The sequence below is a fragment of the Catenuloplanes indicus genome (assembly GCF_030813715.1).
Classification (GTDB): domain Bacteria; phylum Actinomycetota; class Actinomycetes; order Mycobacteriales; family Micromonosporaceae; genus Catenuloplanes; species Catenuloplanes indicus.
On the sequence record NZ_JAUSUZ010000001.1, the window covers coordinates 3,196,156 to 3,252,902 of the forward strand.

At 72.3% G+C, this 56,747-nt stretch carries 53 protein-coding genes, 2 pseudogenes and 1 riboswitch (2 of these 56 only partly in view); of the genes and pseudogenes, 23 read left to right on the forward strand and 32 right to left on the reverse strand.

Going from position 1 to position 56,747, the window contains the following annotated elements:
* Positions 1–103, forward strand: partial view of a hypothetical protein gene (locus J2S42_RS14295; protein WP_307239385.1) — the end only. 446 nt of this gene lie to the left of the window's left edge; only the last 103 of its 549 coding nucleotides appear in the window; the start codon falls outside the window, past its left edge; it ends in the stop codon at positions 101–103.
* A gap of 11 nt (positions 104–114) precedes the next feature.
* Here J2S42_RS14295 and dusB read toward each other — a convergent pair whose 3' ends face one another.
* On the reverse strand, positions 115–1,236 hold the full coding sequence (gene dusB / locus J2S42_RS14300) for a tRNA dihydrouridine synthase DusB (protein WP_307239387.1): 1,122 nt from the start codon (positions 1,234–1,236) through the stop codon (positions 115–117).
* Positions 1,237–1,342: 106 nt separating this feature from the next.
* Here dusB and J2S42_RS14305 point away from each other — a divergent pair, with 106 nt between their 5' ends.
* Positions 1,343–2,926 carry a peptide-N4-asparagine amidase gene (locus J2S42_RS14305; protein WP_307239389.1) on the forward strand — a complete coding sequence of 528 codons (1,584 nt, stop codon included), beginning with the start codon at positions 1,343–1,345 and terminating at the stop codon, positions 2,924–2,926.
* Positions 2,927–3,123: 197 nt separating this feature from the next.
* Here the strand turns inward: J2S42_RS14305 and J2S42_RS14310 are convergent, their stop codons facing one another.
* Complete coding sequence (locus J2S42_RS14310) at positions 3,124–4,344, reverse strand: MFS transporter (protein WP_307239391.1); 1,221 nt, start codon at positions 4,342–4,344, stop codon at positions 3,124–3,126.
* 53 nt (positions 4,345–4,397) lie between these two features.
* On the opposite strand from J2S42_RS14310, the gene J2S42_RS14315 reads away from it, so the two are divergent.
* From J2S42_RS14315 to J2S42_RS14325, 3 genes are read left to right on the forward strand one after another with little or no spacing between them, the layout of a single operon-like run.
* A complete protein-coding gene (locus J2S42_RS14315) occupies positions 4,398–5,270 on the forward strand; it encodes a winged helix-turn-helix transcriptional regulator (protein ID WP_307239393.1) in 873 nt (290 codons plus the stop codon).
* Positions 5,270–6,115 carry an SAM-dependent methyltransferase gene (locus J2S42_RS14320; RefSeq protein ID WP_370879181.1) on the forward strand — a complete coding sequence of 282 codons (846 nt, stop codon included), beginning with the start codon at positions 5,270–5,272 and terminating at the stop codon, positions 6,113–6,115. The genes J2S42_RS14315 and J2S42_RS14320 overlap by 1 nt, the downstream gene beginning before the upstream one ends.
* A 4-nt stretch (positions 6,116–6,119) precedes the next feature.
* Positions 6,120–7,004, forward strand: a complete 885-nt coding sequence (locus J2S42_RS14325; protein ID WP_503128926.1) for a Sco1979 family transcriptional regulator — start codon at positions 6,120–6,122, stop codon at positions 7,002–7,004.
* 144 nt (positions 7,005–7,148) lie between these two features.
* Here the strand turns inward: J2S42_RS14325 and J2S42_RS14330 are convergent, their stop codons facing one another.
* The 7 genes from J2S42_RS14330 to J2S42_RS14360 all read right to left on the reverse strand — a co-directional run bounded on the left by J2S42_RS14330 (position 7,149) and on the right by J2S42_RS14360 (position 17,462).
* The gene (locus J2S42_RS14330) at positions 7,149–8,429 is read right to left on the reverse strand and encodes an AI-2E family transporter (RefSeq protein ID WP_307239397.1); all 1,281 of its coding nucleotides are present in this window, start codon (positions 8,427–8,429) and stop codon (positions 7,149–7,151) included.
* A gap of 63 nt (positions 8,430–8,492) precedes the next feature.
* The gene (locus J2S42_RS14335) at positions 8,493–10,271 is read right to left on the reverse strand and encodes a thiamine pyrophosphate-requiring protein (protein ID WP_307239399.1); all 1,779 of its coding nucleotides are present in this window, start codon (positions 10,269–10,271) and stop codon (positions 8,493–8,495) included.
* A gap of 227 nt (positions 10,272–10,498) precedes the next feature.
* A complete protein-coding gene (locus J2S42_RS14340) occupies positions 10,499–11,650 on the reverse strand; it encodes a DUF2786 domain-containing protein (protein ID WP_307239402.1) in 1,152 nt (383 codons plus the stop codon).
* 10 nt (positions 11,651–11,660) lie between these two features.
* Complete coding sequence (locus tag J2S42_RS14345; RefSeq protein WP_307239404.1) at positions 11,661–14,306, reverse strand: hypothetical protein; 2,646 nt, start codon at positions 14,304–14,306, stop codon at positions 11,661–11,663.
* A gap of 728 nt (positions 14,307–15,034) precedes the next feature.
* Positions 15,035–16,414: a glycine--tRNA ligase gene (locus J2S42_RS14350; RefSeq protein WP_307239405.1), complete on the reverse strand. Its 1,380-nt coding sequence runs from the start codon at positions 16,412–16,414 to the stop codon at positions 15,035–15,037.
* 68 nt (positions 16,415–16,482) lie between these two features.
* Positions 16,483–17,097 carry a hypothetical protein gene (locus tag J2S42_RS14355; RefSeq protein ID WP_307239407.1) on the reverse strand — a complete coding sequence of 205 codons (615 nt, stop codon included), beginning with the start codon at positions 17,095–17,097 and terminating at the stop codon, positions 16,483–16,485.
* 23 nt (positions 17,098–17,120) lie between these two features.
* Positions 17,121–17,462 (reverse strand): antibiotic biosynthesis monooxygenase family protein, encoded by a 342-nt coding sequence (locus J2S42_RS14360; protein ID WP_307239409.1) that lies wholly within the window; start codon positions 17,460–17,462, stop codon positions 17,121–17,123.
* Between the two features lie 61 nt (positions 17,463–17,523).
* Here J2S42_RS14360 and J2S42_RS14365 point away from each other — a divergent pair, with 61 nt between their 5' ends.
* The 7 genes and pseudogenes from J2S42_RS14365 to J2S42_RS14395 all read left to right on the forward strand — a co-directional run bounded on the left by J2S42_RS14365 (position 17,524) and on the right by J2S42_RS14395 (position 21,940).
* Positions 17,524–17,748 carry a hypothetical protein gene (locus J2S42_RS14365; protein ID WP_307239411.1) on the forward strand — a complete coding sequence of 75 codons (225 nt, stop codon included), beginning with the start codon at positions 17,524–17,526 and terminating at the stop codon, positions 17,746–17,748.
* A 56-nt stretch (positions 17,749–17,804) separates the two neighbouring features.
* Positions 17,805–18,812, forward strand: coding sequence for a metal ABC transporter substrate-binding protein (locus J2S42_RS14370; RefSeq protein ID WP_307239413.1), 1,008 nt, complete (start codon positions 17,805–17,807; stop codon positions 18,810–18,812).
* The gene (locus J2S42_RS14375; RefSeq protein ID WP_307239416.1) at positions 18,812–19,585 is read left to right on the forward strand and encodes a metal ABC transporter ATP-binding protein; all 774 of its coding nucleotides are present in this window, start codon (positions 18,812–18,814) and stop codon (positions 19,583–19,585) included. Before J2S42_RS14370 ends, J2S42_RS14375 begins: the two co-directional genes overlap by 1 nt.
* A complete protein-coding gene (locus J2S42_RS14380) occupies positions 19,582–20,457 on the forward strand; it encodes a metal ABC transporter permease (protein WP_307239418.1) in 876 nt (291 codons plus the stop codon). Before J2S42_RS14375 ends, J2S42_RS14380 begins: the two co-directional genes overlap by 4 nt.
* A gap of 16 nt (positions 20,458–20,473) precedes the next feature.
* Positions 20,474–20,767, forward strand: a pseudogene (locus tag J2S42_RS14385) (ArsR/SmtB family transcription factor); the annotation flags it as partial.
* A gap of 83 nt (positions 20,768–20,850) precedes the next feature.
* Positions 20,851–21,264, forward strand: a complete 414-nt coding sequence (locus J2S42_RS14390; protein WP_307239420.1) for a Fur family transcriptional regulator — start codon at positions 20,851–20,853, stop codon at positions 21,262–21,264.
* Between the two features lie 100 nt (positions 21,265–21,364).
* Positions 21,365–21,940: a hypothetical protein gene (locus tag J2S42_RS14395; RefSeq protein ID WP_307239422.1), complete on the forward strand. Its 576-nt coding sequence runs from the start codon at positions 21,365–21,367 to the stop codon at positions 21,938–21,940.
* Here J2S42_RS14395 and J2S42_RS14400 read toward each other — a convergent pair.
* The 6 genes and pseudogenes from J2S42_RS14400 to J2S42_RS14425 all read right to left on the reverse strand — a co-directional run bounded on the left by J2S42_RS14400 (position 21,918) and on the right by J2S42_RS14425 (position 27,861).
* Positions 21,918–23,848, reverse strand: a pseudogene (locus tag J2S42_RS14400) (acyl-CoA dehydrogenase family protein). The gene J2S42_RS14395 and the pseudogene J2S42_RS14400 sit on opposite strands and share 23 nt — an antisense overlap.
* Positions 23,849–23,912: 64 nt before the next feature.
* Positions 23,913–24,443: a DUF6328 family protein gene (locus tag J2S42_RS14405; RefSeq protein WP_307239424.1), complete on the reverse strand. Its 531-nt coding sequence runs from the start codon at positions 24,441–24,443 to the stop codon at positions 23,913–23,915.
* Between the two features lie 56 nt (positions 24,444–24,499).
* Positions 24,500–25,285, reverse strand: a complete 786-nt coding sequence (locus J2S42_RS14410; RefSeq protein ID WP_307239427.1) for an AAC(3) family N-acetyltransferase — start codon at positions 25,283–25,285, stop codon at positions 24,500–24,502.
* On the reverse strand, positions 25,282–26,124 hold the full coding sequence (locus J2S42_RS14415) for an alpha/beta fold hydrolase (RefSeq protein WP_307239429.1): 843 nt from the start codon (positions 26,122–26,124) through the stop codon (positions 25,282–25,284). The genes J2S42_RS14410 and J2S42_RS14415 overlap by 4 nt, the downstream gene beginning before the upstream one ends.
* Positions 26,085–26,813 carry a TIGR03943 family putative permease subunit gene (locus tag J2S42_RS14420; RefSeq protein ID WP_307239432.1) on the reverse strand — a complete coding sequence of 243 codons (729 nt, stop codon included), beginning with the start codon at positions 26,811–26,813 and terminating at the stop codon, positions 26,085–26,087. The genes J2S42_RS14415 and J2S42_RS14420 overlap by 40 nt, the downstream gene beginning before the upstream one ends.
* Before the next feature lie 13 nt (positions 26,814–26,826).
* Entirely contained in the window at positions 26,827–27,861 is a 1,035-nt protein-coding gene (locus J2S42_RS14425; protein ID WP_307239435.1) for a permease, read from the reverse strand.
* A 59-nt stretch (positions 27,862–27,920) separates the two neighbouring features.
* A riboswitch (TPP riboswitch) is annotated at positions 27,921–28,030 on the forward strand.
* Between the two features lie 75 nt (positions 28,031–28,105).
* On the opposite strand from J2S42_RS14425, the gene J2S42_RS14430 reads away from it, so the two are divergent.
* Genes J2S42_RS14430 through J2S42_RS14450 form a run of 5 tightly spaced genes read left to right on the forward strand, consistent with a single transcriptional unit; the run spans position 28,106 to position 33,165 of the window.
* Positions 28,106–28,693, forward strand: a complete 588-nt coding sequence (locus J2S42_RS14430; RefSeq protein ID WP_307239437.1) for an ECF transporter S component — start codon at positions 28,106–28,108, stop codon at positions 28,691–28,693.
* Positions 28,694–30,073, forward strand: a complete 1,380-nt coding sequence (locus J2S42_RS14435; RefSeq protein WP_307239439.1) for an ABC transporter ATP-binding protein — start codon at positions 28,694–28,696, stop codon at positions 30,071–30,073.
* Positions 30,070–30,840: an energy-coupling factor transporter transmembrane component T family protein gene (locus tag J2S42_RS14440; RefSeq protein ID WP_307239440.1), complete on the forward strand. Its 771-nt coding sequence runs from the start codon at positions 30,070–30,072 to the stop codon at positions 30,838–30,840. Before J2S42_RS14435 ends, J2S42_RS14440 begins: the two co-directional genes overlap by 4 nt.
* A gap of 25 nt (positions 30,841–30,865) precedes the next feature.
* Complete coding sequence (locus tag J2S42_RS14445) at positions 30,866–32,662, forward strand: PHP domain-containing protein (protein ID WP_307239442.1); 1,797 nt, start codon at positions 30,866–30,868, stop codon at positions 32,660–32,662.
* Entirely contained in the window at positions 32,662–33,165 is a 504-nt protein-coding gene (locus tag J2S42_RS14450) for a hypothetical protein (protein ID WP_307239444.1), read from the forward strand. The genes J2S42_RS14445 and J2S42_RS14450 overlap by 1 nt, the downstream gene beginning before the upstream one ends.
* A 42-nt stretch (positions 33,166–33,207) precedes the next feature.
* On the opposite strand, the gene J2S42_RS14455 is transcribed toward J2S42_RS14450, so the two are convergent.
* From J2S42_RS14455 to recO, 4 genes are all read right to left on the reverse strand, one after another.
* Positions 33,208–35,322 carry a putative bifunctional diguanylate cyclase/phosphodiesterase gene (locus J2S42_RS14455; RefSeq protein ID WP_307239446.1) on the reverse strand — a complete coding sequence of 705 codons (2,115 nt, stop codon included), beginning with the start codon at positions 35,320–35,322 and terminating at the stop codon, positions 33,208–33,210.
* The gene (locus J2S42_RS14460; RefSeq protein ID WP_307239448.1) at positions 35,303–36,124 is read right to left on the reverse strand and encodes an SAM-dependent methyltransferase; all 822 of its coding nucleotides are present in this window, start codon (positions 36,122–36,124) and stop codon (positions 35,303–35,305) included. Before J2S42_RS14460 ends, J2S42_RS14455 begins: the two co-directional genes overlap by 20 nt.
* A gap of 110 nt (positions 36,125–36,234) precedes the next feature.
* A complete protein-coding gene (locus J2S42_RS14465) occupies positions 36,235–37,065 on the reverse strand; it encodes an isoprenyl transferase (protein WP_307239451.1) in 831 nt (276 codons plus the stop codon).
* Between the two features lie 16 nt (positions 37,066–37,081).
* Positions 37,082–37,843, reverse strand: a complete 762-nt coding sequence (gene recO / locus J2S42_RS14470) for a DNA repair protein RecO (RefSeq protein WP_307239452.1) — start codon at positions 37,841–37,843, stop codon at positions 37,082–37,084.
* 90 nt (positions 37,844–37,933) lie between these two features.
* Between recO and J2S42_RS14475 the strand changes: the two genes are divergently transcribed.
* Complete coding sequence (locus J2S42_RS14475) at positions 37,934–38,707, forward strand: DUF4097 family beta strand repeat-containing protein (RefSeq protein ID WP_307239454.1); 774 nt, start codon at positions 37,934–37,936, stop codon at positions 38,705–38,707.
* On the opposite strand, the gene J2S42_RS14480 is transcribed toward J2S42_RS14475, so the two are convergent.
* The 6 genes from J2S42_RS14480 to J2S42_RS14505 form a co-directional block, all read right to left on the reverse strand.
* On the reverse strand, positions 38,666–39,769 hold the full coding sequence (locus J2S42_RS14480) for an acyltransferase family protein (protein ID WP_370879183.1): 1,104 nt from the start codon (positions 39,767–39,769) through the stop codon (positions 38,666–38,668). The genes J2S42_RS14475 and J2S42_RS14480 overlap by 42 nt on opposite strands.
* Before the next feature lie 268 nt (positions 39,770–40,037).
* Positions 40,038–40,925 (reverse strand): GTPase Era, encoded by an 888-nt coding sequence (era, locus tag J2S42_RS14485; RefSeq protein ID WP_307239458.1) that lies wholly within the window; start codon positions 40,923–40,925, stop codon positions 40,038–40,040.
* Positions 40,922–41,302 carry a cytidine deaminase-like protein gene (locus J2S42_RS14490; protein WP_307239461.1) on the reverse strand — a complete coding sequence of 127 codons (381 nt, stop codon included), beginning with the start codon at positions 41,300–41,302 and terminating at the stop codon, positions 40,922–40,924. The genes era and J2S42_RS14490 overlap by 4 nt, the downstream gene beginning before the upstream one ends.
* Positions 41,295–42,650 (reverse strand): hemolysin family protein, encoded by a 1,356-nt coding sequence (locus J2S42_RS14495; protein WP_307239463.1) that lies wholly within the window; start codon positions 42,648–42,650, stop codon positions 41,295–41,297. Before J2S42_RS14495 ends, J2S42_RS14490 begins: the two co-directional genes overlap by 8 nt.
* Positions 42,650–43,132, reverse strand: coding sequence for an rRNA maturation RNase YbeY (ybeY, locus tag J2S42_RS14500; RefSeq protein ID WP_307239465.1), 483 nt, complete (start codon positions 43,130–43,132; stop codon positions 42,650–42,652). The genes J2S42_RS14495 and ybeY overlap by 1 nt, the downstream gene beginning before the upstream one ends.
* Before the next feature lie 27 nt (positions 43,133–43,159).
* Positions 43,160–44,200 carry a PhoH family protein gene (locus tag J2S42_RS14505; protein ID WP_307239466.1) on the reverse strand — a complete coding sequence of 347 codons (1,041 nt, stop codon included), beginning with the start codon at positions 44,198–44,200 and terminating at the stop codon, positions 43,160–43,162.
* Between the two features lie 348 nt (positions 44,201–44,548).
* Between J2S42_RS14505 and J2S42_RS14510 the strand changes: the two genes are divergently transcribed.
* From J2S42_RS14510 to J2S42_RS14520, 3 genes are all read left to right on the forward strand, one after another.
* Positions 44,549–44,836, forward strand: a complete 288-nt coding sequence (locus J2S42_RS14510; protein WP_307239468.1) for a DUF3311 domain-containing protein — start codon at positions 44,549–44,551, stop codon at positions 44,834–44,836.
* Between the two features lie 8 nt (positions 44,837–44,844).
* Positions 44,845–46,551: a monocarboxylate uptake permease MctP gene (mctP, locus tag J2S42_RS14515; RefSeq protein ID WP_307248759.1), complete on the forward strand. Its 1,707-nt coding sequence runs from the start codon at positions 44,845–44,847 to the stop codon at positions 46,549–46,551.
* A gap of 179 nt (positions 46,552–46,730) precedes the next feature.
* Entirely contained in the window at positions 46,731–47,759 is a 1,029-nt protein-coding gene (locus J2S42_RS14520; RefSeq protein WP_307239470.1) for an SseB family protein, read from the forward strand.
* 30 nt (positions 47,760–47,789) lie between these two features.
* Here the strand turns inward: J2S42_RS14520 and J2S42_RS14525 are convergent, their stop codons facing one another.
* The 3 genes from J2S42_RS14525 to J2S42_RS14535 are packed head-to-tail and all read right to left on the reverse strand — an operon-like array spanning position 47,790 to position 50,111.
* Positions 47,790–49,139 carry a serine hydrolase domain-containing protein gene (locus tag J2S42_RS14525; protein WP_307239472.1) on the reverse strand — a complete coding sequence of 450 codons (1,350 nt, stop codon included), beginning with the start codon at positions 49,137–49,139 and terminating at the stop codon, positions 47,790–47,792.
* Positions 49,136–49,480 (reverse strand): HIT domain-containing protein, encoded by a 345-nt coding sequence (locus J2S42_RS14530; protein WP_307239475.1) that lies wholly within the window; start codon positions 49,478–49,480, stop codon positions 49,136–49,138. Before J2S42_RS14530 ends, J2S42_RS14525 begins: the two co-directional genes overlap by 4 nt.
* A 22-nt stretch (positions 49,481–49,502) precedes the next feature.
* Positions 49,503–50,111 (reverse strand): DUF1707 SHOCT-like domain-containing protein, encoded by a 609-nt coding sequence (locus J2S42_RS14535; RefSeq protein ID WP_307239477.1) that lies wholly within the window; start codon positions 50,109–50,111, stop codon positions 49,503–49,505.
* Between the two features lie 86 nt (positions 50,112–50,197).
* Here J2S42_RS14535 and J2S42_RS14540 point away from each other — a divergent pair, with 86 nt between their 5' ends.
* Together J2S42_RS14540 and J2S42_RS14545 are read left to right on the forward strand one after the other, a co-directional pair.
* A complete protein-coding gene (locus J2S42_RS14540; protein WP_307239479.1) occupies positions 50,198–52,606 on the forward strand; it encodes a beta-glucosidase family protein in 2,409 nt (802 codons plus the stop codon).
* Positions 52,607–52,933: 327 nt separating this feature from the next.
* Positions 52,934–53,434 carry an NUDIX hydrolase gene (locus J2S42_RS14545; protein WP_307239481.1) on the forward strand — a complete coding sequence of 167 codons (501 nt, stop codon included), beginning with the start codon at positions 52,934–52,936 and terminating at the stop codon, positions 53,432–53,434.
* A 25-nt stretch (positions 53,435–53,459) separates the two neighbouring features.
* Here the strand turns inward: J2S42_RS14545 and J2S42_RS14550 are convergent, their stop codons facing one another.
* From J2S42_RS14550 to dnaJ, 4 genes are all read right to left on the reverse strand, one after another.
* Positions 53,460–55,325 carry a hypothetical protein gene (locus J2S42_RS14550; RefSeq protein WP_307239483.1) on the reverse strand — a complete coding sequence of 622 codons (1,866 nt, stop codon included), beginning with the start codon at positions 55,323–55,325 and terminating at the stop codon, positions 53,460–53,462.
* A gap of 158 nt (positions 55,326–55,483) precedes the next feature.
* Positions 55,484–56,005 (reverse strand): GNAT family N-acetyltransferase, encoded by a 522-nt coding sequence (locus J2S42_RS14555; protein ID WP_307239485.1) that lies wholly within the window; start codon positions 56,003–56,005, stop codon positions 55,484–55,486.
* Positions 56,006–56,010: 5 nt separating this feature from the next.
* Complete coding sequence (locus J2S42_RS14560) at positions 56,011–56,742, reverse strand: 16S rRNA (uracil(1498)-N(3))-methyltransferase (protein ID WP_307239486.1); 732 nt, start codon at positions 56,740–56,742, stop codon at positions 56,011–56,013.
* 3 nt (positions 56,743–56,745) lie between these two features.
* On the reverse strand, positions 56,746–56,747 hold a 2-nt sliver of the coding sequence (gene dnaJ / locus J2S42_RS14565) for a molecular chaperone DnaJ (protein WP_307248761.1). It continues 1,135 nt past the right edge of the window; a 2-nt sliver of its 1,137-nt coding sequence is all that appears in the window; the start codon falls outside the window, past its right edge; the stop codon is cut by the window's right edge — 2 of its three bases fall inside, at positions 56,746–56,747.

Below are 56,747 nucleotides of genomic sequence, written 5' to 3' on the forward strand. Positions count from 1 at the left end.
CCCGCCCACCGCGCTGCTGGTCCAGGCCGGCCTCGCCACCACGCTCTCCCAGCTTGCCTGGTGGACCGCTGTCATCATCGGCTTCCTCAACAGCCAGACGTGACCGGGCGCCGATCAGCCGCCTGAATTGTCGAGTTCGGCGCCCTCGGGGACGGCGTCGTCCTCGCGGTCGGCGAGCCAGCCCTGGGGGAGAAAGACGTGGGCCGGCGAGTTGGTGCGGCCGCGCGGCTGGCCGAGCGCCTCGGGCGGGAACGGTGCGTCGTGGTCGAGCTTGCCGAGCAGGTCGTCGAGCTCCATCAGCGAGTTCGCCATGGCCATCGAGCGGCGGATCTCCGTACCGACCGGGAAGCCCTTGAGGTACCAGGCGACGTGCTTGCGGAAGTCGGTGACGCCGTCGCGCTCCGATCCGTACCACCCGGAGAGCAGTTCGGCGTGCCGGCGCATGACCGCGGCGACCTCGCCGAGCGACGGCATCACGCGCTCGGGCCGGCCGGCGAACGCGGCGGCCAGGTCGGCGAACAGCCACGGGCGGCCGAGGCAGCCCCGGCCGACCACGACACCGTCGCAGCCGGTCTCACGGATCATGCGGAGCGCGTCGTCGGCCTCCCAGATGTCACCGTTGCCGAGCACCGGGACGTCCAGCGCCTCCTTGAGCCGCGCGATCGCCTCCCAGTCCGCGGTGCCGGAGTAGCGCTGCGCCGCGGTGCGGGCGTGCAGCGCCACCCACTTCGCGCCGGCCTCCTGCGCGATCAGGCCGGCCTCGACGTACGTCAGGTGCTCGTCGTCGATGCCCTTGCGCATCTTCACGGTGACCGGGATCCCGGCCGGAGCGGCCGCGTCCACCGCCGCCTTCACGATCGCGCCGAACAGCTTCCGCTTGTACGGGATAGCCGCCCCGCCACCCTTGCTGGTGATCTTGCGGACGCTGCAGCCGAAGTTCAGGTCGATGTGATCGGCCAGGTTCTCGTCCACGATCCGCCGCACCGCACGCGCCGTGATCGCCGGATCGACGCCGTAGAGCTGCATGCTCCGCGGGTTCTCCTCCGGCCCGAACTCGATCATCCGCTCGGTCTTCGGGTTCCGGTGCGCCAGCGCGATCGTCGTGATCATTTCGCACACGTAGATCCCGGCACCCTGCTCGCGGCAGAGGCGGCGGAAGGCCACGTTCGTGATCCCGGCCATCGGCGCGAGCACGACGGGCGGGTCGACGGGGTAGCGGCCCAGCGTAAGCGTCACCCGTCGAGAATCCCACAGCGCCGGTGCCGCGCCCAAAAGAGTCGGCCACGTTAAAACCGGACATCGACCGTTGACAGCTGACGATCTTCTCAGATCGGATAGCCACGTGCATCGATTCGGACTGAGGACCGTCGTGGCGCTGGTGGTCGCGGCGACGGCGATGACGACCATGCCGAGCCCGGCGAGCGCGGCGCCCCCGGTCTTCGGCTCGGACTGGGACGACCCGGTCACCGCCGCTCCCCCGGTCGAGCGACCGCCCGGCCGGTCCTGCACGACCCGGATCGTGGACACCGAGTTCCGCGACTTCACGCCGTTCACCGGCACGTTCACGCCACCGGCCGCCTGCCGCGGGCCGTGGCGGAAGGTGGTGCTGACGCTGCACGGCGCGGTCGCGGGCCGCCAGTACGACCGGCTCGGCCACCTGGAGATCGGCGGCGTCACGATTTTCAAACACTCGACGCCGCAGCCCAGCCCGGACGGCATCGAGTGGACCGTGGACAAGGACGTGACCGGGTACGCGCCGCTGCTGCGCACGCCGCAGCCGGTCGAGATGCTGATCGGCAACGTGGTCGACGACACGTACACCGGCGTGCTCGACATCACCGTGGACCTGACGTTCTACCCCGGCCGGGCACCGGCGGGCGGCGCCGACCGGGTGATCAGCCTGGCCGGCCAGCACCGAGAGGGTACCGGCCTGGCCGGTGATCTGACCGTGCCCCGCAACACGGAACGGCTGGTCGCGGAGGTGCTGGCGACCGGTTCCGGCGGCGGCTGCGAGGAGTATTGGTACCTGACCACCCCGGCCGGCGCGGACTACTCCTGCCCGGCCGAGGCCGGCCCGTACCGTGAGGTCCAGATCCGGATCGACGGCACGCTCGCCGGCGTGGCCGCGCCGTTCCCACACGTCTACACGGGCGGCTGGTCCAACCCGTTCCTCTGGTACACCGTGCCGGCACCGCGCGCGTTCGACATCCAGCCGGTCCGCTACGACCTGACGCCGTTCATCGGCCTGCTCACCGACGGCCGCCCGCACCGCGTCGAGGTCTCCGTACTCGGCGTGCCGGCCGGCCAGCCCGGCTGGGACGTACCCACGGCGATCCTGGCCTGGCAGGACCCGCTCCGCCGGCAGGTCACCGGCGCGCTCACCACCGCCGTCGAGGGCCCGCTCACGAACACCTCCACCGCGACCGGCCGCACGGTCACCACCACCGGCGGCCACACGCTCACCACCAGCGGATACGTCGACACCTCGCACGGCCGCGTCACCACCACGGTCACCCGCACGGTCACCAGCGACTCCGTGCACACCTGGACCGAGGACGAGTCCTACGACGCGCTCGAGGCCACGTGGACCGACACGGACAGCGTCACCACCCGCACCGGCCGCGGAGAACCCACGACCATCAAGACCCAGCACCGGTACGGCATGGACGGCGCCACCACGCTCGCCTCCGACGCCCGCCTCACCACCGAGATCACCCTCACCGACGCCGCCCTCATCACCGGCACCCCGGCCGGCCCGACCCGCCTCTCCGACACGTACACCGGCACCGCCTCCTATCTCACGAACGTCCCCCGCCCGGAACGCCAGGGCCGCGCCACCACCCGCGAGCACTACCTCCTCACCACCCCCCACACCCGCTACGCCCGCACCATCGCCACCGAACAGGGCGTCGGTGTCGCGCCGTAAAGCTTCTGGCAGCGGCCGTCGAATCGGCCATGCGTCTCTACCGGACCACCGCGCGGCCGGAACTGCTCAACCTCAAGGCTTTCCCGGCCGGTGACACGGAACCACGCTGACCGAAACCCGGCCGACCGGAATGCCGATTGAACCCAGCCGGGTCGCGACGGTCGCCGTCCCCCGTCGGTACGGCGATCGTCGCGGCCTCAGAGCTGGGCGGGTGATGCGGGCTGGTGGTCGGTCAGGTTGCGGAGGTGGCGGAGGGGGGAGCGGAGCAGGGTGGCCGGGATGGCGGTGGCGAAGAGGGCGAAGAGGAGCAGTGTCGGGCGGGTGCCGATCAGGCCGGCCAGGGTACCGGCGGTCAGGCCGCCGAGGGGGATGGCGCCCCAGGAGACGAAGCGGACCGTGGCCATCACCCGGGAGAGCATTCCCGGTGGGCTGGTGACCTGGCGATAGGTGCGGGTGACCACGCTGCTCACCACCACGGCACCGCCGAAGATCAGGTTGCCGAGTGCGAACGCGGCGTAGCCCCAGGGGCCGGTGCCGAGTGGGATGAGCGCGGCTCCGGCAATCATGACGAAGCCGGTCAGCAGCAGGGTCCGCGCGGTGCCGATCGCGTTCGTGATGCGGGTGGTGAGCGCGGCGCCGAGCAGGGTGCCGGCGCCGTCCGCGGCCAGCAGCACGCCGACCAGGCCGGGTGAGGCGTTCAAGTCGCGCACCAGGTAGAGCGCGAAGAGGGCGTGGTAGGCGCCGTTGATCGTGTTGATCACGGTGGCCTCCCACATGCAGGGACCGATGATCGGGTGGCCGGTCACGTACCGCCAGCCCTCGCGGATCTGCGCGACCACCGCGGCCCGGCCGTCCGGCGCCTCGGCCGGGCGGTGCGGCAGCGTGCGCAGCAGGGCGGCGGAGGCGAGATAGCTGGCCGCGTCGACGAGCAGCGTGGGTACGGCGCCGAGCAGCTGCACGATGACGCCACCGGCGGACGGGCCGCCGAGCAGCGTGGCCGCGTGCGTACCGGAGACCAGGCTGTTGCGGCTCTGCAACTGGTCGGCCGGCACGATCGAGACCAGGAACGCCGAGTTCGCCACGTCGAAGATCACGTTGGCGAAGCTGGTCACCAGCGCGACCGCGACCAGCTGGCCGACCGTGAGCACACCGGCCCACCAGGCGAGCGGCACGGACACCACGGCCGCGAACCGGGCCAGGTCCGCGCCGACCTGGGCGGTGCGCAGCGGCAGCCGCCGGACCAGCACCCCGGCGGGCAGGCCGATCACGATCCAGGCGACGTACTGCGCGGCCGCGATCAGCCCCATCTGGAACGGTGTGGCGTCCAGCGCGACCAGCGCGGTCAGCGGCAGCGCCACGGCGCCGATCGCGGTGCCGGTCTGGCTGGTGGTCATCGCGGCGTACCAGCGCGCGAACATGGCGCCCCCGGAATGTAGTTAGTTCCAATTTGGAACTCACTATAGTGGGAGGCGTGAAGCGGGAGGAACTGTCGGATGCCGACTGCGGGATCGCGCAGGCGCTCGGCGTGCTCGGCGACTGGTGGACGTTCCTGCTCGTGCGCGACGTGGCCGGTGGCGTCACCCGGTTCGACGCGCTGCAGCGTGAGTTGGGCATGAGCCGCCGCGCGCTGACCGAACGGCTGGCCGGGCTGGTCGCGCACGGCGTACTGGCGAAGCGGGCCTACTCCGCGCACCCGCCGCGCTTCGACTACCTGCTCACCGCGAAGGGCGAGGCGCTGCTCCCGGTGCTGGTCGCGCTGCAGGACTGGGGCACGCGGCACGTGCTCGGCGACGGCACGCTGACCGCGGACGGCGGCGACGCGGAGGTGCGCCGCGCGGAGGGCCTGGTCGGCCGCCGCCTCCCGGACCTGGAGATCAAGGACCGGAGCGGCGCGGCGGTACGGCCGGCCGAGCCCGGCGAGTGGACCGTGCTGTTCTTCTTCCCGGGCGCGTTCGCACCGGCCGATGCGCACGCGTACCCGCCGGGCTGGGGTGACATCCCGGGTACCCGCGGCTGCACGCTGGAGACGCGCACCTACGCGGACCGGCACGCCGCGTTCGCCACGGCGGGTGTGCGCGTGCACGGCGTCAGCACCCAGCGGCCGGACCAGCTGGCCGCCTACTCCGCCTGGGCGGAGCTGCCCTACCCGCTGCTGTCCGATCCGGACGCGCGGCTCGCGGCCGCGCTCCAGCTGCCCACGTTCCGGGTCGCGGGCGCGGACCGGTTCAAGCGGCTGACGCTGCTGGCCGACCCGAAACTGACCGTCCGGGCCGTGCAGTTCCCGGTGAGCGACCCGGCCGGGTCGGTGGACGAGATGCTGGAGCGGGCCCGCCGTACCCTCTGATGGTCTTTTGTGGACTGTGTCAAGAAAGGCACTATGCTTGCCGGGTCCATCCGGCCCGCACCACTGACCCTGCGAAGGACGCGCACGTGGACACGTCGGCACCCCAGACGGCCAGGATCTGGAACTATCTGCTCGGCGGCACGGACAACTTCGCGGCCGATCGCGCGGTCGGCGACGAGATCCTGGCGAACCTGCCGCAGCTGGCGGAGAACGCGCGGCTGTCCCGTGCCTACCTGGCCCGGGTGACCCGGTGGCTGACCGCGGAGGTGGGCGTCCGCCAGTTCCTGGACATCGGCACCGGCCTGCCCACGGCGGAGAACACGCACACGGTCGCGCAGTCGGTCGCGCCGGACGCACGGATCGTCTACGTCGACCATGACCCGCTGGTGCTGGCGCAGGCGCGCGCGCTGCTGGACAGCACGCCCGAGGGCGCCACGGCGTACGTGCACGCCGACCTCCGCGACCCGGCCACGATCCTGGCCGAGGCCGCGAAGACGCTGGATCTGACGCGGCCGGTCGCGCTGTTCCTGATGGGCATCCTCGGGCACGTGGAGCGCGACGACGAGGCCAAGCAGCTGATCGACACGTACCTGGCGGCGCTGCCGCCGGGGAGCTGGTTCGCGATGTACGACGGCAGCGACACCAGCCCGGAGAACACCGAGGCGGTCCGGATCTGGAACCTCTCGGCGAACCCGAAGTACCACCTGCGCACGCCGGAACGGATCGCCGCGCTCTTCGACGGTCTGGAGCTGGCCGAGCCGGGCGTCGTCCCGGTCACCCGGTGGCGGCCGGAGACCGACGCGCCCGCGATCGACCAGTACGGCGCGGTCGGGCGCAAACCGTAGCACCGTGAGCACACCGTCACGACACACCGGCGGACCGGGCGAGGGCACCGGCCCGACGGTCAGCCGCATGCAGCTCGGCTCCCGGCTGCGCGCGCTGCGGATCGCCGCGGACGTCACACGCGAGGCCGCGGGCTACTCGATCCGCGCGTCCGAGTCGAAGATCAGCCGGATGGAGCTGGGCCGGGTCGGCTTCAAGGAGCGCGACGTCACCGACCTGCTCACGCTCTACGGCGTGGCCGAACCGGACCAGGCCGAGCTGCTCGCGCTGGCCCGGGAGGCGAACCGGCCCGGCTGGTGGCAGGCGTACTCGGACGTGCTGCCGGCCTGGTTCCTCAACTACCTCGACCTGGAGCAGGCCGCGGAGCTGATCCGCAGCTACGAGATCCAGTTCGTGCCGGGCCTGCTGCAGACCGAGGCGTACGCGCGCGCCGTGATCTCGATCGGGCACGGCCGCAGCACCAAGCGGGAGATCGACCGCCGCGTCGAGCTGCGGATGGCCCGGCAGACCATGCTCACCCGGCCCGGCGGGCCGCGGCTGTGGGCGGTGCTGGACGAGGCCGTGCTGCTGCGCCCGATGGGCAACCGCGCGATCCACCGCGAGCAGCTCGAGGCACTGCTGAAGCTGACCGAGGCACCGGCCGTACGGCTGCAGGTGGTGCCGTTCAGCGCGGGCGGTCACGCGGCGGCCGGCGGCGCGTTCAGCATTCTGCGGTTCGCGCTCGAGGAGGTGCCGGACGTGGTGTTCCTGGAGCAGCTGACCGGCAGCCTCTACCTGGACCGCCCGGAGGACGTCGACGAGTACGCGGCCGCCGCCGGCCGCCTCTTCATCGACGCCACCACCCCGGAACGCACCGCCGACGTCATCCACCGGGCGCTGCGCGAGCTCTGAAGCGATCACGAGCCGGTCCCGGTCCCGCCGTGGTCCGGTTCCGCCGCTCCCGCCGGAGACCGGTCGGCCGTGGCCGGCCTCCCTGCCACTTCCGGCCCACGCGCGAAACCCCCGCTCAGTCGCGAACGCCGGCTCAAGACCTGGTCATAGGGTGCGCGGATCCACCGTCTCCACCGGTTCCGGCGCGTCGTCCGGTCCGGCCGGTCGCGTGCCCGGCGGGGTCCGGTCCGGCGTCGGCTCGCCGCTCGGGTGGTCGAAGAGGTAGCGCAACGCCGTGTTCAGCACCGCCAGCACCGGCACCGCGACCAGCGTGCCGACCACACCCGCCAGCACCGCGCCGGACGCGATGGCGAGGATGACGGCCAGCGGGTGCAGCGCCACCGCCCGGCCCATGATCAGCGGCTGCAGGATGTGGCCCTCCAGCTGCTGCACCGCGATCACGATGCCGAGCACGATCAGCGCGCTGAACGGGCCCTGCGCGACCAGCGCCACCAGCACCGCGACCGCACCGGTGACGGTGGCGCCGATCACCGGGACGAACGCGCCGAGGAAGACCAGCGCGGTCAGCGGCAGCGCCAGCGGGATGTGCATGACGGCCAGGCCGACGCCGATGCCGACCGCGTCCACGAACGCGACGAACACGGTGGCACGCACGTACGAGACCAGCGTGTGCCATGAGTAGTGACCGGCGCGCGCGACCGGGAGCCGGGCGCCCTCCGGCAGCAGCCGGCACAGGAACGACCACATCGCGCCGCCGTCGCGGACCATGAAGAACAGCGTGAACAGCACCAGGAAGAAGCCGGTGACCATCTCGCCCACGGTCGCGGCGGTGCTGATCGCACCGGTGGTGAGCGCGCCCTGGTTACCGGAGATCTGCTGTTGCAGCGCCTCCACGTAGCCGTTGAGCTGGCTCTGCGACAGGTGCAGCGGCCCGTCCGTGAGCCACGCCTGCACCTCGTCGATGCCGTCGCCGACCTGGGTGGCGAGGTCGTCGTACTGCGCGATGAACGTCTGGACGATCAGGCCGAGCCCGCCGAACACGCCGACCAGCGCGGCCAGCAGCACCAGCACGGCCGCGAACGACCGGTTGACGCCGCGCCGGCGCAGCCAGGCCGCGATCGGCTCGAACAGCGCGGCCAGCAACAGCGCGACCGCGACCGGGATGATCACCACGCGGAGCAGCCCGATCACCCGGAACAGCAGGTAGGCGGCCGCGACGAAGAGAATGATCCGCCAGGCCCAGGACCCGGCGATCCGCACGCCGCGCGGCACCAGATCGTCCGTGGTCGGCGCCGGTTCCATCACCACGACCGGCGGCAGGTCGGGGGTGGGCTGGGACGGGACGAACGGCGGCGGCGCCGCCTCCCGGACGCGGTCCGCGAGCACGGACCTGGCCCGGCGGCGAACGGTGTTGACCCACGACATGGCGACTCCTTACAGCGCGGTGTGCACTGCGTACCCACGCGATGACGTGCGAAAACACCCGAGTCAGGACTCCGTGGCACGTTCCCGGCGCAGGTATTCGGCGGCGCGGCGAGCGATGTCGCCGCCCTCGGCATCCAGCGCGGCGAACATCGGCGCGATCGTGTCGTCGTCCCGCAGCGGCGGCAGCAGCGGGACGGCCGGGTCGGTGAGCACGTCGAGCACCACCGGGCGGTCGGCCGCGAGCGCCTCGTCCCACGCCGCGTCCAGCGCGTCCGGGTGGCCCACCCGGATGCCGTGCAGGCCGAGCAGTCCGGCCCAGCCGGAGTACGGCACGTCCGGGATGTGCTGCGAGTCCGGGAAGCGCGGCTCGCCCTCGGTCTCCCGCTGCTCCCAGCTGACCTCGGCCAGGTCACGGTTGTTCAGCACGCAGACGACGAAGCGCGGATCGGCCCAGTCCCGCCACCGGGACGCCACCGTGATCAGCTCGGCCAGGCCGCTCATCTGCATGGCGCCGTCACCGGCCAGCGCGATCACCGGGCGGTCCGGGCGGGCCAGCTTGGCGGCCAGGCCGTACGGCAGCGCGGAGCCCATCGAGGCCAGCGTGCTGGACAGGTGCGCGGGCACACCGGCGGGCAGGCGCAGGTGCCGGGCGTACCAGTAGACGACGGAGCCGACGTCCACCGAGACCTGCGCGTTCGCGGGCAGCCGGCCGTTCAGCGCGCGGACCACCCGCTGTGGGTTGATCGGCTCGGCCGGTGCGTCCGCGCGTTCCCCGGCGATCGCGTGCCAGCGGCGTACCCACGTGTGCACCTGATTCTGGAAAGGTTTCGGCGGTGCCTCGGGAAGCGCGGCGATCAGCGCGCGCAGCGTCTCGGCCGCGTCGCCGAGCAGCGGCACCTCGACCGGGTAGCGCACGCCCAGCCGGCGTCCGTCCACATCGATCTGCACCGCGCGGGCCTGCCCCGGCTTCGGGTAGAACTCGGTCCACGGGTCGTTCGTGCCGACCAGCAGCAGCGTGTCGGCCGCGCGCATCAGCTCCGCGCTCGCGGTCGTGCCCAGGTGGCCCATCACGCCGGTGTGGAACGGCAGCGACTCGTCCAGCACCGGCTTGCCCAGCAGCGACGCGGCCACGCCCGCGCCCAGCCGCTCGGCCAGCTCGACCACCTCCGCCGCCGCGCCGGCCGCGCCCTGCCCGACCAGGATCGCCACCCGCTCCCCGGCGGACAGCAGCTTCGCCGCCTCCGCGATGTCCGCCGCGTGCGGGATCAGACGCGCCGGGCGCAGACCCGGGCTGGTGATCAGCACGCCGTGCGACTGCTCCACCGGGTCGGGCGCGGGCGCGGACTGCACGTCGTGCGGCAGCACCACACAGGTCGGGCTGCGGGTGGCGAGCGCGGTCCGGAACGCCTTGTCGATCAGCATCGGCACCTGCTCCGGCGTGTGCGCGGCCTGCACGAACTGCGCGCAGACGTCGCCGAACAACCGGACCAGATCAATTTCCTGCTGGTACGCGCTGCCGAGCACGGTCGACACCTGCTGCCCGACGATCGCCACCACCGGCTTCCCGTCCAGCTTCGCGTCGTAGAGCCCGTTCAGCAGGTGCACCGCCCCCGGGCCCTGGGTGGACAGGCACACTCCCGGCTCCCCGGTGTACTTCGCGTGCCCGGACGCCATGAACGCCGCGGTCTCCTCATGCCGCGCCTGCACGAACTCCGGCCGACCCGCACGCCGGATCGCACCCAGCACCGGATCGATGCCGTCCCCGGGATACCCGAAGACGCGGCTCACCCCCCACGCTTCCAGCCGTTCGACCAGGACATCCGAGACGGTCTTGTCAGCCATACCTCGCGCTTACCCCACACCACACGACATATGTGAGGCCGCCGAGCCTCGCTCGCGCACACAGTCGGGCGCTCCGCACCCGCGGTGACTTCCGGCGGGTGGAGGACCGCACCGGGGCTCGGTGACCACCGCGGAACCGGAAGGGAGGAGCGCCAGCGACGACCGGGGCCCGCGGGAGCATGCGGGAAGCGGCCACGCCGGAAGCGGGAATATCTGCTTCTGAAGGATTATGACAGCGTGGCCCGGTCGGCCGCGGCGCGTCCCTCGCGCCAGCCCTCGTCGCTGTCCACGCGGGTGCCGCGGGCGCGTTCGGTGTGCGGGAAGGCGCGGGTCATCGTCTCGTGGACCTGGAGGTCGCGGGAGCGGAGCACCGGCAGCAGGTCGTCGCCGGACGGGAGCGCGGCGCGGGCCGCCCGGGTCAGGCGTTCGCCGATCCGGCTGGCGAAGGCGACCAGGAAGGACGCGCGGAACGTCTTCAGGCGGGACTTGCCGGCCTTGCCGCCGGGTGGCTCGGTGCGGGACATCGCTCGTTGCGCCTGGATCAGCAGGGATGCGTGCAGCAGGTCGACCGCGTCGATGTCGGCGTCGAAGCCGAAGACGGTGGCGAAGCCGAGGTCGGGGGTCCAGACCGCGTGGCAGCGGTTGGCGCGGGCGACCGCGTGCAGCAGTGCGGCCTTCTCGCTCTCGTAGGGCGCGTCGACCGCGATCCGGCGGGCCAGCGGTACGACGTCGGCGTGGTCCGCGGTGAGCAGCGCCTCGTCCAGGCTGTGCCGGGTGATCATCTCCTGGGCCTTCGCGGTGTACGCCTCGGCCTCGGCCGGGTAGTCGGTGGACTCGGCCTTGGCCAGCAGCGCACGCACGCGCTCCAGCACCCGGTTGTCCGACTTCTCCGGATCACGCCGGGGGACGAACGTGCCCGGCGGCGGCATGAGGATCTCGATCGGCGGTAGCGTGCGCAGCACCGTGAGCGTGGACAGGATCAGGTCCAGCACGGTCACCCGGTCGGCGCGCAGCCGCCGGCCCAGCTCGGACGGGTAGCCGTCGTCGGCCGGCCACCAGCGCTCCGCGCCGATCTCCGCGGCCTGCGCGGTCCAGCGCGGATCCGCGGCCGGGGTCCGGTGCAGTTGGGCCGCGGCCGCGTCGGCCACCAGCCGGGCGGCGTCCGGGCCGGAGCGGCGGGTCACCAGCCGGTGCAGCTCGACCGGCTGCCAGCCGGCGCGGAACAGCCGTTCCGTGGCCTGGCGCAGCGCGGCGGACAGCGCCGGGTCGACCTCCGCGGGCGGCAGCACGGTCAGCTCGTCCAGGCCGGTCTCGTAGCCGTTCGCGCCGCTCAGGATCGCCCTGATCCGGTCCGCGGCCGAGGTCCCCGTCGTCGTCACGCGGGCAAGGTTACGTGGCGGTGACCGTGGACGAGCCGACGGCGTGCGCGGCCGGGTTCAGCGACAGCGTCTGTGTGCCGGACGCGGTGAGCATGACCGGCCCGATCGTGACCAGCACGGCGGCCGTGCCGGAGCGGGTGGCGAGCAGCGTGCCGTCCGGGCCACGCAGCTGGTACGCGGTGGTGCCGGTCCCGGCCTCGACCACGAGCGTGACCGCCTGCCCGGCCACGCCGTCGAACGTGACCGCCGCGTTCTGCCCGGGCACCGTGACCGTGACGGCCGCCGGGCCGCCGCCGACCGTGACGGCCGCGGTTGCGTCCGGCGGCACCGCGTGGATCTGCACCGTCGCGGAGCCGGCCGCGGCGCCGGCCGGGTTGACCAGCACGCTGTAGACACCGGTCACCGGCAGCGTCACGGTGTCGGCGAAGCAGGTCGCGCCGCAGGAGCCGGCCGAGGCGAGCGTGCCGCCGTCCGGGCCGCGCAGCGTCGTCGCGGCCGTGCCGAACGTGCCGCCGGTGAGCCGGACCGAGACGCGCATGCCCGCGGCACCGTGGAACGACACCACCGCGTTCTGGCCGGGCGTGCCGGTCCTCACACCCACGGCGTCGCCGCCGGCCTCCGCGTCCACGGCCGCGTCCAGCACGTCGAAGATCTCCGCGGTGATCCCGCCGACCGCGGCGCCCTGCGGATCGACGACCAGCGTGTAGGTGCCGGACATGTCCGCCGTGACCGCGTCCAGGAAACAGGTGACGCCGCAGAACACCGGGTTGACCAGCCAGCTCCCGTCCGGGCGGCGCAGGCCGGCCGAGGCGGACGAGGAGCCGCCGAACGTACCGCCGCTGAGCCGGGCGGAGAGCCGCTGCCCGGCCACCGCGTCGAACACCACCGTCGCGCCCTGACCCGGCGTGCCGGTGGCGACCTGGACCGGGCCACCGCCGGGCGCGGTGTGCGCGATCGCGTCGGCCGGGACCGCGTACACCGTGACCGTGATGCCGCCGGTGTCCGCGCCCTGCGGGTCCAGCGCGATCCGGTGGACGCCGTCCGTCGCGGCCGCACCGGCGTCGAACGCGCAGCTGCTCGCGCACTGCAACAGCGCCAGGTCGACGCCGGACGGGTCGCGCAGATAGCCCGGCGCGTTGCCGAACGTACCGCCGGTCAGCTGGATGAACGTGCGGTCGCCGCGCTTGACCGCGAAGTCCGCGAACGCGTTCTGGCCCGGGACCGTCGTGGTCAGCGGCACCGGGTCGCCGCCGGGCACCGCGACCACCACCGCGTCGGCCGGTACGTCGTGCACCCGCACCGTGATCGACCCGGTGTTCGCACCGTCCGGGTCGACGTGCAGCGTGTAGCGCCCGTCCGCCGGCAGCGACCGGACGTCCAGGAAGCAGGAGACGGCGCAGGACGCGGACGCCAGCACGGTGCCGCCCGGCGCGCGCAGCGACGCGGTGGCCCGGCCCAGCGAGCCCTTCGAGAGTACGGCCGACACGTGCTGCTTCGCCGCGCCGGTGAAGACCACGGCCGCGTTCTGCCCGGCCTCGGTGACGGTCAGCGTGACCGGGTCACCGCCGGGCACCACGACGGCCAGCACGTCCGGCGCGGAGACCGTGATCGTGACGACCGCGGTGCCGGTCTGCGCGCCGGTCGGGTCGAGCAGCACGGTGTGCGTGCCGGACGTGGTCAGCGGCACGCCGGTCAGCGCGCAGTTGCGGGTGCAGTCGCCGCTCACCAGCATCTCGCCCTTCGGCCCGTGCAGCGAGATGCGCCCGGTGGTGAAGCCGCTCTCGGTGACCGCGACCGTGACCTTGGCGCCGGCGTCCGCGTCGAACAGCACGCGCGCGTTCTGCCCCGGCGCCGTGGTGGTGACCGGCGCCGGCTTGCCGATCCCGGTGACCGCCTCGACATCCGCCGGCACGTCCAGCACCTGCGCGGTCAGCGAACCGGTCCGCACACCGGACGGGCTGAGCAGCAGCCGGTGCTCGCCGTCCGCGCGCAGCACGGTGGCGTCGATGTCGCACGGCACGTCACACACGCCGCCGCCGAGCGAGACACCCGCCGGATCCAGCAGGTACGCAGTGATCGAGCCGACCGTGCCGGCGCTGACCCGGGTGAAGACCCGCTGCCCGGCCCGCCCCCTGAACGCCAGGTACGCGTTCTGGCCCGGCGCGTCCGTGCTGATTGTGGTGGCCGGCCCGCCGATCGTGTAGCCCGCGACCACGTCCGGCGGCACGTCGTGCAGCCGCACCGTGGCCACGCCGTAGGACGACTGCGACGCGTCGAGATACACCGAGTACCGCCCGGACGCGGTCAGATCCGCGGTGTCCAGCACACACTCCACACCGTTGGCGCAGGAGACCTGGCGCAGCGTGGCGCCGGTGGTGTCGCGCAGATAGACCCACATGCCGCCGAGCCGGATGTCGGTGATCTCGACCAGCGCCCGCTGCCCCGCCTCGGCCGGGAACGACACGATCGCGTCCTGCCCCGGCTCCACCGTGCGGACCGTGACCGGATCACCGCCGAGCTTCGCGGTCACCTCGACCGCACCGGCCGCGGCGGACGCGGCCTGGGTACCGAGCCCGAGCAGCACCAGCACGGCCGCGGTCAGCGCGACCCCCCGCCGGCGACGCTGCCGGAGCCTGTGTCTTCCGTGGTGACGCACGTCTACCCCTGACGGCCGAGCAGGTGGATTGCCAGCAAGCTAGTACACCCACCGTCCACACACACCTGCCGGTTTTCGCACCTCCGCGGCCGACCTGCGGCTATGTCCGTCGATGCCGGTCAACTGTGCCGGAACGGCCGCGCGCACCGGGGCGATCGGGGGATCACGGTGGTGGCCGAACGTCGTACCCCGGGCGGTCGCGCGGTCCGCACACCCGCGGTGCCGAACCGGCCTACGTAGCCGGCCAGGTGCGCTACCTGTCCGGAATTTCCGGACAAGGCCCTTGGGCGCCGCGGCTGGTGATCGCATCCGCCGCGGGTCCGAAGGCTGAGCAGCGTCGTTCACTGGCGGCTGCACTCCCCGTGTGGGGCGATATCGCGATATTTCGGGCGTGGAGCGCCCGTTGCCGTAAGCAAAGCCGGACACCGCAGCAGGCCGGGTGCCGCAACCGAGCCGGATGCCGCAGCAGAGCCGGGTGGCCCGATCGGCTTGCGCCGGGAGAGGCCTCTGGGGACATTCCGGACAGGCGCGTCCGGCACCGCCCACGCGATCGCGAGGCGCGTGCCCGGCGGTGGGAGCCGCACGGGTTTTCGGGACGCCGCGGAACCGGCAGGGAGGCCGCCTGCGGCCGACCGGTGCCCGCGGGAGCATGCGGAAACCGGCCACGACGGAAGCGGGAAAATGGCGATTCTCCGCTCCGTAACCCGTCGTGGCCGGCTTTGGCGAGGTCAGCAGCCGGGGAGGCGCTCGATCAGGTAGGTCTCGATCCGGTCGAGGGAGACGCGCTCCTGCTGCATGGTGTCGCGATTGCGGACCGTGACCGCGTTGTCCTGGAGCGTGTCGAAGTCGACCGTGACGCAGAACGGCGTGCCGATCTCGTCCTGGCGGCGGTAGCGGCGGCCGATGGCCTGGGAGTCATCGAACTCGACGACCCAGCGCTTACGCAGCGTGGCGGACAGCTCCTTGGCCTTCGGCGAGAGTTCCGGGTTGCGGGACAGCGGCAGCACCGCGACCTTGACCGGCGCGAGGCGCGGGTCGAAGCGCATGACCGTGCGGGTGTCCATGCCGCCCTTGGTGTTCGGCGCCTGGTCCTCGTCGTACGCCTCGAGCAGGAACGCGAGCACCGCGCGGGTGAGGCCGGCGGCCGGCTCGATCACGTACGGCGTCCAGCGCTCCTTCTTCTCCTGGTCGAAGTAGGAGAGATCGACGCCGGAGTGCTTGCTGTGCGTGGTCAGGTCGAAGTCGGTACGGTTCGCCACGCCCTCGAGCTCGGAGAACTCGGTGCCGCCGAACATGAAGCGGTACTCGATGTCGACCGTGCGCTTCGAGTAGTGGGAGAGCTTCTCCTTCGGGTGCTCGTAGAAGCGCAGGTTCGACTCGGAGAGGCCCAGGTCGAGGTACCAGTTCCAGCGCTCCTGCAGCCAGTACTCGTGCCACTGCTCGTCCTCGCCGGGCTGGCAGAAGAACTCCATCTCCATCTGCTCGAACTCGCGCGTCCGGAAGATGAAGTTGCCCGGCGTGATCTCGTTGCGGAACGACTTGCCGGTCTGCGCGATGCCGAACGGCGGCTTCTTGCGCGCGGCGGTCATCACGTTCGCGAAGTTCACGAAGATGCCCTGCGCGGTCTCCGGGCGCAGGTAGTGCAGGCCCTCGTCCGACTCGACGGCACCGAGGAACGTCTTCATCAGGCCGTTGAACATGCGCGGCGCGCTGAACGTGCCCTTGTTGCCACAGTTCGGGCAGTTGAGCTCGCTCAGGTCGGTGGGCGTACGGCCGTGCTTGGCCTCGAACGCCTCCTCCAGGTGGTCGGCCCGGAAGCGCTTGTGGCAGGACTGGCACTCGGTCAGCGGGTCGACGAACGCCTCCAGGTGGCCGGAGGCGGCCCAGACGTCCTTGGCCAGGATCACCGCGGAGTCGAGGCCGACGACGTCGTCCCGCTGCTGGACCATGGTCTTCCACCACTGGCGGCGGACGTTCTCCTTCAGCTCGACGCCGAGCGGACCGTAGTCCCAGGCCGACCTCGTACCGCCGTAGATCTCGCTGGACGGGAAGACGAAGCCCCGGCGCTTGGCGAGGCTGACAACGGAGTCAATGCGATCGGCGGCCATGATTTCCTTCTACGCCGGCTGGCGGTCGGCGCTTTGAATAGGTGACGTCGGTGCGGAACCGTTAGAGGTTACCCCTGGGTTCCGCAGACTTCGAGCTGAGCCGTGCTCGTGTCCTGTACCAGGATGTACTGCACCGTGACCTGCTGACCACCGGAATACGTCAGCTGCGCCGGCATCAGCAGTTCAGTCTGGTACGGGTCGAGTTCGCCCAGCTCGTACGACGAGATCACCGGCCGGCCGTCCATCGAGTCGATGAACTGGCGACGGGTCTGGCCGGCCTGCTCCTGGTCGCACAGGTAGCTGTAGGCGAGCGAGTAGTCCTCGTCCGCGAGCGCGTCGAGGTACTCCCCCACCTGGGCCTGCGCCTGCTCGGTGAGCGCCTGCGTGGTGGTCAGGCCGATGCCGATCGCCGCGATCGTGCCGCCACCGCAGCAGAGCGCCACGACGGCCGCGACGATGCCGACACCGAGCCAGATGCGGCCGGCCCGGCCCTCGACCGGCGGCGCGGGGAACGGCGGCGCCACACCGGGGCCGGGCGGCGGCGGCGACGCGACGCGCGGTGCCGGCTGGGGAGGTGCCGCCTGGGGCGGTGCTGCCTGGGAAGGCGCCGGCTGGGGCGGTGCCGCCTGGGGCGGTGTCGGCTCACCGGGCGTCGGCACGGCGTCGGGTCCGGCGAGGCTCATGGGGTCAACATTAATCGCTCGATCTAGCGATGCGGGTGCGTGGCCCGATCACTGCCGGCCACCCGCACCTCGCCGCCCGGCTCCGCGGTCGCCAGCTCCTCGAACGCGGACGGCTCGTCGATCGACTCGGCCATCAGCGGCACCGCGGCGATCTTGACGTCGAAGTCGCTCAGCGCACGCCGGTAGGAGCCCACCGACTCCCACTCGGTGACCAGGCTCCAGTGCGCCGGGTCGTCCAGCGCGCGGGTGAGCCGTCCGGCCGTGTAGCCCGGCCGCGCGGCCAGTGCCGCGAGTGCCGCGCGCCCCCGCTCCGCGAAGCGGTCGGCCGCGTCCTCGGCCACGACGAAGCGGTTGATGACTAGCACCGGCGGATCCCCTCGGCCGACAATCGAAACCCCCATACGGTACGACGAGAGCGAGATCCCCGTGTCCCGGCTGAACCCGACCGGCGTGTTCCTCGCCACGCTGCTGGTGGTGCTCCTCGGCCTGCTGATCCCCGGCCCGGCCGGCGGCGTGCTCCTGCTGCTGCTCACGGCCGCCGTGATCGCGCTGGCCGCGGCGGTCTGGCGGGCCACCCCGGCGGCGCTGCGCCCGGTCCGGGTCGTGATGATCGCGCTGCTGCTCGCGGCCGCGATCTGGAAGCTGGTCTGATCTCATGCATCCATGCGTCTTTGACAATGATTTCCACACTCCGGACAGTGGAAATCATGTCAAGCAGCAACACCCCCGGCTTCCGGACATCTAAGATATTTCGCCCGCGTCTGGCCGCCGTCGCCGCCACCGCGCTGCTCGGTGCCACGGCGCTGACCGCGTGCGGCGACGACAGTGGCGCGGCCGCGTCGGCCGGCGACAAGCTCGGCGTGGTCGCCGCGTTCTACCCGCTGCAGTTCGTCGCGGAGCGCGTCGGCGGCGACGCGGTCTCCGTCACCAACCTGGTCAAGCCCGGCGCCGAGCCGCACGACCTGGAGCTGAACCCGCAGCAGGTCGGCCAGCTCACGGACGCACAGCTGGTGGTCTACCTGAAGGGCTTCCAGCCGGCCGTGGACGAGGCGATCACGCAGAACAACGCGGCCCGCTCGTTCGACGCGAGCACCGCCGTGCCGCTGCTGTCCGGTTCCGAGCACGCTCACGAGCACGAGGGTGAGGCCGAGGAGGAGCACGCGGAAGAGGAGGAGCACGCGGAAGAGGAGGAGGGCGGCACCGACCCGCACCTCTGGCTCGACCCGACTCGGCTGGCCACGGTCGCGGACGCGGTCGCGGGCAAGCTCGCCGAGGCCGACCCGGACCACGCCGCGGACTACACCGCACGGGCCGCCGCGCTGCGCACCGAGCTGACCGCGCTGGACACTGAGTTCAGCACCGGCCTGCAGACCTGCGAGCGCCGGGAGATCGTGACCAGCCACACCGCGTTCGCCTACCTGGCCGACCGCTACAAGCTGGAGCAGATCGGCATCTCCGGCATATCCACCGAGGACGAGCCGTCCCCGCAGCGCCTTGCCGAGGTCGCCGCGGAGGCGAAGGAGCACGGCGCCACCACGATCTTCTTCGAGACGCTGGTCAGCCCGAAGCTCGCCGAGACGATCGCGCAGGAGGTCGGCGCGAAGGCCGAGGTGCTGGACCCGCTGGAGGGCCTGGCCGACGGCGCGACCGGGGACTACTTCACCGTCATGAGGACGAATCTGGCGTCGCTGAAGACCGCACTAAGCTGCTCCTGATGGACATCGTCTCGGTTGCGCACGGGGTGGTCGGCTACGACGGCCGCCCCGTGCTCCGTGACGTCTCGCTGACGGTCTCCGCCGGTGAGGTCGTCGCGGTGCTCGGTGCGAACGGCTCCGGCAAGTCAACGTTGATCCGCACGATCCTCGGCCTGGTCCCGCTGTCCGGCGGGACCGTTTCGCTGTTCGGGACGCCGCAGCGGCGCTTCCGGCAGTGGCACCGGGTCGGTTACGTGCCGCAGCGCCTGGACGCCGGTGGCGGCGTGCCCGCGACCGTGGGCGAGGTGGTGGCGTCCGGACGGCTGGCCCGGCGCGGCATCCTCCGGCCGCCGGGTGCGGCCGACCGGGCAGCGGTCGCGGCCGCGCTCGAGTCCGTCGGGCTGACCGGCCGCGCCAAGGACCCGGTGGCCACGCTCTCCGGCGGGCAGCAGCAGCGCACGCTGATCGCCCGGGCGCTGGCCGGCGAGCCGGAACTGCTGGTGCTGGACGAGCCGACCGCGGGCGTGGACTCGGCCAGCCAGGTCGCGTTCGCGGACGCGCTCGCCGGGTTCCTGCACACCGGCGGCACCGTACTGCTGGTCGCGCACGAGCTGGGCCCGCTGCAACCGCTGATCCAGCGCGCGGTGGTGGTACACGACGGGCGGATCGCGTACGACGGGCCGGACCTCCCGGCACCGGCCGGGCACCACGCGGACGCCGGGCACGACCATCAGCACCAGCACTGCGCCGAGGATTCGAGCCTGGCGATCGTCCGGGGAGCGGTGGACGGGTGAACCTGTTCCAGTACGACTTCATGATCCGCGCGCTGATCGGCGCGCTGGTGATCGGTCTGACCGCGCCCGCGCTCGGCATCTACCTGGTGCAGCGCAAGCTGTCCCTGATCGGCGACGGCATCGGGCACGTGGCGCTGACCGGCGTCGGCGTCGGCCTGCTCACCGGCCAGTCGCCGGTGCTCACCGCCGTGCTCGTGGCCGCGATCGGCGCGATCGGCGTCGAGCTGGTCCGCGAGCGCGGCCGCACCTCCGGCGACCTGGCGCTGGCCGTGCTGTTCTACGGCGGCATCGCGGGCGGCGTCGTGCTGGTCGGCCTCTCTCCCACCGGCACCGGGAACAGCCTCACCGCGTACCTGTTCGGCAGCCTGACCACCACCTCGGCGAGCGACCTGACCGTGATCGTGGTGCTCGGCCTAGCGGTGCTGGTCACCATGGTCGCGCTGCGCCCGGCGCTGTTCGCGGTCTGCCACGACGAGGAGTACGCGCGCGTCTCCGGTCTCCCGGTCCGCGCGCTCAACCTGCTGCTCGCCGCGACCACCGCGGTCACCGTCACGATCGCGATGCGCGCGGTCGGGCTGCTGCTGGTCAGCGCGCTGATGGTGGTCCCGGTCGCGGCCGCGCAACAGATCACCCGCGGCTTCCGGGCCACGATGGCGCTCGCCATGCTGATCGGCGTGGCCTCGGCCGGCGCCGGTGTCACCCTCGCGGGGGAGGCGAACACCGCGCTCGGCGCCACGATCGTGCTGCTCACCATCACGGTCTTCCTCGGCCTGGCGATCGGCGCGGGCGTGTGGCGCCTGGTCCGCCGCCGGATGATCCCGGCCGCCCCGGTCAGCACCCCCGAACCTCCGGACGTGGTCCTCAACCACTGAGTTGTACGGTTGCTGGGTGACCAGCGCGACGGGGTACGGAGCCTACGAGGCCGCAAGCGAACTTCTCCGTGCCCTCTCCGCGCCGATCCGCGTCGCGATCGTCACCGAGCTGGCCAAGGGTGAGCAGTGCGTGCACGACCTGGTGGAGACGCTGGGCGCACCACAGCCGCTGGTCTCCCAGCACCTGCGCGTGCTGCGCGGTGCCGGGGTCGTGCGCGGTTCCCGGCGGGGCCGGGAGATCGCCTACGTGCTCGTCGACGAGCACATCGCGCACATCGTGGCGGACGCGGTGAGCCACGCCGGCGAGTCCGGCGCCACCGTGGTCACGAAACGAACCCCCGCTTCCGCTTCGGTGCATGACCACGCCGCGCCCACGCCCGCCGGAGACTCCCGATGATCGCTGATAACGCGGCCCAGGCCGCCGCCGTCCGCAACACCCGCCAGCGCACCGCGGTCAGCTCGCTGCTGGCCGAGGTCGAGGGCTTCCACAGCGCCCAGGACCTGCACGCGATGCTCCGCGACCGCGGCGAGCGGGTCGGCCTGACCACGGTCTACCGCACGCTCCAGGGCCTCGCCGACAGCGGTGAGATCGACGTCATGCGCCCGCCCGGCGGCGAGCACCTCTACCGCCGCTGCAGCTCCGGCCACCACCATCACCTGGTCTGCCGCTCCTGCGGCAGCACCGTCGAGGTCGAGGGCCCGGCCGTCGAGTCCTGGGCCGACCGCGTCGCCGCCCAGCACGGCTTCGTCGACGTCAGCCACACCCTGGAGATCTTCGGCACCTGCAAGGCCTGCGCCGGCGCCTAGGTCCTGTATCCCGCGGAGCTGACAACCGGCTGCAGATCCCGGCGTGCGCGGCCGATGACCGTGCGGGACGCTGGGGTGCGTGAAGATTTATGCGGATCGCATGCCCGTGTTCGTGCGTCAGGTCGTCACGGATCTGCTGGTAATAGCGTGGGTCTACGCGTGGATCAGGCTGGGGCTCTGGCTGCGCGACCTGATCGAGAAGCTCGCGGTGCCCGGTCAGAAGCTGGAGGGCGCCGGCCAGGGGATCGCGGACAACCTCACCGACGCCGGCACCAAGGTGGGCCGGGTGCCGATCGCGGGCGACGAGCTGACCGCGCCGTTCACCCGGGCCGCCGAGGCCGCGCTGGGCCTGGCGAACGCGGGCCGCGACCAGCAGGAGCTGGTCGCGGATCTGGCCTGGGCGCTGCCGCTGGCGCTCGTCGCCGTACCGCTGGGGCTGGTGCTCTTCGCCTGGCTGCCGCTGCGGGTCAGGTGGATGCGCCGGGCCGGGTCCGCGGCGGCCGCGCGCGGCTCGGTCGCGGGCCGGGATCTGCTGGCGTTGCGCGCGCTGACCGGGCAGCCGGTGCGCCGCCTGGCGAAGATCAACCCGGACGTGGCCGGTGCCTGGCGGCGCGGCGACGAGGCGGCGATGGAGGCGCTGGCGCGGCTGGAGCTCAGGTCGCTGGGTCTGAAGTAGGCAGCCGGCGCCGCACGTCCGGGACCGTGGCCGCTCCCGGTTCCCACGGTGCGACCCACTCCCCCGGCCCGCCCGGCGGCACGATGCCGCGCTCCAGGAATGCGTACCGCCCGGCCAGCAGGCGCCGGGCGGCCGCGTTGTCGACCGAGTCGGTGTTGGCCCGGAGCGCGTCGAAGAGCGCGTCCGCGCGCAGCCGGGCCTGGCGGCTGAACAGGTCGGCCAGCTCTATCACCTCGGGGTGCGCGGCGGCCTCGGCGCGGGCGCGCACACAGGCGGCGGAGATCGCGAACAGTTCGGCGCCGATGTCCACGATCCGGGCCAGGAACGCCTGTTTCCGCTCCAGCTTGCCCTGCCATCGGCCCATCGCCCAGAACGTGGACCGGGCCAGTTTCCGCGCGCAGCGCTCGACGTAACGCAGGTGGGTGGCCAGGTGACCGAAGTCCGCGTACGCCCCGGGGTCTGGCCCTTGCCGACGGCCAGCGTGGGCAGCCATTTCGCGTAGAACGCACCGGCCCGGGCGCCGGCGCGGGCCTTGCCGGTCAGGTTGACCTCCGGGTCGATGATGTCGCCGGCGACCTGGAGGTGCGCGTCGACCGCCTCGCGCGCGATCAGCAGGTGCATGATCTCGGTGGAGCCCTCGAAGATCCGGTTGATCCGCAGGTCGCGCAGCTGCTGCTCGGCGGCGAGCGGGCGTTCGCCGCGCGCGGCCAGCGACGCCGCGGTCTCGTAGCCGCGGCCGCCGCGGATCTGCACCAGCTCGTCCGCGATCTGCCAGCCCATCTCGCTGGCGTACAGCTTGGCGAGTGCGGCCTCGATCCGGATGTCGCCGCCTTCCTCGTCCGCGAGCAGGCAGGACAGCTCCAGCATGGACTCCATGCCGTAGGTGGTGGCCGCGATGAACGACAGCTTCTTCGCGATCGCCTCGTGCCGGCCAATCGGCTGTCCCCACTGGACGCGGGCGGCGGACCACTCGCGCGCGGCGGCCAGTGACCACTTCCCGGCGGCCACGCACAGCGCGGGCAGCGACAGGCGGCCGGTGTTCAGCGTCGTCAATGCGATCTTCAATCCACGACCGACGCCGCCGACCACGTTCCGGTCCGGTACGAACACGTCGTGGAAGCGGGTGACGCTGTTCTCCAGGCCGCGCAGGCCGAGGAACTCGTTGCGGCGCTCGACCGTGACGCCCTCGCTGTCGCCCTCGACCACGAACGCGGTGATCCCGGCGTCCGGCACCCGGGCCATCACGACCAGCAGTGACGCGATCGTGCCGTTGGTGGCCCAGAGTTTGACACCGTTGAGCCGGTAGCCGCCGTCGACCGGCGTGGCGGTGGTGCGCAACCGGGCCGGGTCGGAGCCGGAGTCCGGCTCGGTGAGGAGGAACGCGGACACCTCGCCGGCGGCCAGCCGGGGCAGGAACGCGCGGCGCTGCGCCTCCGTGCCGAAGAGCTTCAACGGCTGCGGTACGCCGATCGACTGGTGCGCGGAGAGCAGCGCGCCGAGCGCCGGGCTGACCGACCCGACCAGCGTGAGCGCGCGGCAGTAGTGCAGGTGGGAGAGCCCGAGCCCGCCGTACCGTGGATCGATCGTCATGCCGAACGCGCCGAGCGCGGCCAGGCCGGTGAGCACCTCGTCCGGAATCCGGGCCGCACGCTCGATCAGGGCGCCGTCCACCTCGGACCGCAGGAACGCCTCCAGGCGCCCGAGGAACTCCGCGGCGTCGCCGGCCCGCGCCGGGTCGTCGTCCGGGTACGGATCGATCAGGTCGAGCCGGAACCGGCCGAGGAACAGCTCCTTGGCGAAGCTCGGCCGGTCCCACTCCTGTGTGCGGGCCTCCTCCGCGACGCGGCGGGCCTCCCGCTCGGAGACGTCGGCACGCCGCGTGGCGTCGGAACGGTCTGTGGTCGTCACGGCACAACCCCTGACACGGTACGGACGCACGCCGTACCCTCCTGCCTCAGCACGCTACCCGCTGTCAGCGCGGGTTGGGCAGCACCGGCTCGTTGCTCTCCTCCGCATAGGCGACGTCGTCGTCCTCCTCGTCGTCGTCCGCCCAGTTGCGGCGCGCGAACGGCAGCAGCGCCCAGAACGTGGCGAACCACAGTCCGGTGACGGCGGTGAGCACGATCGCCCAGGTCAGGTTCAGCAGGAAGTCCGTGATCACGAAGACGGAGCTGACCATCGAGATCAGCATGAACGCGAGCCCGCCGGTCGCCATCTTGTGCGCGTACTTGACCAGCTCCGGCTTGCGGCCCTGGCGGAACAGCGCGCGGTGGAACGCGACCGGCGAAATGATCATCGCGGTGGCGAACGCGGCGGAGACCAGCGCGATCAGGTACACGTCCTTCTGCAGCTGCGTGGTCTGGCCGAAGCCGGCCGCGAACGGCAGCGTGAGCAGGAACGCGAAGAGGATCTGGACGCCGGTCTGCGCCACGCGCAACTCCTGGAGCAGGTCCTGGAAGTTGCGGTCCCAGCGTTGCTTCTCGGTCTCCTTGGTGTGCGCCATCGCCTGCCCTCCATATGTGCTTCAGCGGGCCCTCTGATGCCCGGACCGCGTGAAGATCAAACCCGGTGGAGCGGCAGCCAGCGAGCCGCGAAGTCGACCGCGGCCGGCAGTGCGACGCGCGTGCCGGTGCCGGTGCCGACCACTCCGGTGTGGACCGGTACGAACTCGGGCAGATCAGCGCCGATCAGCTCGAAATCGGACGCGTCAAACGCCACGTCCTCCCAGGTCACCCAGGTACGCGCGCCGTCCGGCCCGCGTACCGCGCCGCCCTCGGTGTGCCGGGGCGCCCGGTTCCAGCGGTACTCGGCCAGGTGGAACGACGTGCACGTGTCCCAGCCGGTGCCGAGCATCACGATGTCCGCGCCGAGCCGGTACAGCCGGCCGAGCGGGGACGTCTCGCCCAGCCCGTCGCCGAGCGCGTGCCCCTCGGTGATCTCCGTGGCCTGTGGCCCGAGCGCGGCGAACGACACCTGCGGGTGATCGCTGCGTCGCGCGCCCGGCCAGGTACGCACCTGCTCGGCCACCGCGCCCATGGCCCGGCTGGGCGTGCGCGCGGGGTCGAACGCGGGCGTCTCCGCGCGGATCACGTCCCACCACTCGACCGGCACCGGCGGATTGACCCAGCGGGCCGGGTCCGAATTGACCGGGGTGTGCGCGGGCACCACCAGCGTGCCGTCCGGGCCGAGCACGTCGCGCAGCGCCAGCACCACCGCCTCCGCGCCGCCGCACACCCAGCCGATCGCGCGCAGCGAGCTGTGCACCAGCACGACGCCGCCGGGACGGACGCCGAGGGCGGCCAGGTCCGCGGCCAGCGAGGAACGGGTCGGCGGAAGGAGACTCACCCGGTGACGATACCGGCCCTGGCGATGATCTCGTCGGCCAACAGTTGTGGAACCCGCTCCGGCACCCAGTGGTCGACGCCGTTCACCGCGGCGAACCGGTAATCCGCGGTCACGTACCGCGCGGTGCGCTCCGCACCGGCTCGGCCGAGCGCCGGATCGCCGTCGCTCCAGACCAGCGTGGTGGGCACCTCGATCCGGCCGGTCTGCAGCGAGGCCGGTGCGCGGTACCAGTTCAGCGCCGCGGTCAGCGCGCCGCGCTCGCGCATCCGGGACACGTAGAGATCGGCGCGCGCGCCGATCAGCATCGTCCGCAGCGCCCGGCCGCGGAACGCGAGCAGCACCGCCTCGGCCAGGAACCGCCGCCGGAACAGCAGGATGTACGACGAGCGGCGGCGCTGGTCACGGTCGTTGCGCAGGGCCCAGCCCATCGCGCGCGGGTGCGGCACGGAGACGGCGGTGAGCGACCGCACCCGGTCCGGGTGCGCGCCGGCCAGCGCCCAGGCGACCATCGCGCCCCAGTCGTGCCCGCACACGTGCGCGGACTCCAGGCCGAGCGCGTCCAGCACCGCGACCGCGTCCGCGACCAGTTCCGCGAGCGTGTACGCGGCCGCGCCGGACGGGCGCGCGCCCGCGGAGTAACCGCGCTGGTCCAGCGCGTACGTCCGCAGACCGGCCGCGTGCAGGTGCGGCACCACCAGGTCCCACTCCGCGCTGTGCTGCGGGAAGCCGTGCAGCAGCAAAATCGGCTCGCCGTCCGCCGGCCCGCCGGCGCGGACGTCGAACGTGAACCCGCGGGCGGCTACTCGTACTGCTGCTTCGGCGCCGGGATCTCCTGCCACGTCTCGACCTCCAGGTAGGGAACCGTGGCCTCGTTGACCGGGTCCTTCGCCGTCTGCGCGGTGTAGGAGCCGGTGACCTCGATCCATGTGTCCGAGGGTACGGCGGCCGGCACGTTGCCGCTCAGACCGACCTTGATCGGCCGGCCGTCCGCGGCGCAGCAGCTGAGGATCATGCGAGCCAGCATCGGCTGCCCGTCCGGCCCCTGCGTGACGAAGCCGGTGAGCAGCAGCCGCCGGTCGGTCAGCGACTTCCCCTCGTCGAAGACGGCCCGGGACGCGTAGTCCAGCATGGTCACCTTGACCGGGTCGCCCTCCGGCAGCGCCGGGTAGTCGGACTCGGCCTGCTGGCCGGCGAGCGCGCTGCCGGACTGGCCGGCCGCGTAGGCGCCGAGCGCGGGCGGCGCGACCAACAGCAGGCCGAGCACCGGTAGGATCAGCAGCCAGCCGACGCGCGGCTCGTGATGTTTGTGCCCGTGGCCGTCGTCCTCCTCGTGGTCGTGCGCGACCTCCGGCTTGCGCAGGTCGTACCAGAGCGTCATCACGCCGGCCGCGATGAGCAGCAGCGCGGAGGCGATCAGGAACGGTTGCAGCATCTCCTTGACGTAGCGCAGGTAGAGATCGCCGATGGACGCCTTCAGGATCGCGCCGCCGAACAGCAGCATGATCACCGCTTGGGCCTGACGATTCATCCCCGAACCCCCATCACAGCAGCACCATCCCCACACCGGAGGCCACCAGGACCGCCGCCACGAACGTGGCCGGCGCGAACCGGGTGGCGAAGCGGCGCCCGAAGACGCCGATCTGCATCGAGATCAGTTTCAGGTCGACCATCGGGCCGACGACCAGGAACACCAGCCGCGACGTGAGCGAGAACTGGGAGAGCGAGGCGGCCACGAACGCGTCCGCCTCGGAGCAGATGGAGAGCAGCACCGCGAGCACGGCCAGCGCCAGCACGGCCAGCACCGGCTGCTCGGCGAGGCTCTGCAGCCACGCCTCCGGCACCACCACGTTGATCGTTGCGGCCGCGGCGGCGCCGATCACCAGGAAGCCGCCCGCGTGCACGATGTCGTGCCGGGTGGCGGCCCAGAACGCCTGCATCTTCGAGACGCCGTCGAGGTCGGGCCGGTGCGGCAGCTTGATCCAGTCGGCCTTGCCGAGGCGCAGCCAGAGCCAGCCCATCATCATCGCCACGATCAGGCTGGCGACCGCGCGGCCCACCACCATCTCCGGATTGTTCGGGAACGCGACCGCGGTGGCGGTCAGCACGATCGGGTTGATCGCGGGCGCGGCCAGAAGGAACGCGAGCGCGGCGGCCGGCGTGACACCGCGCCGGATCAGCGAGCCGGCGATCGGCACGGAGCCGCACTCGCAGCCGGGCAGCACCACACCGGCCGCGCTGGCCACCGGGACCGCCAGCGCCGGGTGCCTGGGCAGCGCCTTCGCCCAGAACGAGCGCGGCACGAAGACCGCGATCACGGCGGACAGCAGCACGCCGAAGACCAGGAACGGCACGGCCTGCACCATCACCGAGACGAAGACGGTGGTCCAGGTCTGCAGGACCGGCGCGGAGATCAGGCCGCCGAGCGGGTTGCGGAAGATCACCAGCAGCACCAGCAGCACGGCCAGCACCTCGACCGACCCGACCCGGCCGCCGAGCGGTGTGCGCCGCGGCGGCTTCTGACCGGGTGGCGGCGCGGCCGACCAGTCGATCTCGTCGTCCGAGAAGGTCTGCGTCACGCCCACAACCCTAGCGTCCAACAGCCGGTCACCCTGCGGTAGCGTCAGCGAGACAACTTCACATCCGACAGGGGAGCGCACAGCGCTGAGAGTGCGGCGGAGCACGCCGCAGACCCTCAACCACCTGATCTGGGTAATGCCAGCGCAGGGAGTTCGGTCTTCCACTCCATCGCCGCGCCACGGTTCCGTCCGCCGGAACCGTGGCGCGCGTCTTCCCCCCATCGTGTTCAGGGGGTAATACATCATGAGCAACACCTCAAACAGGTGGCGCACCGTCGACATCGTCGTCGCCTCGGTGATCGCCGCCGCGTTCGGCGTGGTCTTCTGGGCGTGGGGCCTGGTCTGGGGCGGCACCGAGGCCGCGTTCGCGTTCTTCCCGCCCGCGCAGGCGGTGCTCTACGGCGTCTGGCTGATCCCGGGCGTGCTGGCCGGCCTGATCATCCGCAAGCCCGGCGCCGCGCTCTACGCGGAGACGCTGGCCGCGATCATCTCCGCGCTCCTCGGCAACGCCTGGGGCACCACGGTCATCCCGCAGGGCCTGCTCCAGGGTCTGGGCGCGGAGCTGGCGTTCCTGGCGACCGGCTACCGCTCGTTCCGGCTGCCGGTCGCGGTGCTGTCCGGCCTGCTGGCCGGGCTCGCGGCCGCGCTCTGGGACACGTTCGCCTACTACGCCGCGAACGACCTGGTCACGTTCCGGATCCCGATGATCGTGATCACCGCGCTGAGCGCGGCCGTGATCGCGGGCGCGGGCTCGTGGGCGCTGGCCCGCGCGCTGGCCGCGACCGGCGTGCTCGACCGGTTCCCGTCCGGCCGGGAACGGGACCGGGTCTAGATGCGTGCCGACGTCCGGGGCTTCGGGTGGCGGTTCGCCGGCCGGCGGGACTGGGCCGTGCGCGGCCTGGACCTCACCGTCGAGGCCGGCGAACGCGTACTGCTGCTCGGTGCCTCGGGCGCCGGCAAGTCCACGCTGCTGGCCGCGCTCGCCGGGCTGCTGCCGGAAGACTCCGGCGAGTCCGAGGGCGTGATCAAGGCGGAGCACGCCGGGCTGTTGTTCCAGGATCCGCAGAGCCAGCTGGTGATGAGCCGCGCCGGTGACGACGTGGCGTTCGGCCTGGAGAACCTGGGCGTGCCCGGACCGGAGATCTGGCCACGCGTGGATCAGGCCCTCGACCTGGCCGGATTCCGCTACGGCCGGGACCGGCCGACCGCGGCGCTCTCCGGCGGTGAGGCGCAGCGGCTCGCGCTGGCCGGCGTGCTGGCCATGCGTCCCGGGCTGCTGCTGCTCGACGAGCCGACCGCGAACCTGGACCCGGCCGGTGCCGCGCTGATCCGGGACGCGCTGGCCCGCGCGCTCGGCCCGGACACCGCGCTGATCGTGGTCGAGCACCGAGTCGCCGAGGTTCTGCCGCTGATCAACCGAGTGGTGGTGCTGGCCGCGGGCGGCGGCGTGCTCGCGGACGGGCCGCCGGACCGGGTGTTCGCCGAGCACGGCGCCGCGCTGGCCGAGGCCGGCATCTGGGTGCCCGGCCACCCGATCGCACCCCGGCGGGCTACGCACGCGGCCGGCGACGAGGTGCTGCGCGCGGACCGCGCCACGGTGCACGGGCGCCTCGACCCGACCGACCTGGCCGTCCGGGCAGCGCACGTGCACGCGGTGCTCGGCCCGAACGGCGCCGGCAAGTCCACGCTGGCCCGGCTGCTCGGCGGCCTGCTCGCCCCGGACGCCGGCGCGGTCCGGGGCGCCCCCGCGCTGGCCGGGCCGGACGCGTCCCGCCCGCCGCACCGGTGGCGGGCCGCCGCGCTGGCCGGCCGGATCGGCTCGGTCTTCCAGAACCCGGAACACCAGTTCGTCACCGGTACGGTCCGGGAGGAACTCGCGCTCGGCCCGCGCCGCCAGCGGCGTACCCCCGATGAGGTGGAGAAGGTGGTGGACGGCCTGCTGGAGCGGCTGCGGCTGACCCGGCTGGCCGGTGCGAACCCGTTCACGCTGTCCGGCGGCGAGGCCCGGCGGCTGAGCGTGGCGACCGCGCTGGCCGCCGGCCCGGCGGTGCTGGTCCTGGACGAGCCCACGTTCGGCCAGGACCGCCGCACCTGGCTGGAACTGGTCGACCTGCTCGCCGCGCTGCGCGACTCCGACGGCGCCGCGATCGTCGCGGTCACCCACGACCCGGACGTGGTCGCCGCGCTCGCGGACGAGGTGACCACGCTGTGACGCCGGTCCTCGCGCGGCGCAACCCGGCCGCGAAGCTCGCCGCCGCGCTGCTCTTCTCGCTGCCGCTGATCGTGACGCTGGACCCGGTCGCCCCGGCCGTGGCGGTCGCGATCGAACTGGCCGTGTTGCCGCTCTTCGGCGTCCGGCCGCTGACGCTGCTGCGCCGGGCCGCCCCACTGCTGCTCAGCATCGCCGGCCTGCTGGTCACGCTGCTGCTGTTCGCGGCCGACCGGTCCGGCACCGTGCTGCTGGACGCCGGCCCGGTCGTGCTCACCACCGGCGTGCTGTGGACCGCGCTCGGCATGGCGCTGCGCGTGATCGCGATCGCGCTGCCCGGCCTGATCGTGCTGGCCACCACGGACCCGACCGACCTGGCCGACGCGCTGGTCCAGAACGCCCGGTTCTCGCCCCGGTTCGCGATCGGCGCGCTCGCCGCGTTCCGGATGATCCCGCTGCTCACCGACGAGTGGCGGACACTGGCCGCGGCACGCCGGGCCCGTGGCGTGGACGCGGGCCGCAACCCGGCCGCTGCGGTCCGGATCTTCGTCTCGGCCGCGTTCGCGCTGCTGGTCGGCGCGATCCGGCGGGGTGTGCGGCTGGCCACCGCGATGGACGCGCGCGGCTTCGACGCGCGGACACCGCGCACGGTCGCCCGGCGGCAGTCGTTCGGCTACCCGGACGCGCTGCTGATGGCGGCCGCGGCCGCGCTCAGCGCCGGGGCGCTCGCGATCAGCGTGCTGACCGGCGTGTTCCGGCCGATCATCTGACTATCGGATGCGCATGTTCGCATAGGTGACCCTGGCACGTCACCTGGCGTTAGCCATCGACGACGAGCGTGGCCGATGGATCATCGCGAACTCCAGGAGATGCGACATGGGCCACGGCCACCCGCACACCCACGATCACTCCCATGACCACGATCACGACCACGGCTCCACGCCGGACGCGCTCGACCTGTCCATCCCGGACAGCGAGCTCTCCCCCGCCGACGTGAGCCGCCGCGGCTTCCTGCGCAGCGCCGGCCTGCTCGGCGCGGCCGCCGGTCTGACCGGCGCCGGCACCGCCGCCGGGGTCCTCGGCACGCCGGACATCGCGGTCGCGCACGGCGGCTCGTCGCAGACCGGCGGTTTCACCTGGAAGGCCGGCGACCACCACATTCACACCCAGTACAGCAGCGATGCGAAGTACCGGGTCGCCGACCACGTGCAGCACGGCCTCGCGTACGGGCTGGACTGGCTGGTCATCACGGACCACGGCGGCGCCACGCACGCCAAGATCGGCGTCGAGAAGGTCAACCCGGACATCGTCGCGGCGCGCGAGACGTTCCCGGAGGCCCTGGTCTTCCAGGGGCTGGAGTGGAACATCCCGGCCGCGGAGCACGGCACGATCATCGTGCACCCCGGCAAGAAGGAGGTGGAGGTCCTCAAGGAGTTCGAGACCAACTTCGACGGCAGCGTCAAGGGCGCGTCCTCGCAGTCGGCCGCGAACGAGGCGCTCGCCATCGCCGGTCTCAACTTCCTCGCGGCCGCGAAGAAGAACCGCCGGGTCAGCGACGCGATGTTCTTCGCGAACCACCCGTCCCGCAAGGGCCTCGACTCGCCGCACGAGATCCGCGGCTGGCGCGACGCGCAGCCGGAGATCGCGCTCGGCTTCGAGGGCGCGCCCGGCCACCAGGCCGCCGCGATCCCGACCGCGGCGTTCGGCCCGGGTGGCGGCCGCGGCTTCTACGACAGCAGCCCGGGTGCGGACTCGTTCCCGGCGTACCCGCTGGAGAGCTACCGGACCTGGGGCGGCTTCGACTGGATGACCTCCACGGTCGGCGGCCTGTGGGACAGCCTGCTGGCCGAGGGCAAGCCGTGGTGGATCACCGCGAACTCGGACTCGCACAACGTGCTCTGGGACACCTCGATCCGCGGCGCGGGCAGCGACTTCAACGCGAACGGCCGCTACAACGACCCGCAGCACGGCGTGAAGCCGGACGTGACCGCCGGCGACTTCTGGCCCGGTTTCTACAGCCGCACGCACGTCGGCGCGGCCGGTGACGACTACCGCCACGTGATGGACGGCCTGCGCGCCGGCCGGGTCTGGGTGGACCACGGCGGCCTGATCAAGTCGCTGGACGTGCGGGCACGGGTACAGGGCGACCGCAACCGCCGGGGCGGCACCCCGCTCGGCGGCGTGCTGAAGGTCCGCAAGGGCACCGCCGTCGAGGTCACCATCGACGTCGAGCTGGCCGACAAGCCGAACTGGGCACAGCTGCTGCCGGTGCTGGCCCGGGTCGACCTGATCCAGGGCGCGGTCACCGGTGCCGCCGCGGACCGCGACGTGTTCACCGCGCCGCGGACCAAGGTGGTCACGTCGTTCGAGGTCGCGAAGGGCACGAAGCGGGTCTCCTTCACGTACTCGTTCGGCCGGGTCTCGTCGCCGTTCTACTTCCGCGTGCGCGGCACCGACGGCAACTTCACCCAGGCCGGCATCTACGGCGCCGCGGTGGACCCGGTCGGTCCGAAGCTGGACGTGGTCGGCGACGCCGACCCGTGGCTCGACCTCTGGTTCTACGCGAACCCGATCTGGGTCCTGCCCTCCTGATGTCCACCGTCCATCTCGGGCTGAGCCTCGGCCACGCCACCGACGCCGAGGCCGAGCACTGGCTGGCCACGCACCTGCCCGCCGTGCCCGGCCTGGTCGCGTGCACCCACAACGTGCCGGCGCCGCACCCGCACGTTGCGCTGAGCGTCGCGGCGCCGGAACGCGTCGTGCTGCCCGGGACGGACCCGGGCCTGCGGGCGGCGGCCGACGAGGCCGCCGCCCGGCACCGGGACCGCGTCTCCGGCCGCGCCGTCGTCTTCCCCGGCGTCGAGTCCCTGACCGGCGCGCTCACCGCCGCCGACATCCTGGACCGCAGCGCGATCGAGCGCGTCACGGTCCTCGGCGGCACCGACGCCGGGCCGGACGCGCTGATCGAGACCCGCGACTTCGTCCGGCCGCTCTTCCGTGCCGGAAAGCTGGAGCTGGTCCTGGTCCCGGTCGTCGGCGGCCGGTTCGCCCCGTTTGAGGTGCCGAACCCGACGCCGTGCTGCGCCGACCACTGATCACAAGCCTTCAGAAGCGGATGCTCCCGCTTCTGGTGTTTCTCAGACCATCGCCGCGAGGCGTGCCGCGAACGCGTCCGGGTGTTCCGCGCGGGCGTAGTGCCAGCCCTGCACCATGTCGCAGTCCAGCGTGCGGAGCAGCGCGGCCTGTTCCGCGGTCTCCACGCCCTCGGCGATCACGGTGAGGCCGAGCGCGTGCGCGAGACGGACCAGCGCGGCCAGGATCTCCCGGTCGACCCGGTCCGGGAGGTCGGCGCGGGTCTTGCCGGTGACGAACGTGCCGGCCAGCTTGAGCCCGGTCACCGGCAGGTTGCGCAGGTAGGCGAGATTCGAGTAGCCGGTGCCGAAGTCGTCGATGGCGATCCGGACGCCCAGATCGGCCAGCGTGCGCAGGCGGCGCAGCGGTTCGCCGGTGGTGCCCATCAGCGTGCTCTCGGTCAGCTCCAGCTGGAGCACGGACGGTTCCAGCCCGGTGGTGGTCAGCGCGTCGCGGACCTCGGCCACGAAGCCCGGCTCGCGGAGCTGGCGGACCGCCACGTTCACGCTGACCAGCAGCGGCTTGTCCGGGTGCGCGGCACGCCAGCGGGCGGCCTGGCCGCACGCCTCGCGCAGCACCCAGCGGCCGAGCGACACGATCAAGCCGGTCTCCTCGGCCAGCGGCACGAACAGGTCCGGGCGCAGCAGGCCGAGCTCCGGGTGCTGCCAGCGCACCAGCGCCTCCACGCCGGCCACACCGTCGTCGCCGAGCCGGACCAGCGGCTGGTACTCCACGAAGAACTCGTTCTGGGCCAGCGCGCGCGGCAGCTCGGCGGAGAGCCGGTAGCGGCTGATGTCGGTGGCGTAGCGGTCCTCGTCGAAGAACGCCCACCGGTCCCGGCCGTCGTCCTTCGCCCAGTAGAGCGTGGTGTCCGCGGCCTTCATCAGCTCCGCCGCGGTGGTGTCGCCACCGGCCGGGCGCTCGATCAGCCCGGCGCTGGCCGACACCGTGAGCGAGCGGCCGTCCAGCCGGACCGGGCGGCGCACCGCGGCGAGCGCGGCCTCGGCGACGCCGACCAGTTCCGCGGTGCCGGACGAGCGCGGGACCAGCACCACGAACTCGTCGCCGCCCATCCGCGCGACCATGGTGCCGTTCGCGGCGCCGCCGGAGACCGCGGCCGCGAGCCGGCCCGCGACCGTGCGCAGCAGCTGATCACCGGCCGCGTGGCCGAGCGTGTCGTTGATCGCCTTGAAGCCGTCCAGGTCCAGGTAGCAGAGCCCGACCCGGCCGTGCGGCTCCGGATCGGCCAGCGCCTCCTCCAGCCGGGTGAACAGCAGCGTCCGGTTCGGCAGGTCGGTCAGCGGGTCGTGCAGCGCCTGGTGTTCGAGCTGGAGCTGCAGGCGGTGCCGCTCGGTGATGTCCTCCACCATGGCGACCACGAACCGGGGTGTGCCGTCGTGCGCGCGGACCAGCGACACCACCAGGTCGGTCCAGATGCTGCCGCCGCCGTTGCGCGCGTACGGCTTCTCCAGCCGGAAGTGGTCGAGCTTGCCGTCCACCAGGTCCTGGTACTTGTCCCAGACGCCGGGCGCGTCCTGCGGGTGGATGAACGTCGAGACGTTCTGAGTGAGGAACTCCTCGCGCGCGTAGCCGAACATCTCGCAAATCGCGGCGTTCACGTCGATGATCGAGCCGTCCAGCTCCGCGACGCCGATGCCGATCACCGCCTCCGCGAAGATCGCCCGGAACCGGGCCTCGCTGGTCCAGCGCGCCTCCTCGGCGGCGGACCGGGCGACGAGCGCGGCGTCGCGGATGCTCTCCTGCTCCGCGAGCGTGCGTTCCTTCAGAGCGCGGGCGAACCCGGCCCCGATCGCGCCCAGCACGGCCGCCAGCCGGTGGACGCGGCCGAGCGCGGCCAGTTCCTCACCCAGCACCGCTAGCGTCCGGTCCAGCGACGCCGGCTCGGTGAAGTGGTCCTCGACCAGCGCGAAGCCGATGCCGTACGGGATCAGCGGGTCGAAGCTCTCCGACTCCAGCGCGCGGACGAGCCGTTCCGCGGGCAGCGTGAGGTAGTCGATCAGCTCGCGGTGCGCCATCGACACGTAGCTGGTGCGGCTGATCGCCCGGGCCCACGCCCGGGCGACGCGGGCCGCGAGCGGTTCAGCGGATTCGGGCGACACCCGCGAATCCCGGGTAGGTGGCCGCGTCCGGGCCGACGTCCTCCGGCGAGTCCGGACGCCACAGCGGCATCTGGACCACGCCCGGGTCGACCAGCTCCAGCTCGCCGAAGAGCGCGGCTATCTCGTGCCGGTCGCGCATCCGGAACGGGCTTGCGGTCCGGTTGTAGATCTCCTCCGCCTTGTCCGCCTGATCCGGCTGCCCGGACCGGTCGTTGCTGGCGTGCGAGATCACCACGAAGCTGCCCGGCGCCACGTGCTGTGCCATCGTCGCCACGATCTCCTCCGGCTTCTCGTCGTCCGGCACGAAGTGCAGCACCGACACGATCAGCACGGCGACCGGACGGCTGAGGTCGACGGCCTGGCGCAGTGCCGGATCGTCCAGCAGCTCGGCCGGGCGGCGCAGGTCACCGGCGACCACGGTCGCGTTCGGGTTGTCCGCCAGGATCGCGCGGCTGTGCGCGAGCGCGACCGGGTCCCAGTCCACGTACGCGATCCGGGCATCCGGGTTGAGCGCCTGTGCCACCTCGTGCACGTTGCCGACCGTGGGGATGCCGGAACCGAGGTCGATGAACTGGTCGATGCCCTCGGCGACCAGCGCCCGCACCGCGCGGCGCAGGAACGCACGGTTCTCCTGCGCGTGCTTGGGCAGGTCCGGCATCGCCTCCAGGACCTTGGCGGCGAACGCCCGGTCCACCGCGAAGTTGTGCGAGCCGCCCAGGTAGTAGTCGTAGACGCGGGCGACGCTGGGCTTGGTCAGGTCGACCTCGTCCGGAGCCCAGACGGGACGCTCTGCACCTTCCATGGAAGCACCTTTCCTGCGCGGGAGTCGGTTCGCGCCAGAATAGGGTGCGTCCACCGTGGAGGGTGGGCGTGATGCCCGGTCTTCGGATGGTGCACAAATGAACTGAGTGATCAGTGAGTTTCGTCGTCCGGCTTCGGCGGCGGCACCGGGTTCGGCAGCGCGCCGCCGAACCGGCGGTCCCGCTGGGCGTAGAGCTCGCACGCGTACCACAGGTGACGGCGGTCGAAGTCGGGCCAGAGCGTGTCCAGGTAGACCAGCTCCGCGTAGGCGGACTGCCAGAGCAGGAAGTTCGAGATGCGCTGCTCGCCGGAGGGACGCAGGAACATGTCCACGTCCGGCACCTCGGGGTGGTAGAGGTACTTCGCGATCAGCTTCTCGTTGACCTTCTCCGGGTTCACCTTCCCGGCCGCGACGTCGCGCGCGATCGCCTGCGCCGCGTCCGCGATCTCCGCCTGACCGCCGTAGTTCACGCAGAACTGCAGCGTGAGCGTGGTGTTCTTCTTCGACATCTCCTCGGCGGTGGTCAGCTCGCCGATCACGCTCTTCCACAGCCGCCCGGCCCGGCCGGACCAGACGATCCGGACGCCGAGATCGCGCAGCTCGTCCCGGCGGCGGTGGATGACGTCCCGGTTGAAGCCCATCAGGAAGCGCACCTCGTCCGGCGAGCGACGCCAGTTCTCCGTGGAGAACGCGTACGCCGACAGGTACGGGATGCCGAGCTCGATCGCGCCCTCGATGGTGTCGAAGAGCGAGTGCTCGCCGGCCTCGTGCCCCTTGGTCCGGGCCAGGCCGCGGTCTTTGGCCCACCGCCCGTTGCCGTCCATCACGATCGCCACGTGCTTCGGCAGCGACTCGGCCGGCAGCGACGGCGGCCGGGCACCGGACGGGTGCGGCGTGGGCTGACGGACGGGCGCCGTGCTGCGGCGGGTGAAGGCACGCATATGTCGGTTTTCCTCACTAACTACGGTCGACCAGCGGCAGGGAGCGTAACCCGCGTTCCAGATGCCACTGCAGGTGCGCCGCCGTCAGGCCGCTGCACTCGCGCTGGTGGGCCGGATCCGCGCTGTCCGCCGTCTTCCAGTCACCCTTGGTCAGCGCGCTCATCAGCTCCAGCGTGGCCGGGGCCGGGTGCGCGGCGCCCGGCGGCCGGCAGTCCGGGCAGACGCTGCCGCCGGCCGGCACGGAGAACGCGCGGTGCGTGCCCGGCTCGCCGCAGACCGCGCACTCGGTGATCGCCGGGGCCCAGCCGGCCAGGCCCATGCCGCGCAGCAGGTACGCGTCCAGCACCAGGGTGGCCAGGTGCTCGCCGGCGGCCAGAGCCCGGAGCGCGCCGAGCGTGAGCTGGAACATGCGCAGTGACGGCTCGCGCTCGACCGGGGTCAGCCGTTCCGCGGTCTCCGCCACCGCGGACGCGGCCGTGTAGCGCGGGTAGTCGGCGAGGAAGCGCTTGCCGTACAGCTCGACGGCCTCGACCTGGCTGACCGTGTGCAAGCCGCCGCCGTGGTCCTTCGGGTCACCGGCCAGTTGCAGGTCGACGTGGCCGAACGGCTCCAGCCGCGCACCGAAGCGGGAGTTGGTGCGCCGCACGCCGCGGGCCACCGCGCGCAGCCGCCCGTGGTGCCGGGTCAGCAACGTGATGATCCGGTCCGACTCGCCCAGTTTCTGCACGCGCAGCACGAGTCCGTCGTCGCGGTAGAGCTGCCGGGGTATGCGGGCCACCCTCCCATTGTGCCCGCCCGTCGCTATCAGGGGGTTCTCAGGGGAAAGCTCGGATCCGGGTACGGGAGGGACCGCACTACGGTCGGGGACATGACCGCACGAACCGTGGTGGCGCTGCTCGCCGGGATCGCCGTGCTCGGCGCCGTCGGGTGCGCCGGGCGCAACGCCCGCGAGATGGAGTTCCAGAGCACCGAGCCGGCCGCGATCACCGAGATCCGGCTGGCCGGCGACGGCGGTCAGGTCGTGGTGACCACCGCCGACCGCAAGGACACCCAGATCGACCGCGTGGTGCGGTACAGCAGCGCGAACGCGCCGGAGACCGGCTACCGGATCGAGGGCAGCACGCTGGTGATCGACACCGACTGCGGCCCGATGTGCGACGTCGACTACACGGTCAGCGCGCCGCGCGGTGTGACGGTCAGCGGGCAGAGCGATTCCGGCGACGTACGGCTGACCGCGGTCGGCCCGGTGAACCTGCGGATCGACTCCGGCTCGTTCACCGCGGACGGCGTGGCCGGCCCGCTCCGGCTGCAGGCCGACTCCGGCGACGTGACCGTGTCGCACGTTACCGGACCAGCCGACCTGCGCGTCCACTCCGGGAAGCTGCGGGCCGACGCCATGGGCGGCGCGGTGACCGCGGTCGTCGAGTCCGGCGACGCGGACCTGACGCTCTCCGCACCCGCCTCGGTCACCGCGCGGGTGGACAGCGGCGATCTGACGCTGCGGGTGCCGGACGGCAAGTACCGGGTGCGGACCGACGCCGACTCCGGGAACGTGGACGTGGGCATCGACGACGACCCGGCCGCCACCACCGTGCTGGACCTACACGCGGACAGCGGCGACGTGAACGTCCTGCGGGCCTGAGACCAGGATCTCCTCGGCGAGCGTGCCGCGGGCCGGCTCCGGCGGCGCGGCCGGCCGTGGGCGCACGCGGCCCGGGACCAGTCGGGGGCGCCGCTTGGCCGCGACGTCCTCGACCCAGCCGAACGCGGCGACCGCGACCGCCAGCAGGAGTAGCACGATCACGAGCCGGACCGTGACCGCGAGCGCGCCGGTCTGCGGCCAGCCGTAGCGGGCCGCCACCCAGCCGAGGCCCACGATGATCGGCACATGCCAGAGGTAGATGGTCAGCGCGCGGCTGTTGAGCAACGTGACCAGCCGGTCGAGGCGCGGACGGCGGCTGAGCCAGGGCAGCGCGTCCGGTGCCAGGCCGAGCGCGATCAGCACGAACGCGGTGGACCAGAGCGCGTTGCCGATCCGGATGTCGTTCAGGTCGTAGCCGCGCGGACCCGGATGGGTGAGGAACCAGGCCGCGCCCGCGATCGCCAGCACGGCCGCGATCGGCACCAGCCGGCGCCAGGTGAGGCGGCGCAGCATGCCGTCGTGGTGGGCGAAGCCGAGCAGCCAGGCGCCGAAGTACAGCCCGATGTCGCGCAGCACGTAGTTGTCGATCATGACCAGCTTCAGCTCGGTCGCCACCAGCAGCACGAACGGCGCGGCGATCGTGGGCAGCGGGAACCGGCGGAACAGCGGCAGCGCCAGCGGCGAGAGCGCCACGAACCAGAGGAAGTCGCGCAGGTACCAGTTGGCGGAGAGCGCGGCGAGGCCGAGCCCGCTGGCCGGCGGGTCGATGAACGGCGCGACCCAGAACAGGATGCGCCAGTCCCAGTCCAGCCCGGTGAGCAGCATGGCGGGCAGGAAGAGCGCCATCACGGCCCAGAGCGAGGGCAGCAGGCGGCGCATGCGCCGGCCGATCGCGGAGACACCGAACCGGTCGACCGAGGCGGCCATCAGGGAGCCGCCGAGCGCGAACATCACCGACATGGCGGGCAGCACGATGGTGAGCGCGGCCAGGCCGGTGACGTGATAAACGACCACCCGAAGAACGGCGGCCGCGCGCAAAAGGTCTAGATATCGATTTCTCATCTACCCAAGCCTGGTCGGGCCCGGCGCGCGCTCGCCCCGGACGGGAATTCAGCAACGGGAGCCGGTAGGACCTTTACCCCGAAAGGACGACCGTCGAACTACCGGCCGTGAATGACAAAAGTGGACAAATGCCGTCATTGACGTGCATCACCACAAGCCTACCGGGGTACGGATGGGTAACGTCCGCGAACCGGAGTGGAGAAGAACACGTCGGCTCGCCCGAACCGTTATGAAGATCAGTTCGTACGACAAATCCGCATAGACGCGACTAAAAGCCCAGGCGGCGCAGCTGCTTCGGGTCGCGCTGCCACTCCTTGGCCACGCGAATGTGCAGGTCGAGGTAGATCCGGCGGCCGAGCAGCTTCTCGATCTCGGCGCGGGCGCGGGTGCCGACCTCCTTCAGCCGGCTGCCCTTGTGCCCGATCATGATGGCCTTCTGGCTGGGGCGCTCGACGTACACGTCCGCGTAGACGCGCAGCACCGACTCCTCCTCCACCATCTCCTCGACCAGGACCGCCAGCGAGTGCGGCAGTTCGTCGCGTACGCCCTCCAGCGCGGACTCGCGGATCAGCTCGCCGATCAGCACCCGCTCCGGCTCGTCGGTGAGAATGTCGTCCGGGTAGAGCTGCGGTGACTCCGGCATGTACTTCGCCATCACGTCGGTGAGCATGCCCACCTGGCTGCCGGAAACCGCGCTGACCGGCACGATCTCCGCGAAGTCGGCCAGCTGGGACACGGCCAGCAGCTGCTCGGCCAGCTGCTTCTTGTCCGGCACCAGGTCGGTCTTGGTCACCACGGCCAGCACGGTCGCCTTCAACTCGGCCAGCTCGCCGCTGATGAACCGGTCGCCGCGGCCCACCGGCTCGTTCGCCGGGATGCACAGGCCGATCACGTCGACCTCGCTCCAGGTGGTGCGGACCAGGTCGTTCAGCCGCTCGCCGAGCAGCGTGCGCGGCCGGTGCAGACCGGGCGTGTCGACCAGCACGATCTGGCCGTCCGGCCGGTGCAGCACGCCGCGGATGACGTGCCGGGTGGTCTGCGGCTTGTTCGACGTGATGGCGATCTTCTGGCCGATGATCGCGTTGGTCAGCGTGGACTTGCCCGCGTTGGGCCGGCCCACGAAGCAGGCGAAACCGGCACGGTACGTGGCCCTCATGCGACGACCGTGCCGAACACGACGCCGTCCGGGGCGGCCACGAAGATCGGCGCGTCCGCGGCGAGGTCACGCACGGCCGCGTGCCCGGAGCCGTCCAGCGCCGACGCCTCGGTCACCACGGCCGCGGCCTCCAGCCGGGTCGCACCGGCGGACACCGCGGACGCGACCGCGAGCTGCAGCGCGGTCACGGCCAGGGACGGCAGTGCCACGGTCGCGGCCGCGTAGGTGCGCCCGTCCTGATCCCGCACGGCCGCGCCCTCGACGGCGCCCACCCGGGCCCGGACGCTCCGGGCCAGGGTCACCAGTTTCGCGTCCTCGGCGGCGAGCGTCACCGCCCCGGTCGAGGCCGGCACGGCGGTCACGGTGGGCTCAGGCATCAGCGGGTTGCCTCTCGTCGGCACTCTCGGAACGGTCATCGGCGGCGGGCTCGTCCTCGGGGGCGCGGCGGACCAGGACCGAGTCGATCCGGTTCCGCCGGCCCGTGGTGCCCTCGGCGACCAGGCGCAGCCCGCCCACATTAGCGGTCGCGCCCGGGATCGGAACGCGGCCCAGCGCCTGGGCGAGCAGGCCGCCCACGGTCTCGACCTCGTCCGCGGGCAGCTCGACCGCGAAGATCTCGCCCAGGTCCTCGATCGGCAGCCGGGCGGTGACGCGCACCGCGCCGTCCTCCAGCCGTTCGACCGGCGGGCGCTCGTCCACGTCGTACTCGTCGGTGATCTCGCCGACGATCTCCTCGAGGATGTCCTCGATGGTGACCAGGCCGGCCGTGCCGCCGTACTCGTCGACCACCACGACCAGGTGGGTGCGCGCGGCCTGCATCTCGGAGAGCAGGTCGTCGACCGGCTTGGACTCCGGCACGAACGTGGCCTCGCGCATCAGCTCCGCGACCGGCGTGGCGTCCGCGGCCGGGTCGTCGCCCTGGGTGCGGCGGATCACGTCCTTGAGGAAGATCACGCCGAGTACGTCGTCCACGCTGTCGCCGATCACCGGGATGCGGGAGAAGCCGGAGCGCATGAACAGCACCAGCGACTGCCGCAGGCTCTTGTGCCCCTCGATCCACACCATCTCGGTGCGCGGGACCATCACCTCGCGCGCGATCGTGTCGCCGAGCCCGAAGACCGAATGGATCATCTCGCGCTCGCCGTGCTCCACCACGCCGCGCTGCTCGGCCAGGTCGACCAGCTCGCGCAGCTCCACCTGGGTGGCGAACGGGCCGTCCCGGAAGCCCTTGCCGGGCGTGACCGCGTTACCGATCAGGATGAGCAGCGAGGCCAGCGGGTTCAGCGCGCGGCCCAGCCAGCGCACCAGCGGCGCGGTGGCGCGGCCGACCGCGTAGGCGTGCTGCCGGCCGACCGTGCGCGGCGCCACACCGACCGCGATGAAGCTGACCACGGTCATCGCGCTCGCGGTGATCAGCGCGGCCCGCCAGCCGGCGCCGAACGTGTCCACCGCGACCAGCGCGACCAGCGTGGTCGCGGTCAGCTCGGAGAGCAGCCGGAGCAGCAGGAGCAGGTTGATGTGCCGGGCCGCGTCGGACGCCACGATCTGCAGCGTGCGCGCGCCCCGCATGCCCTCCCGGGCCTGTTCGCCGGCGCGGGCGGGCGAGACCGCCGCCAGCGCCGCCTCGGTCATCGCGAAGACCCCCGCGAGGATCACCAGACCGGCCGCGATGAAGAGCAGCTGGAGGTCGGGTAGCCCCGCGGGGGCGGCCGATGCGGTGGGCATCAGGAGGGTTCTTTCGCCGATCGGCGCTGGGCCTGCCACCCGCTGAGCAGGCGGGCCTGGAGGCCGAACATCTCCCGCTCCTCCTCCGGCTCCGCGTGGTCGTAGCCGAGCAGGTGCAGGGCGCCGTGCACGGTGAGCAGGTGCAGCTCGTCCGCGGCGGTGTGCCCGGCGGTGACCGCCTGCTTGGCCGCCACCTCCGGGCAGAGCACGATGTCGCCGAGGAGCGCGGGCTCGCCGCCGGACGACTCGCCCGGCCCGTGGTCCACGCTCCCCTCGTCCATCGGGAAGGCGAGCACGTCGGTGGGGCCGTCGCCGCCCATCCACCGGTGGTTCAGCTCGGACATGTACTCGATGTCGACGAGCAGGATGGCGAGCTCGGCGAGCGGGTTGACACCCATCTCGTCGAGCGCGTGCCGCGCCACGTCCAGGATGGCGTCGGTGTCGACGTCGACCCCGGACTCGTTGGCGATATCGATGGACACTGCGGTTGTCGTCTCTTTCCCTGTGTTCTAGCGCCGGCGGCCGGCGCGGCCCGGCACGTTCGCGGAGCGGACCTGCCCCTGGTTCTGGTCGGCGTCCCACTTCGCGTACGCGTCGACGATGTCGCCGACCAGCCGGTGACGCACCACGTCGGCGCTGCCGAGCTGCGCGAAGTGAACGTCCTCGACACCGTCCAGGATCTCACGCACCATCCGGAGGCCGCTGACGGTGCCCCCGGGGAGGTCGACCTGGGTGATGTCGCCGGTCACCACGATCTTCGAGCCGAAGCCGAGCCGGGTGAGGAACATCTTCATCTGCTCGGGCGTGGTGTTCTGCGCCTCGTCCAGGATGATGAACGCGTCGTTGAGCGTGCGGCCGCGCATGTACGCCAGCGGCGCGACCTCGATCGTGCCGGCCTGCATCAGGCGCGGGATCGACTCGGGGTCGAGCATGTCGTGCAGCGCGTCGTAGAGCGGCCGCAGGTACGGGTCGATCTTCTCGTTCAGCGTGCCGGGCAGGAAGCCGAGCCGCTCGCCCGCCTCGACCGCCGGCCGGGTCAGGATGATGCGGTTGACCTGCTTGGCCTGGAGCGCCTGGACCGCCTTCGCCATCGCCAGGTACGTCTTGCCGGTACCGGCCGGGCCGATGCCGAAGACGATGGTGTTGGTGTCGATGGAGTCGACGTACCGCTTCTGACCCAGCGTCTTCGGGCGGATCGTCTTCCCGCGCCGGGACAGGATGTTGAGGGTGAGCACGTCGGCCGGGCGCTCGGCGGTGCCCTGCTGGAGCATGCCGACGGTGCGCCGCACCGCGTCGACGGTGAGCGTCTCACCCTTCTCGATCAGCTCGACGAGCTCGGCGAAGAGGCGCTCGGCGAGCGCGTTGTCGGCCGGTGCGCCGGTGATGGTGATCTCGTTCCCACGGACGTGCACGTCACATGCGGGCAGCGAGCGCTCGATGAGCCGGAGGATCTCGTCGCCCGGGCCGAGCAGGTTCACCATGATCTTGGGGTCGGAGACCGTGATCCTGGTCTGCGCCCGGGCGTGCCCCGGGGTTGGTGTGCCGGTCATAGTGCGGCCCGCGGGCCTCCGCCACCTGCTTCCGATCTTGGTGCCGCACCCCGTCGGCGCGGCGGGCGAGTAGTTGCCATCGTATCGGGTCAACGCCGGGCACACCGACGCCATTTCCCGGGGTGACACGGACGACGATCACACTCGGCACCCGCTCGACCACGCTGAAGTACGAGCAAGGGGATGAATGGCTGCATCTTCCATGCATTTCCCGCGTACGGATAACGATTCAGTCGAGATTTCCATCCGGTTACTGCGCGATCACTCAGTCATCGACAGGATTTCGATCGCCGACGGCGCAATTCGATCTTCGTCCCCCGCACGCTCATCGGGCACATCCTTTTCCGAATGGAGTCCGACATGGCCGACGACTTCTATGGCCGGCCGCCATATGCACGATCAACCCGATCCGATCGGTACGCCCGGCACGACGGCCGGCCCGGCCGAGCCGACGGTTCCAGCCCCTGGCACTGGCTGCTCTGGGTACCGATCGTGATCCCGCTGATGCCGGTGCTCTACGACCGGATGGAACCGAGAGTGCTCGGCATCCCGTTCTACTACTGGTCGCAGCTCGCGTTCGCCGGGCTCGCGTCGCTGGTCATCACGGTGGTGCACGTCGCGACGAAGGACCGGTGACCATTCCGATGCCGTCCTTCGCCGACAATCAGGTCCAATTCTGGATCTTCGCGTTCGTGTTCGGTGTAGTAACGATCATGGGCTTCGCCGCGGGCCGGTGGCGCCGGCCCGCGTCCATTCACACGCTGGAGGAATGGGGTCTCGGCGGCCGCGCGTTCGGCAACTGGGTCACGTTCTTCCTGCTGAGCGGCGACGTCTACACGGCGTACACGTTCGTCGCCGTACCCACGCTGGTCTACGGCCTCGGCGCGGCCGGCTTCTTCCCGGCGCCGTTCCTGGTGATCGTCTACCCGATGCTGTTCGTGGTGCTCAGCCGCTTCTGGTCGGTCTGCCACGTGCACGGCTTCGTCACCCCGGCCGAGTTCGTCCGCGCCCGGTTCGGCTCGCGCGGGCTCGGCGCGCTGGTGGCGGTGCTCGGGATCACGGCCACCATGCCGTACATCGCGCTCCAGCTGATCGGCATCGAGGCGGTCTTCACCGTGATGGGGCTGCCCGGCGGCTGGCCGCTGACCGCCGCGTTCGTGGTGCTGGCGCTCTACACGTTCAACTCCGGGTTGCGCGCGCCTGCGCTGATCTCCATCGTGAAGGACGCGCTGGTGATCTGGACCGTGCTGGCCGCGTTCATCATCGTCAGCTCGAACGCGGGCGGCTGGGACGCCGTGTTCCGGGTGGCCGAGGCGCGGTTCGCGTCCACCGCGCGCACCGATGACGGGCTGCTGCTGGACGGACACGACCAGCTCAGCTACGTCACGCTGGCGCTCGGCTCCGCGGTCGCGCTGTTCCTCTACCCGCACACGCTCACCGGCGTGCTGGCGGCCCGCAACCGCGGCGTGCTCCGGCGCAACCTGGCCGCGCTGCCGCTCTACACGCTCACGCTCGGCGTGCTGATGCTGCTCGGCTTCGCGGCGATCTTCAGCGGCATCCAGCCGGTCGGCGGTGACCGCAACACCGTGGTGCCGCTCTGGTTCAACGCGTCGTTCCCGGAGTGGTGCGCGGGCCTGGCGTTCGCCGCGATCGGCGTCGGCGCGATGGTGCCGGCCGCGATCATGTCGATCGCCGCGGCGAACCTGTTCACCCGCAACATCTACCGCGAGTACCTGCGACCGGACGCGTCCGAGGCGGAGGAGACCACGGTCAGCAAGGTGGCGTCGCTGACCGTCAAGTTCGGCGCGGTCCTGGTGATCCTGTTGCTCAACACGCAGTTCGCCGTGGATCTCCAGCTGATCGGCGGTGTTGTCATCATGCAGACACTTCCGGCCGTGGCAATCGGTCTCTACACGAACTGGATGCATCGCTGGGCGCTGGCGGCCGGCATCGGCGCGGGGCTCGCGGCCGGCATCGCGATGCTCTATCAGATCCCGCAACTCGGCGGGCCGGACGGCGTCACCGTGGTCCGGGAACACTTCGGCGGCTCGGCCTGGCCACTGTCCAACCTGGGGCTGGACACGCGCAGCAGCATCTACGTCGGCATCGTGGCGCTCGCCGTGAATCTGCTGGTCACGGCGCTGCTGACGCCGATTCTGCGCGGCCTGGACCGGCGCGGGGACGCCGACCGCACCCGGCCGCGTGACTACATCGCGGACGAGGGCGACCCCACGATCCGGCGGATGAGCGAGCTGGTGGACGGCGGCACGGACACGGAGGACCCGGAACATCCACTGCTGAGCCCCCGCCCCGGACGCTTCACACCGGCCGGCACGTACCGACCGCGATGAATACGTGTCGTGGCGGGCCGTTACGCGGTGCGACGACCCGCCACGACATCGCGTCGACATCCGTCGTTCATTCACTCGCGGCGAGGGCGGTGCCGGCGGCTACAATTCCGGCGCCACCGCCGCCACCCCGGCCGGCGGCGCGACCTGCGGTGACAGGCAGAACACGGGGAGGTAGCGGGATGGAAGGAGCGGGCTGGGCGGGCCTGCTGACCGCGATACACGACGCACTGTTCGCGTGCGACCGGGAGACACGGTTCGCGCTGGCCGGCACGGATCGGCGACTCTGGCTCACCGTGCGTGCCGACACCGTGACGGCGGAGATCCCGGCATACGACCCGGCGATGCTGACCGAACTGGGCTGGCGTGCCCCCCGGGTCGGCCAGGGCGTGTGGTCCTATGAGGCGCCGCGCACGGTCGAGCACGTCGACTGGCTGTGCCGGTTCGCGGTGTACGGCGCAAGCCTGCTGATCACCTCGGACCCGGGCACGCTGTCGTTCCACGAGTCGGATCCGGAGGCCGACCCCGCACCGGCACCGGCGCTGACGGTCGTGCCGGACCCGGCGCCCACGGTCGCTCGTGTGCCGGAACCGAGATCCGCACCGGTTCTCCCGCCGGAGCCGAGACCCGCGCCGGCGCTCACGGTCGTGCCGGAGCCGGAACCCACGGCCCCGCTCGCGATCGTGCCGGAGTGGCAGCCGGAGCCGGAGTGGGAGTGGGAGTCCGAAGCGGAGGCGACGGCCGCGCTGCCGGTGGCGCAGCCCGTACCCCCGGCGCCGTTGACCGTGGTGCCGGAACCGGATGCCGCGCCGCGGACGCCGGAGGAGACGCTGGCCGCGTTGCGCGCGGTGCTCACCGGCGCGGTCGCGGAGCGCGATCTGACCGGTTACGTCCGCGCGCTGCGGAGCGCGGTCGTCTCGATGCCGCTGCTGGACGACCCGTCGCCGGAGACCGGCGTCCGGCCGGCCGTGGTGCGCGGCGCGGACAACGCGATCTTCCTACCGATCTTCACGTCGCCGGACGGGCTGGCCGAGTTCGCCGGCACCGGCGTCCCGTTCCTCGCCCTGTCCTTCGGCGACCTGCTCGACGACTGGCCGGAGCCGGACTGGGGCGTGATCGTCGACCCGCGGACCGAGTGGACGCTCACGCTGACCGCGGACACGCTGGCCGGGCTGCGCGTCGCCACGTTCCCCACCGCCGCCGCCGGCTGATCGGGGCGTCCCCGCGGACGCCCCGATCACTCAGGAGACGCCGTCGAACGTCTCCTGGGCGCGGGTGAACCGGTAGGTCGCCCAGTGCATGCGCACCACCGTGCCGTGCGCGTCGCGGGTCAGCCGCAGCAGCTCGCCGGTCTCCCGGCCGGAGACCGTGCGCAGCACGTCCGGCCGGTCCGGCAGCGGCGCGAACACGGCCGGCGGCCGGTCGGCCGGCGACTCCGGGAAGCGCGCCTGCAACGTGCCGCCGTGCCAGGAGAACACGTGCTGGAAACCCTCGGCGAACCACGGACCGAGCACCGAGCGGTACGCGTCCGGAACCGGCGTGCCGGGACGCCACGGCACGATGTCCGCCGGGTCCGACTCCACCGCCGCGCTCAGCAGCGCGTGCGACAGCTCGTTGGTCACGTCCGCGGTCCCGGACGAGCCGAGCACCGCCACACCCATCGCGCCGGGCGTGCCCGGGCCGCCGCGCCGGCCGTACACGCTGGCCAGGAAACCGGGCATGGCGCCGTCGTGGCCGACGTGCACGATCCGCGGACCGGCCTGGAAGAGGATCAGGCCGAGCCCGAACGCGCGCGTCCAGACCGTCTCGTCGGACGGCGTGACGGGCCAGCGCATCTCGTCCAGCGTGGCCGCGGCCAGCACCCGGCCGGCCGGGTCGAGCGCGGCCGGATCGGCCAGGAACGCGGCCCAGCGGGCCATGTCGGACGCGGTGCTCCACAGTTGCGCGGCCGGTCCGGCCGCGCGCATGTCGAACCGCGGCTCCGGCCGGGCGGTGTCCGAGTACGCGTCCACCAGGTAGCCGACCGCGGCCTGCTCCGGCGGGTCGACCGTGGTGGCGTGCAGGCGCAGCGGGCGCAGCAGCCGGTCGTGCAGCACCTCGGCCCAGGTGCCGCCGCGCAGCCGGGCCACGGCCTGGCCGAGCAGCGCCAGGCCCAGATTGGAGTAGTGGAAGCGGCGGCCAGCCGGCAGCACCCGCTCGGCCTTGGCCAGCTCCGCCAGCAGCGCGTCGGTCTCCGGCGTGACCAGCGTGTCCCACACGTCGCCCCACGGCTCGCGCTGCAGGCCGGAGGTGTGCGACAGCAGCCGGCGGACGGTCAGCTCACCGTGCGCGGGCACGTCCAGGTGCCGGTCCAGCGGATCGTCCAGGTCCAGCAGGCCGTCGTCGCGGGCCTGAAGCACCAGCACCGCGGTCAGCGTCTTGGTGACCGAGCCGATCCGGAACCGGGTGTCGTCGTCCAGCGGGCGGCCGGTGCCGGAGGTGCCGACCGCGGCGGTCCACAGCGGACGATCGGCGCGGTGCAGCGCGACCTGGAGCCCGGGGATGCGGCCGTCGGCCTGCGCCGCCTGCACGTGGCGGAGCAGCGAGGTCACGCCATCCCGCCGAGCGGGTGGCCGCCGAGCACGTGCGCGTGGACGTGGAACACGGTCTGCCCGGCGTCGGGCCCGGTGTTGAACAGCGTCCGGTAGCCGGACCCGGTCAGGCCCTCGGCCTCGGCCACCGCGGCGGCCGTGGCCAGCACTTCGGCGGCCAGGCCGGGGGCGCCGGCCGCCAGCGCGGCCACGTTCGGGTGGTGCGCCCTCGGCACCACCAGCACGTGCACCGGCGCCTTCGGGTCGATGTCGCGGAAGGCCAGCGTGGTCTCCGTCTCGTGAACCACGTCGGCCGGGATCTCCCCGGCCACGATCTTGCAGAAGAGACAGTCAGCGCTCATCCGGGAAATCTTATGGTGCCGGTCAGGTCAGACCGAGGCGATCCAGCCAGCCGCTCTTCGGCGGGCGGACGGTCACCTCGCCGAACCAGACCGTCGCGCGCACCTCGAGCACCGGCGAGCCCGGCGGCACCCCGCCGCGCAGCTTCGACGTCTTCCCGCCGAACACGGCGGCCGGCCCGGTCAGCCGCACGTCGACGCCCTCCGGCACGTAGATCGTCACGCCGCCGAAGATCGCGGTCGCCTCGATCACCGAGTACGGCCGGGTCAGGTGCGCGTCCTGCAGCTCGATCTTGACGTCGCCGAAGTAGGCCGCGGCGGTCATCCGCTCCGGCACCGGGAACGCGCCGCGCCGGACGTCGCTGCCGAAGATCGCCGACAGCCTCTCCGCGGCCGGGACGACCTCGCCGTGCAGCGGTGCGGGCGCCCGCTGCGGCCGGGGTGCGATCTCCTGACCGGTGGGCAGGTCGACGGTGAGCCCGGCCAGGTCGCCCCGGGTCTTCGCCGCGTACGCGGCGGCGGCGCGCTCCGAGTACTCGTCCAGGGTCAGGCGGCCGTCGCTGGTGGCCTGACCGAGGATCTCCACCACCGCCGCACGTTCCGCGTCGGAAACGCGCAACCGATGCTCATCCACGACGCACAGCGTAGTGGCGGCATGCAGCCCGCGGAACTGACAGGATCGGGACGGGCGACCATCACGACGCGAGGGCGGTGCGGGGCATGTCGGGCGACGCGGAACGGGAGGAGGCCGTCGAGCGCGCACTGGCGCGACTCGGCGTCGAGGACAAGGTGCGGCTGCTGTCCGGTCAGGACTTCTGGACGCTCCCCGCGCTGCCGCAGATCGGCCTGGCCTCGCTGGTGATGTCCGACGGCCCGGTCGGCGTGCGTGGCACCGGCTGGGCGCCGGACGACCCGTCCGTCGCGCTGCCCAGCCCGACCGCGCTGGCCGCCACCTGGGACGTCGCGCTGGCCCGGACCGCCGGCCGGATGCTCGGCCAGGAGTGCCGCCGCAAGGGCGTGCACGTGCTGCTGGCGCCGACCGTCAACCTGCACCGGTCGCCGCTCGGCGGGCGGCACTTCGAGTGCTTCTCGGAGGACCCGTTCCTGACCGGTGAGATCGGCGCGGGGTACGTGACGGGCGTACAAGAACAGGGCGTCGGCACCACGGTCAAGCACTTCGTCGGCAACGACTCGGAGACGGACCGGATGACCGTGGACGTCCGCGCCGGCGAGCGCACGCTGCGCGAGCTGTACCTGGCGCCGTTCGCCCGGATCACGGCCGCCGGAGCGTGGGGCGCGATGGCGGCGTACAACACGGTCAACGGGCTGACCATGACCGAACACGGGCCGCTGCAGAACGACGTGCTCAAGCGCGAGTGGGACTGGGACGGCGTGATCGTCTCCGACTGGACCGCGGCGCGCAGCACCGTGCCGAGCGCGCTCGGCGGGCTGGACGTGGTGATGCCCGCGGTCGGCGACCCGTGGGGGCCGGCGCTGCTCGCGGCGGTGCGCTCCGGCGAGGTGCCGGAGAAGGTCCTGGACGACAAGGTACGCCGGGTGCTGCGCCTGGCGGCCCGGGTCGGCGCGCTGGACGGCGCGGTCACCGTGCCGCCGCTGCCGCCGCCTCGGCTCGACGGTTCCGAGGTCGCGCGGGAGATCGCGACCCGGTCGTTCGTGCTGGCCCGGAACGAGCAGGACCTGCTGCCGCTGGACGCCGGGTCGCTGCGGACGGTCGCGCTGCTCGGCGCGCTCGCCGCGGACGCGCGCGTGCTCGGCGGCGGCAGCGCACAGGTCTTCCCGCCGCACGTGATCTCCCCGCGCGACGGCCTCACCGCGGCGCTGCCCGCGGTCGTGTTCGCGCCCGGCGCCGATCCACGGCCGCACCTGCCCGCCGCGGTCGGCGGGTACACCGCCACGCTGCGCTCCGCCGGCTTCCGGGTGCTGTACGCGACGCCGCTGCCGTACGCGACGGTCCGCTGGATGGGCAGCCTGCCGTCCGGCGTCGACCCGGGCGAGCTGTCCACGGTGGAGATCTCCGGCCGGATCACCCCGGCGGTGTCCGGCGTGCACGAGCTGTCGATCATCGGGTTCGGGCAGTTCGTGCTCCGGATCGCCGGCGACGTGATCTTCGAGGGCGAGATCTACGCGGACGACGCCGACCCGGACACGGTCTTCCACGAGCCGGTCGAGCGCCGCTTCCCGGTACCGCTGACGCTCGGCGATCCGGTCGACGTCTCGCTGACGCTGGAGGTGCGGCCGGCGTCCGCCGGCTTCGTCAACGTCAGCCTGGGGTACGCCGCACCCGGCCCCTCCGCCGACGACCTGCTCGATCAGGCCGTCGCCGTCGCCCGGGACGCGGACGTCGCCGTGGTCGTGGTCGGCACCACCGAGGAGGTCGAGTCCGAGGGCTTCGACCGCACCACGCTCGCGCTCCCCGGCCGCCAGGACGAGCTGGTCTTCCGGGTCGCCGCCGCCAACCCGCGTACCGTCGTGGTGGTCAACGCCGGCTCGCCGGTGCTGATGCCCTGGGCCGAGGAGGTGCCGTCGATCCTGCTCACCTGGTTCCCCGGCCAGGAGGCGGGCGCCGCGCTCGCCGACGTCCTGCTCGGCCGCGCCGAACCCGGCGGCCGGCTGCCCACCACCTGGCCGCGCCGCGACGAGGACGCGCTGCCCACCACGCCGGTCGACGGGGTGCTCTCCTACGACGAGGGCGTCTTCATCGGCTACCGGGCCTGGCAGCGCGGCACCGCCACGCCGCTGTTCCCGTTCGGCCACGGCCTGGGCTACACCACCTGGTCGTACGAGTCACTCACGATCGAGCCGGACCCGGCTCACGCCGGCACCGCGGTGGTCCGGCTGCGCAACACCGGCGCCCGCCCGGGCCGCGAGGTGGTCCAGATCTACGCCGGCGCCGTGGTCGGCACCACGATCGACCGTCCGCTGCGCTGGCTGGCCGGCTTCGCCCCGGTCACCGCCGCCCCCGGCGAGACCGTCGAGGCCCGCATCCCGCTCCCGGAGCGTGCGTTCCAGATCTGGGACGACGGCTGGCAGGCGGTCCCGGGCACGTACCGCATCGAGGCCGCAAGATCCGTCGAGGACCGTCCCCTGAGCACGGAGATCCGCATCTGACCGGTCGGCTTCGCCTCGACCGCCAGTCGAGCGGGACACCTGTGCATCCCAATTTCGATCAGCTGGGCCTTGGGCCGAGAGGGCTGATGTCGAGCGAACCATCGCCGACGACCTCGGCATCGCATGACCGAGTCATACCTGCTGGACACGCACATCGTGCTCTGGTGGCTGGCCGGCGACCCGCCCCGTCCGGCGCGATCCGTTCGACCAGATGCTGTGTGGCGCGGGCACGCGTCGAAGGGCTGACGATGATCAGTCGTGATCCGCGGGCCGCACGTAACGACCTACCGCTGACCCAGGCCTGACGCCATCCGGCAGGATGGCCGGATGGCCTTGATCAAACATGCGACCGCCAGCGTCTTCCTGTTCGCGCGACTCGACGGCGGGTGGCGGATCGGCCTGATCCGCCACCCGCGTTTCGCCCGCTGGATGCTGCCCGGCGGCCACGTCGAAGCACACGAGAATCCGGCCGAGGCCGCGCTCCGCGAGGTCCGCGAGGAGACCGGGCTGACGGCCACGCTGATGCTGCCGTACGCGAACGTCGTGCCGGACTACCCGGCGGCCGCGAATGTGCCGATCCCGGTCTGGATCACCGAGCAGATCGTCCCGCCGGAGTCCCGGCTGCCGTCCGACCACGTGCACGTCGATCACCTCTACCTGGCGGTGGCCGAGCGGGCCATTACGGCGGACAACCCGGAGCTTCCCTTCCGCTGGTGCGCCCCCGACGACCTGCCCGCCCTCGACATGTTCCCGGACACCCGCAACGGCGCGAAGCTGGTGCTCCCTCTTCTCGACGGGCTCACGGCACTCTCTGCCGGTACGGCGTGACGCCGTACCGGCACGCGCGGCGGCGCTACCGGACCGTGGGAGCCGGTCGGCCGGCGGCGGGACCCGATGCCACCTCGAAGTCGTAGAAGGCGTTGTAGTCGCTCCACGTGCCGTCGGCACGGACCGCGAAGACCACCAGGGTGTGGTGGCCGGTCCTCTCCGGCGACCAGGTGATGGTGGCGCGGCCGCCGGAACCGGCCGGGACCACGGTCAGGCCGTTCTCCCAGTCGTCGAAGACGTAGTGGTACTCGGCCGTGTCCGTCCAGCCCGGAGGTGGGGAGAACGTGAAGGAGCCGGGCACGCCCACTCCCCCCACGGGTAGTGCGCTGCTGTTGTCGTAGACATCGGAACGGACACCGGGCTCCGGGGCGAAGGAGTAGCTCCAATAGCCCGGCATGGACACGAAGCCGTCGGCTCCGATACCGCGGAACGTGATCTGCTCGCCGTACGCATCGGAGGCGACCAGGCTGTAGCGGGCCGTGCCGGTCGCGTCCGCATCGATGGTCTCGACGGCGTTCTGACCTCGCTCGACCTGGTACCTCACGACGTTCGTAGCGCCGCGGGCCGGGGTGATCTTGAGCTGGACCGGCTGATTCCACTCCGGCGTGCCGCTCTCCAGGGTCACGTCCGGGACGGAGTACGGGATGTTCACGTCGTACCTGGTGGACGCGGAGACGTTGCCGGCCCGGTCGACCGACCGGACGTAGAACGACATCGCGCTGTACGTGTAAGGGTTGATGGAGACCGTGGCGAGGCCGCCGGGCCTGTCCGCCCGCACCCGCTGCGGCGCGTCGAGCGGGTCGGTGCACTCGAGCTGCCCGTACTGAGTGGGCCGGCTCTCCCGCAAGCACGGCCAGGTGTCGTTCGAGTCGAACCAGCCGTACTGGAAGCCGGCGATGTCGGAGTCGCCGTGGCCGTCGAGCACGAAGACCGGCTTCACGCCGGCCGGGCCCGGAGCACCTCCCGGCGGGAAGTTGGGCGACGTGACCGTCGGCGCCGACGGCTTGACGCCGTCGTGGGTGAAGTAGCACGTGTCCGACCAGGCCGAGGTCTCGGTCCCGTCGATCGCCCGCGCCTGCCACCCGTAGGTCTCGTCGTGCACGAGATCGCCGCTCGGCACGGTGACCGTGGCGACCCGGCCGGAGTCCCGCTCGGTCCGGTCCGGGTAGGTCCTCCGGGTGTCCGGGCTGCCCACCGGCCAGACCGCGAACTCGGCCGTGAGGTCCTCCCCCTCGTCGGCGTCGAGCAGCCGGGCTTGCAGGGAGGCTGCGCCCATCACCGGGTACGGCGTGGTCTTGACGCACGACCGGCCGGTGGTGAAGAGGTTGCCGCTGTCGACGGCCGGCACGGTGTTGTACGACAGGCTCAGGGAGACGTTCCGGGAACGGCTGAGCCGCCGGCCGTACGCCGGGTCGGCCTCGTGCACATCAGCGACCCGCAACACGAAGGACACGTGCCGCTCCCCGGCGGCCTTGGCCTCGGCGATCGTGGCGCTGACGTCGAAGCCGAGCCGCGCGCCGGGGCAGTACTCCGGCGTCCGGACCTCGTCCAGCTTCGCCAGCTCGGCGGGCGCCTGATCCCAGGTCGGCAGCTCCGAGAACGGCTCGGTGCGCCAGATCTCGACGGATCGCTTGGTGCAGTCGGCCGCGCTCCACTCCTCGACGAGAACCGTCCCGCCGGTGACCAGACTGTCGTCGTAGCGGGAGAGATCGAACGTCGCGTAGACGCGGGACGTGTGAGTCACCCCGGCGTCGTCCTGCCACGTGCCCAGGGGCAGGTGAGCCTGTTGGTTGCTGGGGAACGCCACGCCGGGTTCGGCCGCGTCGGTCCAGCCGGTCACCACCCGCGGCGCCGAGCCGGAATGCCAGTCGGCCAAGGCGGTGCCGGGCATTCCCAACACCACGCCGAGGCCCGCGGCGCACGCCGCAGCCCATGTTCTCTTCACTGAAGCTCCCCTCCTGACCGATGCGATCTCGCCCGGCCGGAAGATGAGTCAACAATCCGGTGTGGAGAGTGAGCAAGGCCTTTATCGCGATGCCCACGGAGCGTTCACGTGCGCCGGAGCAGGTAGAGGTGAGAATCGACGCCGGCGACGGGGCCGGTGTAGGTACGGGTGAAGCCGGCGCGTTCGAGGGTGCGCCAGGAGGCGACGTTGGCGGTGAACGGGGCGGCGACGATGGCCTCGAGGTGCGGGTCCTGATCGAGCGTGCGGAGCGCGAGCTGGCGGATCGCGGTGGAGGCCAGGCCGCGGCCGGTCAGAGCCGGGTCGCCGATCAGGTAGTCGAGGCCGGCGGCGGGGACGGCGAACGCGCCGGTGGCGAGGAGCGCGTCGGCCCAGTCGGGGTGTTCGGCGATGAGGTAGCGCTGGATCAGGCCGGCCGGGCGGCCCGCGGTCTCGATGATGAAGGCCTCGGTGGGCTCGCGGCCGGCGATCCGGTCTGCGTAGCGGCGGCGGACCGCGGCCGGTTCGGTGGGTGCCTCCCACCAGCGGGCCACGTGCGGCTCGGCGAACCACGCGACGACCGTGTCCAGGTCGTCCGTGGCGAGCGGGCGGAGCGTGACGTCGGGCACGACGGTCACCAGCGGCCGAGGCGGGTGGAGAGCACGGACAGCGCGGCCACGCCGGCGGTGGAGGTTCTCAACACCAGATCACCCAGGCGTACGGGACGGGCGCCGGCCTCGGTGAACGCGTCGACCTCGGCGGGCGTGATGCCGCCCTCCGGGCCGACGATCAGGATGATCTCGCCGGCGGGCGGCAGCGGCACGTGGGTGAGGCGATCGGTGGCCTCCTCGTGCAGCACGAACGCGGCGGCCTCGCCGCGCAGGCGCTCGGCCACGCGAGCAGTGCTGAGCGCGGCCGGTGCGACCGTGGGCAACCAGGCGCGGCGGGCCTGTTTGGCGGCCTCGCGCGCGGTGGCGGCCCACTTGTCGCGGGCCTTGGCGCCGCGGTCGCCCTTCCAGACCGTGATGGAGCGGCCGGCGGACCACGGGACGATCTCGTCGACGCCGGTCTCGGTCATCGCCTGCACGGCCAGCTCGCCACGGTCGCCCTTGGGCAGGCCCTGGACGACGACGAGCCGCGGGTCGGGGCTCTCCACGTACCCCCGGGACGTGATCGTGATGGTGAGCCTGCCCTTGGCGGCGGCGGTCACGACGGCGAGTGCGGTGCCGCCCTGACCGTCGGCGAGAATCAGCTCCTCGCCGGCGGTCAGGCGCTGCACGTCGGCCGCGTGATGCCCCTCGGGCCCGTCCAGGGTCCACCGGTCGGCCGCGGGCAGCGACTCGACCAGGAACAGCGGCGCGGACACCCGCT

Coding starts and splice junctions, on each gene's coding strand:
- J2S42_RS14310 (WP_307239391.1), bottom strand. CDS start 4,344: ATGTTCGCGCGCTGGTACGCCGCGATGACCACCAGCCAGACCGGCACC.
- J2S42_RS14320 (WP_370879181.1), top strand. CDS start 5,270: ATGGTCTTTTGTGGACTGTGTCAAGAAAGGCACTATGCTTGCCGGGTC.
- J2S42_RS14330 (WP_307239397.1), bottom strand. CDS start 8,429: ATGTCGTGGGTCAACACCGTTCGCCGCCGGGCCAGGTCCGTGCTCGCG.
- J2S42_RS14335 (WP_307239399.1), bottom strand. CDS start 10,271: ATGGCTGACAAGACCGTCTCGGATGTCCTGGTCGAACGGCTGGAAGCG.
- J2S42_RS14350 (WP_307239405.1), bottom strand. CDS start 16,414: ATGGCCGCCGATCGCATTGACTCCGTTGTCAGCCTCGCCAAGCGCCGG.
- J2S42_RS14355 (WP_307239407.1), bottom strand. CDS start 17,097: ATGAGCCTCGCCGGACCCGACGCCGTGCCGACGCCCGGTGAGCCGACA.
- J2S42_RS14370 (WP_307239413.1), top strand. CDS start 17,805: ATGTCAAGCAGCAACACCCCCGGCTTCCGGACATCTAAGATATTTCGC.
- J2S42_RS14375 (WP_307239416.1), top strand. CDS start 18,812: ATGGACATCGTCTCGGTTGCGCACGGGGTGGTCGGCTACGACGGCCGC.
- J2S42_RS14390 (WP_307239420.1), top strand. CDS start 20,851: ATGATCGCTGATAACGCGGCCCAGGCCGCCGCCGTCCGCAACACCCGC.
- J2S42_RS14395 (WP_307239422.1), top strand. CDS start 21,365: ATGCCCGTGTTCGTGCGTCAGGTCGTCACGGATCTGCTGGTAATAGCG.
- J2S42_RS14405 (WP_307239424.1), bottom strand. CDS start 24,443: ATGGCGCACACCAAGGAGACCGAGAAGCAACGCTGGGACCGCAACTTC.
- J2S42_RS14420 (WP_307239432.1), bottom strand. CDS start 26,813: ATGAATCGTCAGGCCCAAGCGGTGATCATGCTGCTGTTCGGCGGCGCG.
- J2S42_RS14430 (WP_307239437.1), top strand. CDS start 28,106: ATGAGCAACACCTCAAACAGGTGGCGCACCGTCGACATCGTCGTCGCC.
- J2S42_RS14435 (WP_307239439.1), top strand. CDS start 28,694: ATGCGTGCCGACGTCCGGGGCTTCGGGTGGCGGTTCGCCGGCCGGCGG.
- J2S42_RS14450 (WP_307239444.1), top strand. CDS start 32,662: ATGTCCACCGTCCATCTCGGGCTGAGCCTCGGCCACGCCACCGACGCC.
- J2S42_RS14460 (WP_307239448.1), bottom strand. CDS start 36,124: ATGGAAGGTGCAGAGCGTCCCGTCTGGGCTCCGGACGAGGTCGACCTG.
- J2S42_RS14465 (WP_307239451.1), bottom strand. CDS start 37,065: ATGCGTGCCTTCACCCGCCGCAGCACGGCGCCCGTCCGTCAGCCCACG.
- J2S42_RS14475 (WP_307239454.1), top strand. CDS start 37,934: ATGACCGCACGAACCGTGGTGGCGCTGCTCGCCGGGATCGCCGTGCTC.
- J2S42_RS14480 (WP_370879183.1), bottom strand. CDS start 39,769: ATGAGAAATCGATATCTAGACCTTTTGCGCGCGGCCGCCGTTCTTCGG.
- era (WP_307239458.1), bottom strand. CDS start 40,925: ATGAGGGCCACGTACCGTGCCGGTTTCGCCTGCTTCGTGGGCCGGCCC.
- J2S42_RS14490 (WP_307239461.1), bottom strand. CDS start 41,302: ATGCCTGAGCCCACCGTGACCGCCGTGCCGGCCTCGACCGGGGCGGTG.
- J2S42_RS14495 (WP_307239463.1), bottom strand. CDS start 42,650: ATGCCCACCGCATCGGCCGCCCCCGCGGGGCTACCCGACCTCCAGCTG.
- J2S42_RS14505 (WP_307239466.1), bottom strand. CDS start 44,200: ATGACCGGCACACCAACCCCGGGGCACGCCCGGGCGCAGACCAGGATC.
- J2S42_RS14510 (WP_307239468.1), top strand. CDS start 44,549: ATGGAGTCCGACATGGCCGACGACTTCTATGGCCGGCCGCCATATGCA.
- mctP (WP_307248759.1), top strand. CDS start 44,845: ATGCCGTCCTTCGCCGACAATCAGGTCCAATTCTGGATCTTCGCGTTC.
- J2S42_RS14520 (WP_307239470.1), top strand. CDS start 46,731: ATGGAAGGAGCGGGCTGGGCGGGCCTGCTGACCGCGATACACGACGCA.
- J2S42_RS14530 (WP_307239475.1), bottom strand. CDS start 49,480: ATGAGCGCTGACTGTCTCTTCTGCAAGATCGTGGCCGGGGAGATCCCG.
- J2S42_RS14540 (WP_307239479.1), top strand. CDS start 50,198: ATGTCGGGCGACGCGGAACGGGAGGAGGCCGTCGAGCGCGCACTGGCG.
- J2S42_RS14545 (WP_307239481.1), top strand. CDS start 52,934: ATGGCCTTGATCAAACATGCGACCGCCAGCGTCTTCCTGTTCGCGCGA.
- J2S42_RS14550 (WP_307239483.1), bottom strand. CDS start 55,325: ATGCCCGGCACCGCCTTGGCCGACTGGCATTCCGGCTCGGCGCCGCGG.